General features: G+C 33.6%; 46 protein-coding genes (1 of these 46 running past the window's edge). 5 read left to right on the plus strand and 41 right to left on the minus strand.

Translation table 11 applies throughout. The features are described 5' to 3' along the window. Positions 1–696: 696 nt before the first annotated feature. Positions 697–1,932, minus strand: coding sequence for an ABC transporter permease (locus GTZ96_RS10570; protein WP_161643868.1), 1,236 nt, complete (start codon positions 1,930–1,932; stop codon positions 697–699). 104 nt (positions 1,933–2,036) lie between these two features. Then, positions 2,037–2,534 carry a YkgJ family cysteine cluster protein gene (locus tag GTZ96_RS10575; protein ID WP_161643870.1) on the minus strand — a complete coding sequence of 166 codons (498 nt, stop codon included), beginning with the start codon at positions 2,532–2,534 and terminating at the stop codon, positions 2,037–2,039. A 91-nt stretch (positions 2,535–2,625) separates the two neighbouring features. Here GTZ96_RS10575 and GTZ96_RS10580 point away from each other — a divergent pair, with 91 nt between their 5' ends. Continuing rightward, positions 2,626–3,330: a class I SAM-dependent methyltransferase gene (locus tag GTZ96_RS10580; protein WP_161643872.1), complete on the plus strand. Its 705-nt coding sequence runs from the start codon at positions 2,626–2,628 to the stop codon at positions 3,328–3,330. 52 nt (positions 3,331–3,382) lie between these two features. Here the strand turns inward: GTZ96_RS10580 and GTZ96_RS10585 are convergent, their stop codons facing one another. The 7 genes from GTZ96_RS10585 to GTZ96_RS10620 form a co-directional block, all read right to left on the minus strand. After that, positions 3,383–4,015: a 7-carboxy-7-deazaguanine synthase QueE gene (locus tag GTZ96_RS10585; RefSeq protein ID WP_161643874.1), complete on the minus strand. Its 633-nt coding sequence runs from the start codon at positions 4,013–4,015 to the stop codon at positions 3,383–3,385. 124 nt (positions 4,016–4,139) lie between these two features. After that, entirely contained in the window at positions 4,140–5,810 is a 1,671-nt protein-coding gene (locus GTZ96_RS10590; protein ID WP_161643972.1) for a tetratricopeptide repeat protein, read from the minus strand. A 52-nt stretch (positions 5,811–5,862) separates the two neighbouring features. After that, positions 5,863–6,768, minus strand: a complete 906-nt coding sequence (locus GTZ96_RS10595; RefSeq protein ID WP_161643876.1) for a PstS family phosphate ABC transporter substrate-binding protein — start codon at positions 6,766–6,768, stop codon at positions 5,863–5,865. Between the two features lie 232 nt (positions 6,769–7,000). Continuing rightward, complete coding sequence (locus tag GTZ96_RS10605) at positions 7,001–7,810, minus strand: energy transducer TonB (protein ID WP_161643878.1); 810 nt, start codon at positions 7,808–7,810, stop codon at positions 7,001–7,003. Between the two features lie 40 nt (positions 7,811–7,850). Beyond that, on the minus strand, positions 7,851–8,402 hold the full coding sequence (locus GTZ96_RS10610; RefSeq protein WP_161643880.1) for an ExbD/TolR family protein: 552 nt from the start codon (positions 8,400–8,402) through the stop codon (positions 7,851–7,853). Positions 8,403–8,421: 19 nt separating this feature from the next. Beyond that, positions 8,422–9,060: an ExbD/TolR family protein gene (locus GTZ96_RS10615; RefSeq protein WP_161643882.1), complete on the minus strand. Its 639-nt coding sequence runs from the start codon at positions 9,058–9,060 to the stop codon at positions 8,422–8,424. A 44-nt stretch (positions 9,061–9,104) separates the two neighbouring features. Beyond that, the gene (locus GTZ96_RS10620) at positions 9,105–9,923 is read right to left on the minus strand and encodes a MotA/TolQ/ExbB proton channel family protein (RefSeq protein ID WP_161643884.1); all 819 of its coding nucleotides are present in this window, start codon (positions 9,921–9,923) and stop codon (positions 9,105–9,107) included. 381 nt (positions 9,924–10,304) lie between these two features. On the opposite strand from GTZ96_RS10620, the gene GTZ96_RS10625 reads away from it, so the two are divergent. Next, a complete protein-coding gene (locus GTZ96_RS10625) occupies positions 10,305–11,828 on the plus strand; it encodes a helicase HerA-like domain-containing protein (RefSeq protein WP_161643886.1) in 1,524 nt (507 codons plus the stop codon). Positions 11,829–11,909: 81 nt separating this feature from the next. On the opposite strand, the gene GTZ96_RS10630 is transcribed toward GTZ96_RS10625, so the two are convergent. After that, on the minus strand, positions 11,910–13,250 hold the full coding sequence (locus GTZ96_RS10630) for an FAD-dependent oxidoreductase (protein ID WP_161643973.1): 1,341 nt from the start codon (positions 13,248–13,250) through the stop codon (positions 11,910–11,912). A gap of 156 nt (positions 13,251–13,406) precedes the next feature. Here GTZ96_RS10630 and GTZ96_RS10635 point away from each other — a divergent pair, with 156 nt between their 5' ends. Continuing rightward, complete coding sequence (locus tag GTZ96_RS10635) at positions 13,407–15,224, plus strand: hypothetical protein (RefSeq protein WP_161643888.1); 1,818 nt, start codon at positions 13,407–13,409, stop codon at positions 15,222–15,224. 61 nt (positions 15,225–15,285) lie between these two features. On the opposite strand, the gene kynU is transcribed toward GTZ96_RS10635, so the two are convergent. Next, positions 15,286–16,563 (minus strand): kynureninase, encoded by a 1,278-nt coding sequence (gene kynU, locus GTZ96_RS10640; protein WP_161643890.1) that lies wholly within the window; start codon positions 16,561–16,563, stop codon positions 15,286–15,288. A gap of 146 nt (positions 16,564–16,709) precedes the next feature. On the opposite strand from kynU, the gene GTZ96_RS10645 reads away from it, so the two are divergent. Next, positions 16,710–17,444, plus strand: a complete 735-nt coding sequence (locus GTZ96_RS10645; RefSeq protein WP_161643892.1) for an SIMPL domain-containing protein — start codon at positions 16,710–16,712, stop codon at positions 17,442–17,444. 241 nt (positions 17,445–17,685) lie between these two features. On the opposite strand, the gene queA is transcribed toward GTZ96_RS10645, so the two are convergent. The 17 genes from queA to GTZ96_RS10730 form a co-directional block, all read right to left on the minus strand. Then, positions 17,686–18,735 (minus strand): tRNA preQ1(34) S-adenosylmethionine ribosyltransferase-isomerase QueA, encoded by a 1,050-nt coding sequence (queA, locus tag GTZ96_RS10650; protein WP_161643894.1) that lies wholly within the window; start codon positions 18,733–18,735, stop codon positions 17,686–17,688. A gap of 173 nt (positions 18,736–18,908) precedes the next feature. Continuing rightward, positions 18,909–20,138, minus strand: a complete 1,230-nt coding sequence (aroA, locus tag GTZ96_RS10655) for a 3-phosphoshikimate 1-carboxyvinyltransferase (protein ID WP_161643896.1) — start codon at positions 20,136–20,138, stop codon at positions 18,909–18,911. 113 nt (positions 20,139–20,251) lie between these two features. Then, complete coding sequence (locus GTZ96_RS10660) at positions 20,252–20,578, minus strand: nucleotide pyrophosphohydrolase (RefSeq protein ID WP_035661076.1); 327 nt, start codon at positions 20,576–20,578, stop codon at positions 20,252–20,254. An 84-nt stretch (positions 20,579–20,662) separates the two neighbouring features. Continuing rightward, entirely contained in the window at positions 20,663–21,274 is a 612-nt protein-coding gene (locus tag GTZ96_RS10665) for a hypothetical protein (RefSeq protein ID WP_161643898.1), read from the minus strand. Positions 21,275–21,340: 66 nt separating this feature from the next. Beyond that, entirely contained in the window at positions 21,341–23,341 is a 2,001-nt protein-coding gene (locus GTZ96_RS10670; RefSeq protein WP_161643900.1) for a DUF3857 domain-containing protein, read from the minus strand. A gap of 5 nt (positions 23,342–23,346) precedes the next feature. Next, the gene (locus GTZ96_RS10675; protein ID WP_161643902.1) at positions 23,347–25,362 is read right to left on the minus strand and encodes a DUF3857 domain-containing protein; all 2,016 of its coding nucleotides are present in this window, start codon (positions 25,360–25,362) and stop codon (positions 23,347–23,349) included. A 5-nt stretch (positions 25,363–25,367) separates the two neighbouring features. After that, a complete protein-coding gene (locus GTZ96_RS10680; protein WP_161643904.1) occupies positions 25,368–27,278 on the minus strand; it encodes a DUF3857 domain-containing protein in 1,911 nt (636 codons plus the stop codon). A 275-nt stretch (positions 27,279–27,553) separates the two neighbouring features. Then, a complete protein-coding gene (locus GTZ96_RS10685; protein WP_161643906.1) occupies positions 27,554–29,065 on the minus strand; it encodes an ATP-binding protein in 1,512 nt (503 codons plus the stop codon). A 158-nt stretch (positions 29,066–29,223) separates the two neighbouring features. After that, positions 29,224–29,619 (minus strand): DUF7793 family protein, encoded by a 396-nt coding sequence (locus tag GTZ96_RS10690; protein ID WP_161643908.1) that lies wholly within the window; start codon positions 29,617–29,619, stop codon positions 29,224–29,226. Positions 29,620–29,689: 70 nt separating this feature from the next. Next, positions 29,690–30,079, minus strand: a complete 390-nt coding sequence (locus tag GTZ96_RS10695) for a DUF7793 family protein (protein ID WP_161643910.1) — start codon at positions 30,077–30,079, stop codon at positions 29,690–29,692. 33 nt (positions 30,080–30,112) lie between these two features. Continuing rightward, on the minus strand, positions 30,113–32,533 hold the full coding sequence (locus GTZ96_RS10700) for an aminotransferase class I/II-fold pyridoxal phosphate-dependent enzyme (protein WP_161643912.1): 2,421 nt from the start codon (positions 32,531–32,533) through the stop codon (positions 30,113–30,115). A 133-nt stretch (positions 32,534–32,666) separates the two neighbouring features. Further along, a complete protein-coding gene (gene dtd / locus GTZ96_RS10705) occupies positions 32,667–33,119 on the minus strand; it encodes a D-aminoacyl-tRNA deacylase (protein WP_161643914.1) in 453 nt (150 codons plus the stop codon). Beyond that, complete coding sequence (gene rsgA, locus GTZ96_RS10710; protein ID WP_161643916.1) at positions 33,116–34,096, minus strand: ribosome small subunit-dependent GTPase A; 981 nt, start codon at positions 34,094–34,096, stop codon at positions 33,116–33,118. Before rsgA ends, dtd begins: the two co-directional genes overlap by 4 nt. Before the next feature lie 129 nt (positions 34,097–34,225). Further along, a complete protein-coding gene (locus GTZ96_RS10715) occupies positions 34,226–35,308 on the minus strand; it encodes a bifunctional 3-deoxy-7-phosphoheptulonate synthase/chorismate mutase type II (RefSeq protein ID WP_161643918.1) in 1,083 nt (360 codons plus the stop codon). A gap of 56 nt (positions 35,309–35,364) precedes the next feature. Next, positions 35,365–36,285, minus strand: coding sequence for a prephenate dehydrogenase (locus tag GTZ96_RS10720; protein ID WP_161643920.1), 921 nt, complete (start codon positions 36,283–36,285; stop codon positions 35,365–35,367). Positions 36,286–36,295: 10 nt separating this feature from the next. Beyond that, a complete protein-coding gene (locus tag GTZ96_RS10725; protein WP_161643922.1) occupies positions 36,296–37,477 on the minus strand; it encodes a pyridoxal phosphate-dependent aminotransferase in 1,182 nt (393 codons plus the stop codon). Between the two features lie 71 nt (positions 37,478–37,548). Continuing rightward, positions 37,549–38,448 (minus strand): prephenate dehydratase, encoded by a 900-nt coding sequence (locus GTZ96_RS10730; protein WP_161643924.1) that lies wholly within the window; start codon positions 38,446–38,448, stop codon positions 37,549–37,551. Positions 38,449–38,741: 293 nt separating this feature from the next. Between GTZ96_RS10730 and gldA the strand changes: the two genes are divergently transcribed. After that, the gene (gene gldA, locus GTZ96_RS10735) at positions 38,742–39,638 is read left to right on the plus strand and encodes a gliding motility-associated ABC transporter ATP-binding subunit GldA (RefSeq protein ID WP_161643926.1); all 897 of its coding nucleotides are present in this window, start codon (positions 38,742–38,744) and stop codon (positions 39,636–39,638) included. Between the two features lie 79 nt (positions 39,639–39,717). On the opposite strand, the gene GTZ96_RS10740 is transcribed toward gldA, so the two are convergent. The 13 genes from GTZ96_RS10740 to GTZ96_RS10800 all read right to left on the minus strand — a co-directional run. Next, a complete protein-coding gene (locus GTZ96_RS10740) occupies positions 39,718–42,786 on the minus strand; it encodes a T9SS type B sorting domain-containing protein (protein ID WP_161643928.1) in 3,069 nt (1,022 codons plus the stop codon). 150 nt (positions 42,787–42,936) lie between these two features. Then, the gene (locus tag GTZ96_RS10745) at positions 42,937–43,773 is read right to left on the minus strand and encodes a polysaccharide deacetylase family protein (RefSeq protein ID WP_161643930.1); all 837 of its coding nucleotides are present in this window, start codon (positions 43,771–43,773) and stop codon (positions 42,937–42,939) included. Between the two features lie 53 nt (positions 43,774–43,826). Further along, entirely contained in the window at positions 43,827–44,780 is a 954-nt protein-coding gene (gene metF / locus GTZ96_RS10750; RefSeq protein ID WP_161643932.1) for a methylenetetrahydrofolate reductase [NAD(P)H], read from the minus strand. A 111-nt stretch (positions 44,781–44,891) separates the two neighbouring features. Next, positions 44,892–47,573 carry a methionine synthase gene (gene metH, locus GTZ96_RS10755; protein WP_161643934.1) on the minus strand — a complete coding sequence of 894 codons (2,682 nt, stop codon included), beginning with the start codon at positions 47,571–47,573 and terminating at the stop codon, positions 44,892–44,894. Between the two features lie 134 nt (positions 47,574–47,707). Further along, on the minus strand, positions 47,708–47,848 hold the full coding sequence (locus tag GTZ96_RS10760; RefSeq protein WP_181033177.1) for a hypothetical protein: 141 nt from the start codon (positions 47,846–47,848) through the stop codon (positions 47,708–47,710). Between the two features lie 503 nt (positions 47,849–48,351). After that, positions 48,352–49,353: a homocysteine S-methyltransferase family protein gene (locus tag GTZ96_RS10765; protein WP_161643936.1), complete on the minus strand. Its 1,002-nt coding sequence runs from the start codon at positions 49,351–49,353 to the stop codon at positions 48,352–48,354. Positions 49,354–49,739: 386 nt separating this feature from the next. Then, the gene (locus tag GTZ96_RS10770; RefSeq protein ID WP_161643938.1) at positions 49,740–50,792 is read right to left on the minus strand and encodes an NAD(P)/FAD-dependent oxidoreductase; all 1,053 of its coding nucleotides are present in this window, start codon (positions 50,790–50,792) and stop codon (positions 49,740–49,742) included. 186 nt (positions 50,793–50,978) lie between these two features. After that, positions 50,979–51,602, minus strand: coding sequence for a precorrin-2 dehydrogenase/sirohydrochlorin ferrochelatase family protein (locus GTZ96_RS10775; protein ID WP_161643940.1), 624 nt, complete (start codon positions 51,600–51,602; stop codon positions 50,979–50,981). Positions 51,603–51,612: 10 nt separating this feature from the next. Further along, a complete protein-coding gene (locus GTZ96_RS10780) occupies positions 51,613–53,703 on the minus strand; it encodes a HEPN domain-containing protein (protein WP_161643943.1) in 2,091 nt (696 codons plus the stop codon). Between the two features lie 203 nt (positions 53,704–53,906). Next, the gene (locus GTZ96_RS10785) at positions 53,907–55,151 is read right to left on the minus strand and encodes a sulfate adenylyltransferase subunit 1 (RefSeq protein WP_161643945.1); all 1,245 of its coding nucleotides are present in this window, start codon (positions 55,149–55,151) and stop codon (positions 53,907–53,909) included. Between the two features lie 138 nt (positions 55,152–55,289). Next, entirely contained in the window at positions 55,290–56,189 is a 900-nt protein-coding gene (cysD, locus tag GTZ96_RS10790) for a sulfate adenylyltransferase subunit CysD (RefSeq protein WP_161643974.1), read from the minus strand. 93 nt (positions 56,190–56,282) lie between these two features. Beyond that, positions 56,283–56,984, minus strand: coding sequence for a phosphoadenylyl-sulfate reductase (locus GTZ96_RS10795; RefSeq protein ID WP_161643946.1), 702 nt, complete (start codon positions 56,982–56,984; stop codon positions 56,283–56,285). A gap of 14 nt (positions 56,985–56,998) precedes the next feature. Next, positions 56,999–57,671: the 3' portion of a sulfite exporter TauE/SafE family protein gene (locus GTZ96_RS10800; RefSeq protein WP_161643947.1), read on the minus strand. 230 nt of this gene lie beyond the right edge of the window; the window shows 673 of its 903 coding nt (coding positions 231–903); its start codon lies beyond the right edge, outside the window; its stop codon occupies positions 56,999–57,001.

Here is a 57,671-nt window from a genome sequence, read left to right on the forward strand (position 1 = left end):
CAATATGTCTAGGAACGTGTTCTTCTTATTATTTCTCTTCGTTTTTCACATTTGATGTGTTTCTCGAAGCGGGTGCAAAAGTACAACTTCTTTTTAATCTCGCAAGAAATTTTTAAAGTTTTTTTTTGAAGAATTTTACTCTTCTCAAACTTCTTAATCTCTCACCAAAATCTCAAGGAACTTACCACATTTGCGGGGTGCAAAGATAATATTCTAATATTCTCTCACAAGCTTTTTTTGACTTTTATTTTAACTTAATCATCAATCTTCTTGTCAGTATTTCTTAGAACGTGTATCGCTGTTGCGGGTGCAAAAGTAGAACCTTTATTCGTTTTGACAATAGATTTTACAAAGTATTTTGAAAGTATTTTTTAATCAACTGAAAACGTGAAACTTATTTTTTAGCTTTTTTGAGTTTTGTAAGGTTTTAGACTTGTTAACGCTATTTTAAACACAAAGAACACCAAGAAGACACAAAGCCCGCAAAGGCTATTCTAACAAACTATACTAATATATATTAGTACATCTCGCTATTTCAAGCACGATTCACTAGCCCAGATAGAAGTGAAAATCCTTTTGTGCCGGGGTTCGGCACAAAAGATTGAAACGGATAGCGGGAAATAGCTACTAATGAAAAAGACTAAAATAGCAATACAATACCTTTTTAGTCTCTTTATATAATAAGAGAACATTTAACTAATCGAATCGAATTGCTTTTACTGGGGTTATTTTAGTAATAATATAAGACGGAATTAGCAATACCAGGAAGCAAACCCCAACCGTTAATACATTTAATAGTATAATATAAACGACATTTATATAAACAGGCGCTTGATTCACATAGTAATTCTCCGGATTAAGCTCGACGATTCCGAAATACTTTTGAATCAAGAGAATTGCAATACCTATTAGGTTCCCCCAAAACAAACCTCGGAATATTAAATAAGAAGCATTATACAAGAACATTTTTCGGATTGTCCAATTGCTAGCGCCTATTGCTTTTAAGATTCCTATCATTTGTGTACGCTCCAAAATTAAAACCAACAATGCTACAACCATATTTATAGTAGCCACTAATATCATTACAATAAGTATGACTACAATATTAAAATCAAACAATTGAAGCCATTCAAAAATATAACTGTATTTCTCCACTATAGTCTGTGAATCCAAAGTGGAACCGGTGTGCTCATAAACCTGCTCACCAACAGTCTTGATATCATCAAAGTCATTAACAAAAACCTCAAAAGCACCAACCTGATCCGACTTCCATTTATTAATTCGTTGAATATGTCGAATATCACCCAATACATAAGTCGCATCAAATTCTTGAAAACCTGAATTAAAAATCCCAACGATTTTAAACCTTCTTATATTAGGTAATTTGTTTTGCCCTTCTTTCATAAAGAAGGTATTGAACTCATCGCCTACTTTAAGCTTTAACCTATTCGCTAAAAACTGAGAAATCAACACTTCTGAATTCAGACTTGCTGATAAATTAGGCAATCTACCCGAAACCAGGTATTCCTTTATATTATCCCATTTATAATCTGTACCTACTCCTTTAAAAACGATTCCTTCAAAAGCTTCCGCAGTTCTTATAATCCCCGCCTTGCTGGCAACAGCCTGAACATGGCTCACTTCGGGCACCGAACTAAATTTAGGATAAAACTTTTGAATTTTAGAAACCGGGACTAAAGTAGCGTCAGATTGATTATTATCAAAATTAGCAATAATAATATGTCCGTTGAATGCGGAAATTTTTTCGCGAATCTTTTGCTGGAGTCCAATTCCTGTTGCCACAGACACAATCATCATGATCATTCCGATAGCAATAGCCGAAATTGCAATTTTTATAATAGGTGCCGATATACTGCTTTTATTATCTTTAGCAGTAATGAGTCTTTTAGCAATGAAATATTCTAAATTCAAGTGATCTGTTTTCAAAATTGATGTTCAAAAATACAGCTTTATTCTTAGCCATTAACTAATCCACCATATTATATACCGAATCCATATATTAACAACGTAAATAATTAAAGAGGCATTTTCTTTTTCATTTCCTCTACAATATTATATGCAGCCGGACAGATAGGAATGTTTTTCAATGTAATATCAGTAATTTGCTGAAACTTCTTTCTATCAGTATGCGGAAATTCCCGACAAGCTTTAGGACGCACATCATAAATAAAACAAGTATTATCAATATCTAGAAAACTACAAGGAACAGTTTGCAAAACATAATCTTTATCTTCATCTATACGAAGATATTGATCTATAAACTGCTGTGGTTTTTGCCTTAGATGTTTCGAAATTCGTTCAATATCGGCAGAAGTAAATAATGGCCCAGTCGTTTTACAACAATTAGCACACTCTAAACAATCCGTTTTCTTAAATTCAGCATCATGTAAATCCTGCATTACATAATCTAAATTCTTTGGTGTTTTCTTTTTAAGCTTATCAAAATACTTTTTATTTTCAAGTTGCTTATCTTTGGCTAGTTTTTCGAGATCGTTTAAGGATGGTTTGAGCATTTGCGGGTTTGATTTTTCGTTTATTTAAAAACTACGCTCCAAAATTACTCAAATCGATAAACAATTTACCACATTACCCAATAAAACTATTATGAAAGACCTATTTGGCAAAGCTATTCTTGACTATCAAACGAATAATTCTCCAGAAGATTTAATTACTGAAACCACTATTTCGGAAGAAGACGAAATGAGTCTTTCTTATTTATTTCGAAATTTCGAAGCAATGCCTACTATCGAACAAAAAGCATTGCAATTAGCCAAAGGAAAAACACTGGATGTTGGAGCTGGAGCAGGAAGTCATAGTTTGTATTTACAGAACGAAAGAAACTTAGACACGACTGCAATTGACATTTCGGCTAATGCCATTAAAACTTGCCAACTTCGCGGTCTGAAAAAAGCTTTGGTTCAAGATATTTTGACTTTAGAAGACGAAAAATATGATAGCATTTTATTGCTTATGAATGGTACAGGGATTTTTGGCACTTTAAAAAACACTTCTAAGTTTCTTCAAAAACTAAAATCCTTATTAAATCCTGAAGGGCAAATTTTGATTGACAGTTCGGATATCATTTACATGTTTGACGAAGATGAAGACGGCGCATACGAAGTTCCAGCAAATACTTATTATGGCGAATTAGAATTTACCGTTAGTTATAAAGGCGAAAAAGAAGATTCTTTCCCTTGGCTTTACCTAGATTACAACACACTTCAAAATGCGGCAAATGACAACGGACTGAAATGCGAATTAATTTTAAAAGGCGAACATTATGATTATTTAGCTCGATTATGCTTATAAAAAAATTGAAAACGAAAAAGCCAAATAAAATTTTATTTAGCTTTTTTGGTTTCTAAGGAATATTCAAATATTTATGTGTTTGTAATGAAACTCTCCACTTTGGATTATTCATTACATAGTCTACAATTAACGGAGTCATTTCTTCTTTTTTACTCCATTCAGGTTGTAAAAACAATATCGCTTTATCATTTACTAATTCTGCTTGCTCTTCTGCAAAAATAAAATCGTGCTTATTATGAATAATTACTTTCAATTCATGAGCGGCATTATAAACAGTTTCTGTTGGTAATTTATTTTTCTTTGGCGAAAGACAAATCCAATCCCAGGTTCCCGAAAGCGGATAAGCTCCAGAAGTTTCAATGTGTACTTTCAAATTTTTATCTTTCAACCTGGAAGTCAATAAAGACATATCCCAAGTTAAAGGCTCACCGCCTGTTATAACTACAGTATCAGCATATTTACTAGCATTATCAACTATGATATTAATACTCGTTGGAGGATGCAATTCGGCATTCCAACTTTCTTTAACATCGCACCAGTGACAACCTACGTCACATCCACCGATTCTAATAAAATAAGCTGCTGTTCCAGTATGAAATCCTTCTCCTTGAATGGTATAAAATTCCTCCATCAAAGGCAACATAGCGCCTTTGTTCACTTCTAATTGAATTTCTTTTGATAGCATTTTTATAATTTAGGGTGCAAAGATAACTAATTTGCAAAAGAGATTCTTCAATTATCTCAAATGCTTAACAAAACCGCATAAAAAAAGCCAGTATCTCTACTGGCTTAATTAATTTTCAAATCGACTATTGAAGTGATTTCAATGATTGAAGTGAATATTTGTTTGTTGGATCTATTGCAAGTGTTTTATTAAAATTCTCGATTGCTTTAGCTTTATCAAAATTTGCATACCCAGCTCCCATAGTGTTATAAGCTTCAACCAACTTTGTTTTCACAGTAGGCTTAGCTAATTCCTCAGGACCTTTAGCAACAACATGATCAATATACTCTTGGTAATATTTAATCATAGCTTGATCATCTTCTAGTAAACTATTTGTTCTGGCACGAGAAACATAAGCATCAACAGTCTCAGGAGAAGCTTCTAATACATTTCCATAAGCAATATCCGCTTTTTTCAATGCAACCATATCTCTTTCTGCTACCGGTTTTCCAGCATTAGCAAAATAAATAGAATTTCCGAAATAGAAATTATCAATTAAAAATGATTTACTCTCTTTATAAGATGTTGCAATTTCTAAAATAGCTGAAGCTTCTTTAAACATTTTTTTCTCATAAAACTTTTTCCCAACATCACCTAATCCGTCTGCAACTGAAGGCTCTAGTTCAACTGCTTTTTTAATAAACGCAATACCCTCAGCATACAAAGCAGAATCAACAGCTGTTTCCTCAGCATTTGTTCCTTTCTTAATTTTTGCTTTACCTAAGTATAAATAATCCAAAGAAATTACTTTATTAGATGGATTATTTATAAAATCTTGCAAAGAAGAGATAGCAGCATCATTATTACCATTTTCGAAAGCAGCATATCCTAAATATCTAAAGATTCTTGGATTTACTTTATCTAATTCTTTCATTTTATTAGCCTCAATTTCTAAAGCTTTGTAATCTTTAGCCAAAATCAAGAAATCAGCATGACGCATACGAGACACCAATGAATAATCAGTAAGTGACATGTATTTTTCATAATAAGTCAAAGCCTGTTTGATGTACTGCTCATAACGACCAGGAACATTAGCCGCCCAGTAGTAATAAGTTTGAGCAAGCTCTCTATAAACTGGACCGTAATTAGGACTTAACGCAATTACTTCATTGTAAGCAGCAACTGCTTCTTGATACGCTTTTGCACCTTTCAACAAAACTCCCAATTGCATTTTTGCTCTAATTAAAGTATTGTCTGCTTGGAAAGCATTACGGTATGCCGAGAAAGCTTCATTTTGATTTTTATCTCCATAAAAAGCATCTCCTAAAGCCAAAAGAACATGTGGTTCAGTTGGATTTTTCTCTTTAGCAATCGCTAAAGTTGCAAGAGCCGCTTTGTAATCAGGATGAGAGTTATCCATATATGCATTAGCAATATAAATATACTCATCGAAATCTTTTTTACGTGCTTGACTTTTTGCAGATTCAAATTTTGCTTTTGCAGCTACTACATCATTATTTTCTAAATCAATTTGCCCCAATCCAATATTATTAAAATGAGCACCATCTTTAGCTTTCAATCCTTCATTGTAGGTAATCTTAGCCGAATCAATTACACTTTGATTCAAATAAATATTCCCTAAAAGGAAGAAAGCTTTTCCTTCAGAAGGATTTGATTTTATAATAGATTTTAAAGCTGTTTTTGCTTTTTGAAATTGTTCTGCATCTATTTGCTTTTTCACTTCATTAATATCTTGTGCTTGTAAAGCAGAAGCTGAAGCGAAAAATGCAACGCTTAAAATTTTAAATTTGTTCATTGTAACTTTATTTAATTTGTTCATTTCCATTATTCTTTTCTCATTAATAATGCTATTTGTTTCTAATTAGAATCTTTCTTCCAGGCATCGTTGTTGGCAACATTCCTGATTTCAATACGATTCTTTGTCCAATCTCTCCAGCCAAAAATGAAGCAAAGCCCATTCCTAATCCTGAATATCCTTGACAATTCACAATAAACAAATCGCGTGCCAAAGGATAAGTTCCCTCTGCCAGATTATTTTGAGTAGGCGCAAAATAAGAATTTTTATTTAAACCTTTCACGCTTAAAACGTTAATATTAGTTAAATAATCTTTAATATTTACTGTAGGTTGCAACAACCAATTTACTCCAACAATCCCAATCATTCCGTCATTTTCAGCAACAAACTTAACGACTTCTTCATTCGATTTAAAAGAATAAACTCCTTTTTGAGGAACTTGTTTTACTCCAGCCAGAGCTGTCATATAACGAACGGTACTTGAATTAGGATTATCAAACACCAAACCTTTAATCTTTGTTTGAGCACTCCCTTTCAAAAATGCAACAACATCTTTAATCGCAATTAAAGTATCTGTATCTTTTTTATTCGAAATCAAAGCAATAGCATCTGTGGCAATTTTTGTCGTTTTGGGCTTAATCTTTAATTGATCAAAAAACTTAATTTCGTCAGTATTTAATTCTCTTGACAAAACAACAATTCGAGAAGTATCTTTAAGAAATGCTTTCATCACTTCTTTTTCTGATTTAGCTTCAAGAACAATTTTGGCATTATAAGTACTTTCAAAAACCGCAATTTGATCCTCAATTAAAGGCTTGATAGTCTCATCAACCAATAGGATTGCTTTACCCTTAAGTATAGTTTCTTTGTCTTTTTTCGAATCTGATTGTTTACATGAAACAAATACTCCAACTGCGAAAAAGAAAAAAACAGACAATAACAATATTATTTTTTTCATGACTATTCTTTATTATCATTAACAATTCGCATGCAACGAATAAAAGCATACACTATCAAAAGGACTCCAAAAGCAATTCTGTAATTCATAGGCATACTCATTGGAAAATTATCCATAAAGATAACGATTAGTCCCAAAACGAAGTATAACATAAAAAACAAAATACCTATAACGAGAAGAAATCGCTCTCTAAGCGATTTCTTCTGAAAATTTGTAATAAACCTTTTCAACATTATTCTTGTTGTTGAATTGCAATAGGCAATGAATATTGTACCCTAACTGGTTTTCCATTTTGAATACCTGGATTCCATTTTGGTGATTTTTGCAAAACTCTTATTGCTTCTTTTCCAGTTCCGTAACCAATATCTCTTAAAACTTTAATATCTGTTAACGATCCATCTTTTTCAACAACAAAAGATACATAAACCTTTCCTTTCAAACCTTCTTCTTCAGGTGTACGGTAGTTTTTACCCACAAAAGAATAAAACTTATCCATCCCTCCTGGGAAATCTGGTTTTACTTCAATACCTGCAGTACTATAAACTTGATCATCTGACTCTTCAACTACTTGACTAGTTTTAGGTCCAGTTCCAGCAGGCGCAACAGTTAACTCTGCATCTGGGTCACCTTTAATAGTTTCAGCACCTGTTTTTTTATCTTTTAAGTCTACAATCTTAGGTGGTTCTTCAACCACTTCATCAGCTTTGGCCACAACTGGCTTAACAAATTTCACCTGATCTACTGCTGGAGGAGGTGGTGGTGGTGGTGGAGCGTTCAATTTAGGCGGCTCAACTTTCTTTGGAGGTAACTTTACAGTTGTAAGTTTAATATCCTTGAGTGAATTATCTTCTTCACCTCCTTTAGGAATCAAACTGATAATAAGAGGAGCACTAACTGCCAAACTAAAAAAGAAAGCACCAATAAGCAGGGCTTTAATAGTAGTCTTACGGTTAGATTTTCTTAAATCATAAGCCCCATAGAGTTTATTACGACCTTCGAAAACAATTTCAACCCATTGGTTTTTTAATATATCTAATTTCATTTTTCTTAATTATTAGGTTATTAAGAAAACAAGATTGCTCTTATTTTCCTTCTAACAATTTTTGTTCCTCAGGTAAAAAATCATTAACGATTGTATATGTAGGAATTGAAGAGATAGCCATTTCATCTAAAATATCAACTACATTCTTGTATGTTGATTTTTTAGTAGGTTTAATAATTACAATCATTCCCTGATCTGGTTTCCCTTTTGCTGTAGAATATGCTAAAACTTCTTTTTTTCTTTTTAGTAATTCTTTACGTATTCCATCTTTCCCGTAAGCAATAAGTTTAGGAGTCATCGGATTATTAACTAACCCCATGTAATAAAACATCTTATCCTTGTCTCCTAACAATACAGTCATTGTACGATGCTCATCAACTTTAATATCCTTTTGCTCTTTCTTCGGATCTTTATCTGGCAACCCCAAACTCATCGATTGAGGTTTAGACAACGAAGTGGTAAGCATAAAGAATGTGATAAGTAAGAATGCCAAATCCACCATGGCAGTTAAATCTACCTTTGAATTTTGCTTTTTACTTCTTACTTTGCCGCCTTTACCACCACCACTGTCGCCGGTATTTAATTCAGCCATTTTAGTGTATTTTTTTTAATTAAAAATCTTTTCCTCTTAATCCTGTTACCAAACTAAAACTATTGATATGTTGATCTTGCAAAATATCCATTACTTTTTTGATAACCGGATACTGCTCTTTAGCATCTCCTTTAATTGCGATTTGTAATTCTTGTTTACTATTAATAGAATTATTATATTCATTATTAGCGATACGAGCATTATAAACCCACTCTTTCAATTGATTATCCAGAGAATCCATTGGCACACCTGGTTGATTTGCTTTCACACGATCAGAAGCTTTCATATCAATTATTTGCTTAAGATTTTGAATCGGCACACCAAAATCAGTCATTAAAGCAAACTTATCTTTATCTTCTTCAGAAAAAGCTACATTATACTTTTGCCCCATCAACTCAAGTGTTCTCTTACGAACATCTCTCCCTTTCAGGTCAAAGAATATTTTATCCTTACCATCAGTATTACCTATTGTTAAAGTTGCCAAATCAGAATCAGGCAATTTTGTTTGTACAGTAGATGCTGGTGTATCCACAGGCAATGCCTCAGGAATTTTAGCTGTAGCTGTCAAAATAAAGAAGGTAAGCAAAAGGAACGCAACATCGCACATGGCAGTCATATCTGTCGATGTTGACTTTTTTTTCATTTTTATTTTAGCCATTCTTTTTGTTTTTTATTTTGATACAATAATGATATCAAAAATTATTATTGTTTCAAACTTCCTCTGAATTTTCTGTAAGTATTAACGATTGTAGTACCTGCCTCATCAATCGAGTAAGTTAAATCGTCAATTTTCGCAGTAAAGAAGTTGTAAGCAACAATAGCTAAGATTGAAGTAGAGATACCTGTAGCAGTGTTAATAAGTGCCTCAGAAATACCTGTTGCAAGTGCAGCTTGATCAGGAGTACCAGCAGAAGCTAACGCACCAAACGCTTTAATCATACCAGATACTGTTCCTAATAATCCTCCAAGAGTTCCTAAAGATACTAAAGAAGAAATAATAGTCATATTTTTCTCTAACATTGGTAATTCAAGAGAAGTTACCTCTTCTATTTCTTTATGGATAGTTTCAGAAGCTTCTTCACTATTGAATCCTTCTTTCTTAACATCTTGATATTTAACTAATGCAGATCTAATTGCATTTGCAACTGAACCTTGTTGTTTGTCACAAGCAGCAATAGCGTCTTCAATATGACCTCCTTTAATACTTGCTTGTACATTTGCCATAAAAGCATCTAAGTTACCTTTTCCTGCTGCTTTAGTAATTACGAAGAATCTCTCAATAGAGAATACAATTACCATTAATAACATTCCTAATAAAACTGGCACTATAAATCCTCCTTTGTAAACTTGACCTAAAGTATTAATTGGATGTCCTGTTTCTGGATTTCCTCCTTCAAAGTTAGCAGGTGATCCCATGATAAATTTCCAAATCACAATTCCCACTGCCACACATAATAAAATAATGATTCCTGAAACCATTCCTCCTCCTTTTGAACTGCTTTCTTTTTTAACGTTTGCCATTTTTTTTTAAATTTTAATAGTTTTAAATAATTTATTTTCTAGTTATAATTAACTTGTAGTCCCGCAAATTTATACGTTTCGTTCAAATAAAAAAATTTTTTTTCGTTATATTAAAATTAATCAATATCAAAATAATATTAAAAAAACGCAACCTTTGTTTTTTTATCAATATCAACAAAGAAATTCGAAGATATTGTCAAAAAAAATTATTAATTTGTGATTATATACAGCAATATTTCAACATTCAAATTCTTAATACAAAATTATTTTTTTTCAACATTTAACAAAAAAAAAGGCTTAAAATTACAGTAAACACTAAATAATCGACTTCTAGAAACAACAAAACACTATAACATAACCTAAAAACAACCTTAATTAATCATGGGCAACACAGATAATTTTATAAAAAACATCACCGAAGGATACCAATCTAAAGGAGAAAGTATACTACTTGGAGGAGCTATTTTAAATGGAGAAGCTTTAAATAACGCTCCTATAAAAATCCCCTTAAAGACATTAAACAGACATGGGCTAATTGCCGGAGCAACAGGAACCGGAAAAACAAAGACTATCCAAGTCTTATCAGAACAATTATCTTCTTTTGGAATTCCTGTATTAATGATGGACATCAAAGGAGATTTTAGCGGTATTGCCAAAGAAGGAGAAGAAAAATCTTTTATCACCGAAAGACATGCCAAAATAGATATCCCATACCAAACAGCAAGTTTCCCAGTAGAATTATTAAGTCTATCCGAACAAAGTGGAGTGCGCTTAAGAGCGACAGTATCTGAATTTGGCCCAGTATTATTTTCACGAATATTAGATTTGAACGACACCCAAGCTGGCGTTGTTTCTATTATCTTCAAATATTGTGACGACAATAAAATGCCATTACTTGACCTAAAAGACTTTAAAAAAGTCATTAATTACATTACCGAAGAAGGCAAAGAAGAAATCACGGAGAGTTATGGTAAAATTTCAACTTCGACAACTGGCATCATCCTGCGAAAAATTATCGAATTAGAACAACAGGGAGCAGAACTCTTTTTTGGAGAAATGTCATTCGATATTGAAGATTTAATGAGAATTGATGAAAACGGAAAGGGATACGTAAACATCCTTCGTTTAACAGACATCCAAGACAAACCGAAATTATTCTCCTCTTTTATGCTAAGCCTACTGGCAGAAATCTATCAGCAAATGCCTGAAAAGGGCGATGCTGATCAACCTGAATTAGTCATTTTTATTGATGAAGCCCATTTAATTTTCAAAGAAGCCAGCAAAGCACTATTGGAACAAATTGAAACTATTGTAAAATTAATCCGTTCCAAAGGAATTGGAATTTACTTTATTACTCAAAACCCTATGGATGTTCCCAGCGGAATCTTGGCTCAATTAGGTCTTAAGATTCAACATGCATTAAGAGCTTTTACTGCCAATGACAGACAAGCCATAAAACAAACAGCCGATAATTATCCAAGTTCTGACTTCTATAACACCAGCGAATTATTGACAAGTCTTGGAATTGGAGAAGCATTAGTAACCGCTTTGAGCGAAAAAGGAACTCCAACCCCATTAGCCGCTACTATGCTTCGGGCACCAATGAGCAGAATGGATATTTTAACCGAAAGCGAAATTCAGGAAATCAACAACAAATCTAAATTGGTAAAAAAATATAGCGAAAATATTGATCGTGAAAGCGCCTATGAAATGTTGAACAAAAAAATCACTGTTATCGAAGAAGAAAACGCCAAAGAAGAAGAAAGTAAAGCTACTCAATCCCGAACTTCAAATCAAGAACCAAGTACAACTGAGGTTGTAGGTAAATCGGTTTTAAAAGTACTTACCAGTGCTACTTTTATTCGTGGTGCTTTTGGAATTCTATCTAAATTTCTAAAAAAGTAAAAACAATCTCAATATCAAAAATCAATTACAATATCAAAATTGGAAATTGATTTTTGATATTGCAATTAACTGTCTGTGTAACTATTTTTCTAACAACTCCAAAATCTTATTTTCGACTTCAGGAGTGTCCCAGATATTTTCAATGTTATCCATTTTTAAAACTTCTTCCATAATTGCATTTTGAAAATCACCAATTGCCAAGGCTTCCACATAAGGGCGATCACTAAAAGTCACTCTACTATATAAAGGAATCCATTTGTCAGGGTACTTTTCGGCGAATCTTTTCTCAATTCTCTTTTGCAATAAGAATTTATCATCCGCAGTCTTAGAACTCATTTCCATAAAATTCCGATACGAAAGTTCAGCAATAGCATCGGCATTAGGTTTACGGGATTTTTGATATTCTGAAAAAATGCTTTCCCAATCTTCTCCATACTCCAAAATCATTTCATAAAGTACCGTTATATCTTCAAAACCGGCATTCATTCCCTGTCCGTAAAATGGGACAATGGCATGACAAGCATCACCTATTAAAGCCACTTTATCAGTATAAGTCCAGGGAAAACATTTCATAGTAACCAATGTACTGGTAGGATTTTTAAAAAAATCTTCCGCCAGATTTGGAATCACTTCGATAGAATCCGGAAAATTCTTTTCAAAAAAAACAGCTACTTCCTTTCTGTCCGTTAATGATGCAAATGAATTCTCACCTTCAAAAGGCATAAATAAAGTACAGGTAAAACTACCATCGAGATTAGGCAAAGCAATTAACATGTATTCCCCTCGTGGCCAAATATGAAATGAATTTTTGTCTAATTTATGAGAACCATCAGCATTTGCTGGAATATTCAATTCCTTATACCCAATATTTAAAAACTCCTGCGAATAATTAAACATACTCTGACGTTGCATTCGATGACGAATTCTTGAAAAAGCACCATCGGCTCCAAATACCATATCATATCTCCTCTCTTCCCATTCTCCTCTCTCTGTTTCACCAATATGCAAAGTTGCCGTTGCCAAAGTCACATCCCAGATTTTTTCCTCAAAGAAAAATTCAGCACCCGCTTGTTCGGCAAGATCAATCATTTTTCGATTCAAAGTTCCTCTGGAAATAGAATATATAGATTCTCCTTCTTGTCCGTAATTTTGAAACTTAAGATTATCCACCAAATGAATCGCCCGCTTATCCATTGGAATTGCAATTTCACGGACTGCATCACCCACTCCCACTCCGTCAAGCGCTTTCCAACCCCGATTAGACATAGCCAAATTAATCGAACGCCCTGAAAATTGTATTTTTCTAATATCCGGACTTCTGTCATAGATATGAACAACATGCCCTGCTTTTTTTAAATAAATAGCTAATAGTGACCCCACTAAACCAGAACCTACTATCGCTATTTTTTTAGGAGTTTGCATTTTTATCTTATAAAGGTTAATCAAAATTACTGATTTATTATTTGAACAGCATTCAAAACTCCTGTTTTTCCCCGTAACAAACCTCACATGATATTTATCAGCTTTTAAACAAATGTATTTTACAAACTTTGCACAAACTATAATGAATGTATGAACATGACAAAAAATCTAAAACCATTACATAGCTTCCATATCCCGGTTATGGGATTAGCTTACACAATAGACAGTCCTATTCGTGTGGCTCAATATGGAATTTCTTCGGTGATTTCGATTGCCGATGACGAACTGATAGAGAAAATGAATGCTTTTTATCATCAAAAATTCAATCTTCCATACCAAGAAATATCTCAAAAAGTAGCCGACTACAGAGCCAAACGGATTACTTCTTATTTGAATTTAGCAGACAAAATTGTAAAAGAAAAGTTTGAGAATTTCAAAAATGAATTGGTTGATAGTAAAGAAACATTAGAAAACTACATTGATCTTTTACCTAACAAATCGGAAATAAAAAAAGGACTTCAAAACCTGATTGACGAAGGATTTCATTGGAAAGAAAACATCAAAAACTATATCGAAAAACACTTATCGGCTGGTGCTATTGATGTCAATATAATGACAAAATTAGACAAAGACAATTTCGATAAAAACGAACAATTGCCTATTATCTTTAATGATGCACATGCTGCGCTTAGAGGTTTTGCAAACAGTACGGTAAACTCATCAGTTGTTCTTTCGGCTGGAATGAATCCAAGACTATACAGCTATTTTGAAAACTTCGCCGACTTTTATCCGAATGAAAACAACCAACTGAAAAAGAAAATCACTTTAAAAGTAAGTGACTTCCGATCGGCAATGATTCAGGGTAATTTTTTAGCGAAAAAAGGATTATGGGTTTCAGAATACCGTATCGAATCGGGATTAAATTGTGGAGGACATGCCTTTGCAACTGATGGTCTTTTATTAGGCCCAATTATGGAAGAATTCAGAGAAAAGAAAGAGCAACTCGTTCAATCGGCTCATGAGTTAATGATAAAATCTTTAGAACAAAAAGGGAAATTAATTCCAGAAAATCCATTAGATTTAAAAATCACGGTTCAGGGTGGAGTAGGAACTTCGGAAGAACACGAATTTTTATTGAATTATTACCAACTGGATTCTGTAGGTTGGGGTTCGCCATTTTTATTGGTTCCAGAAGCCACTTCAGTAGATAAAGCAACCCGTAATTTATTGATTAATGCCAAGGAAGAAGATTTATATTTAAGTCATATTTCTCCATTGGGAGTTCCTTTCAACACTTTGAGAGGAACAACTAACGAAAAAATAAAGCAAAAACGCATTCAAGAAAGCAAAGCAGGAAGTTCTTGCCCAAAAAAATTTCTGGCACTAAACAAAGATGCCCAAGGCAAAGGAATATGCACTGCTTCTAAAAAATACCAAGATGGAAAACTCGAAGAATTAGAAGAAAAAAGAAATACAATTTCAGTTGAGAATTACGAAAAAGCAAAGGAACACATTACCGAAAAATCATGTCTTTGCGTAGGCTTAGCCAATGCTTCTTATTTAGAAAACAACATTAAAATAAAAGGCCAAGACCAAGGTGTTGTGATTTGTCCTGGTCCTAATATTGCTTATTTTGACCAAGAAGTTTCACTTGCAAAAATGGTTCAGCATATTTACGGAAACACCACGGTTTTAAGAAATGCAAATCGTCCAAACTTATTTCTAAAAGAACTCAAAATGTATATTGATTATTTAAAAAATGACATTCAATCCATTACAGAAGAAATCAATGCTGCAAAAACCAAAAAATTGGAATCATTTAAAAACAATCTTTTGGAGGGAATCGAATATTATCAAAATTTATTTGTCAGTGTTCCAAATTTTGAAACCATCAAAAACGAAGCTTTAAATCAGCTTAGTAATTACAAAAACGAATTGTTTAGTATTGAAATTCCAAGATTAGAAACAGCATAATCAACCATAAAAAAATCCCTTAAGCATGAAGTCCTTAAGGGATTTTGATTTTATATCAATTTTATTTTTCTAAAATTCCTCTTTTTAATATTTGTCCAAAATTGTACATATCTTCAAAAGAACAATACAATGGAACCGGCGCAAGTCGAATTACATTAGGCTCTCTCCAATCAGTAATCACCCCATTTTTCATCAAATAATCAAACAAACTACGTCCTTCTCCATGCAAAAAAACAGACAACTGGCAAGCTCTTTCGGAAGGATTGGAAGGTGTAATGATTTCGAAACTACTTGTTACTTCCTTGTCAATTTCGTGCAAGATAAATTCTAAATAAGCCGTGATTCTATCTCTTTTTTCAATCAACGCATCCATTCCTATTTCGGCAAACATTTCTACCGAAGCCAGATAAGGAGCTAAAGACAAAACAGGCAAATTACTAATTTGCCAACCGTCGGCTCCCTGAATAGGATCAAAAGTAGGTTCCATTTTAAAACGACGTTCTTTATTGTGTCCCCACCATCCGGCAAATCTTGGCAACTCCGGATTATTATGATGTTTTTCGTGCACAAAACAACCCGAAGCATTTCCAGGTCCGGAGTTCATGTATTTATAACTACACCAAGCAGCAAAATCGACATTCCAATCGTGTAGTTCCAATTTAATATTTCCCGCAGCATGTGCTAAATCCCAACCTACATAGGCTCCAACTTGATGCCCTGCAGCAGTAATGGTTTTCATATCAAAAACCTGTCCGGTGTAATAATTTACTCCACCTATTAAAACCAAAGCTAATTGGTCTCCCACTTCGTTAATTTTTGATAAAATATCTTCAGTGCGAATATTATGTTCACCTTCACGTCGTTTCACCTCAACAATTACTTCTTCGGGTTTTAGACCATGAAAATTGACCTGACTTTGAAACATATATTGATCAGAAGGAAATGCTTTTTCTTCACAAATAATTTTAAATCTCGTTTTTGTAGGTCGGTAAAAAGAAACCATCAACAAATGAAGATTCACCGTAAGCGTATTCATCACAGTAACCTCAAGCGGTTTTGCCCCAACAATCTTACTCAATGGATTTGCAAACCGCTCTTGATAATCCCACCAGGGTTTCTCGGCATAAAAATGGCCTTCGACAGCCAGATTAGCCCAATCCTTCATGATTTCATCAACATAAGCTTTGGTTCTCTTAGGCTGTAAACCCAACGAATTTCCAGTAAAATAAATCACCTCTTTATCATTAACTTTTGGAAAATGAAATTCGTCTCTGTATTTATTTAGGCTATCCTGAGAGTCGAGCTGTTGAGCAAAAGCTCTGGTGTTTTCGAAAATCATAATGTGGTTTGGATTTTGTTTTGTAAAAATACTTAAAAAAGAAAACACTAAATCACAAAGGCTTACATGAAAACAAAAATGCAGTTAAATTATTATATTTCAATTTCTTAATTCATTATATTTGATTGAATCTAAAACATTTAGTCATGATTAAAAACAATTTAAATGTCATTATTATTGCCTTAGCCATTGTAACGTCGGCTTACTTGTTTTCGAATGCTTTTCAAAATCGCAATAAAAACACCGACACTATAAGCGTTACCGGTTTAGGAAAGACCGATTTTGTTTCAGATTTAATTGTTTGGAGAGGAACATTTTCCAGAAAAAGCACTTCTCTAAAAGAAGCCTATTCATCTATTGACTCAGATAGAGAAAAAATTAAAAGCTACTTATCCAATAAAGGAATTGCGTCGAACGAAATTGTTTTTTCGGCAGTAAATTTTAATAAAGAATACCAAAGCACTTATAATGAAAATGGAACTGTAAGAGAGAATATCTTTTCAGGTTTCAGCCTAACCCAAAGTGTCAGTATCCAATCTAAAGAAGTAAATAAAATTGAAGATATTTCGAGACAATCCAGTGAATTAATCAATTCAGGAATTGAATTTTATTCTAATGCTCCCGAATATTATTATACGAAACTTGCTGAGTTAAAGATAAAAATGATTGCCGAAGCTACAAAAGATGCCAGTACAAGAGCAAAAAGTATTGCCAAAAATGCCGATGCTGATTTAGGAAATTTAAAAAAATCAGAAATGGGTGTTTTCCAAATCATTGGTCAAAACTCTTCTGAGGATTATTCTTATGGCGGTTCGTTCAATACCCAATCTAAAAACAAAACCGCTACCATTACTGTGAAACTGGTTTATCAGGTAGATTAATTCATCTGCATTTTTGCATGAGGGATAGTAGTGGAATTGAAAATCATCGAATACCTATAAAAAATAAAATTCTAATGAGATAAATCCTTTATGTTTTTTCTTTAAAAACATAAAGATTGCAATGGATAGCCCGGTCTCGTTAAAAAAAGCATAAGGTACGGTTGCTTTTTTTAACGAGAACATGCCATAAAAAAACTCGCCATTGCTGACGAGTTTTTTTATGAATTAACCTTTATAATGATTAGATAATTAACATTGCATCACCATAAGAATAGAATTTATACTTTTCTTTGATGGCTTCTTCGTATGCTTTTTTCATTAAATCGTGTCCACAAAATGCTGAAATCATCATCAACAAAGTTGATTTTGGTGTGTGGAAATTTGTAATCATACAGTTAGCCACGCTAAAATCATGTGGAGGAAAGATAAACTTATTAGTCCATCCTTCAAACGGATTCAGCGTATTTTGTGAAGAAACTGAACTTTCAATAGCACGCATAGAAGTAGTTCCTACAGCACAAATACGTTTTCTTTTAGTTTTAGCTTCATTAACAATATCACAAGCTTCCTGAGTAATTTTTAATTCCTCAGAATCCATTTTATGTTTAGATAAATCTTCTACTTCAACTGGGTTAAAAGTTCCTAAACCTACGTGAAGTGTTACTTCTGCAAAATTAACTCCTTTTATTTCTAGTCTTTTTAATAAATGTTTTGAGAAGTGCAATCCAGCAGTTGGCGCTGCAACAGCTCCTTCTTCTTTAGCATAAATAGTTTGGTAACGCTCAGCATCTTCCGGTGTAACCTCTCTATTGATATATTTAGGAATTGGAGTTTCTCCAAGTTCAGTCAATTTATTTCTGAATTCTTCGTAAGAACCATCGTAAAGGAAACGTAAAGTTCTTCCGCGAGAAGTAGTGTTATCAATAACCTCAGCTACTAACGAATCATCATCACCGAAATATAATTTATTTCCGATTCTGATTTTACGAGCCGGATCAACTAAAACATCCCAAAGACGTTGTTCAGCATTTAATTCTCTCAATAAAAACACTTCGATTCTTGCTCCTGTTTTTTCTTTATTACCGTATAAACGAGCAGGAAAAACTTTAGTATTATTCAAAATCATTACATCTCCATCGTCAAAATAATCGATAACATCTTTGAACATTTTGTGTTCGATAGTTTGTTTTTTACGATCAATAACCATTAAACGAGCTTCATCTCTATTCTCTGCAGGAAATTCTGCAAGAAGTTCTTTAGGTAAATCAAATTGAAAATGTGATAATTTCATTCTAAAAAGTTATAAGTTATAAGTTATAAGACTTAAGTTTTGATCCTTAGTATTATAATCGGTTGCAAATATACGATTGTGAGATAGGCGTTGTCAAGTGTTTTGCTGTTTAATTTAGAATTAAAACAACAAAACCTCAAAGAGTCAATGTTTTAAGGATGTAACTAAAACTTTTAACCTACTAAATCGGAGACTTTATAACCTAATTTCTCCATATCATCCCAAAAATCAGGATAAGATTTAGAAACTACATCGGCATTTTCGATAATTATTGGCACTTTTAATGCTAATGGAGCAAAAGCCATTGCCATTCTGTGGTCATTATAGGTTCCAATTTTTATATTCGAATTAATTTCTGAAGTAGCCACAAGAGTCAGACTATCATTAGTAACAGAAATATTTGCACCCAGTTTACTTAGCTCAATTCTTAAGGCTTCTAATCTGTCTGTTTCTTTAATTTTCAAAGTATGAAGACCTGTAAGATGACAACCAATTCCTAAACCAAGACAAGTAACCACAATGGTTTGAGCAATGTCTGGCGTATTATTCAAATCGAAAGTAACATCTGTGTATTTGAACTTTTTAGTTTTGGTCAAAGTAATCGTATCTGCATTAAATTGGGTTTCAACCCCCATTTCTTTATAAATAGAAACTAAGGCTGAATCGCCTTGTAAACTTGATTGTTTGTAACTGGTTAATGAAATAGTAGCTTCATCGGCTAAAGCTGCCAAACTAAAAAAGTAAGAAGCCGAACTCCAATCAGATTCTACAGTCATTACTTTAGATTCAACATCTTGTTTTGGAAAAACCTTAATTATATTCCCTTCAAAACTAGTTTGGATATCCAAATCATTCAGCAAAGCCAAAGTCATTTTGATATAAGGAATCGAAGTAATTTCTCCTTCAAGAGTTAATTCGATACCATTTTCTAATTTAGGAGCCACCAACAATAAAGCCGAAATATACTGGCTACTTACATTAGCAGCCATATTTACTTTAGATTGAGTAATTTTTTGCCCTTTAATTCGAATAGGCGGATAACCTTCTTCTTTCAAGAAAGAAATATTGGCTCCTAATTGACGTAAAGCTTCTACTAAAATTTTAACAGGACGCTCTTGCATACGGCTAGAACCTGTTAACACCACTTCGCGACCTTCTTTTACAGCAAAATAAGCCGTAAGAAAACGCATTGCTGTTCCTGCATGATGAATATCTACCACTTCTTCATTTCCGCTCAATGCCATTTGCATTACTTCGCTATCATCAGAATTAGAAGTATTAGCCAAAGTAATATTAGGAAATAACGCTTTTAACAGCAACAATCTATTAGTTTCACTTTTAGATCCTGTAACTGCAATTTGAGCATTTAAGTTAGAATGTGTTGTTTGTAGTAGTAAATTCATTTTTTAAATTATTAGTTGTGAATTATCAGTTATTGCCCATGAGCATTAACTTAAATAATTTGAGGGCGCAATTTACCACTCGCAATTCACAATTCATAATTCAGAACTGATAATTATTTTAATTTTTCATTGTTTTTGTGACGGTCTTTATCACGAACGGATTTTAAATCCATTTTTTTATCGAAGGCTGCTTGTAAATCGATTCCCGTTTGGTTTGCTAAACATAAAACTACAAAAACTACATCGGCTAGTTCTTCACCTAAATCTTTATTCTTATCACTCTCTTTTTCTGATTGCTCTCCATAACGACGGGCAATTATTCGAGCTACCTCACCTACTTCTTCGGTAAGCTGAGCCATATTAGTCAATTCATTAAAATAACGAACACCGTGTTCTTTTATCCAAGTATCTACGTCTAATTGGGCGTTTTTTAAATTCATTTTTTTTGTTTTTTAAGACTTTAAATTTAACCCTATCAGGGTTTTAAAACCCTGATAGGGTTAAATTTAAAGAGTGAAATTAATTTATTCAATTATCAAATCTTGAATCCCATTTAAGTTTTGCTGTTGGTTATGGTAAAAAATAAAATTTTCTACATCACCAAATTGTTCAATTACTTCTTCTCGTTTCAATCGTGTTGGTTTATCCGAAATAATAGTTCCATAAGACGACCATGGATATAAACTCATTTGTTTTACAAAACCATGATGAACAGGATTATTATGAATGTAAAAAATTAATTGTTGAAAATATCGCTCCGAAGATACCAATTTCCTTTCAAAAACATTCTCAAACAAACAGCCGGTTCTATTATGTCGCTTGTTGATTGCTTGGGTATAGGCATTAAAAAGATGCGAGAACTGCCTAGAGGGATTTATTATTTTTGGTTTTTCGGTTGTGGTATAACTCAATTCTTCCGAATTTATTTCTGCCTCATCTTTTATCCTGACCAAAACATGAAAATGATTTTTAAGCAAACACCAAGCATAAGTTTCTACAACTGGTTCTATATATTTAGCATACAACCGAAGAAAATGATAATAACTATCATTATCAAAAAAAACATCAATACCGTTATTTCCTCTATTATAAATATGATAATAATTACCGTAAAGAATTGGGTCTTTGACTTCCATCTCTTTTAAATTTAGTTAACTTACCGCACCAACTCTATCAGGGTTTAAAACCCTGATAGAGTTGAATTATATTTTTTTAAGTACTATTTTTTCGTGTTGCATTTCAATCATTTTTTGATAGAAGTCTTTTAAACCACCATAAAGATCTGCTGCAGCTATTCCTATATTTATTTCTTTTGTAACAGCAATTTGAACATGATCTCCATTAACTGTACTGTTTATTAAAAAAACCATCGATTTATCTTCGGTTGCAATCTTCATCGGTTTAGGAATGGACTCTACCTCATAACCTTCAGGAATTTCAAAATTCAAATTGTATTTTTCTTGTCTCGGATAGCCAAAATAAATTGGCATTTTTCTTTTTTCCTGAACAAAAGGATTTTTATTCGTTGTAAAAAACAACAGCGGATTTATAAACATCTTACCACCTATAATTTCACAATGATTATTGCTTGTAAAAGTAAATTTTTCAACAATAGCTTTTGACAAATCGGTATTCTTATTTTCAATCGTGTAGTCGCTAATCTCAATCCCGTTAAATTCATTTTCTTTTTTCTCAAGATAATTCTCATTTTTCATGTTCGCCTCTCTTTCTCTAAAAATCAGCGCTTCATAATCTGTTTTTTGCACCAAATATTTCCCAGAGATATTCCCATCCTTAGCTACAGCAACATTTAGATTGTAATTCTGTTTAGATGGCTTATTAGGCACCAGATTAATTTCTTCCGAAGTACCATCTTGCCTAATCAATCTTCCATTCCAATTTAATGTATTTAAAGGCAAAATATTAGAAGTAGTAAATTTATTAGTTGCATCTAACAAGATTTTTTCTCCATTAATTTCAACGGCAGCAATAACATAATTAAAAACAGTTCTACCCGGAAAAACAGGAATCCCATGTTCTCGCGTACTAACTAATACTGGATTAGCCGAAATCCCTGCCAAATTCAGCATGTTAATTAAATTAAAGTTGATTTCGGCCACATTACCTGTCTGATCAAGATAAGCTTGCTTAGCACCTTTATCAGTATAATAACCGTATTCTCCGTTCCAATTCATTTTACTTTGGATAAACTTAAAAACAGCGTTCATTTTATCTAAATCAGATATTCCTTTATCCTGATTATTAATAATTGCTCTTAAGTCCTCTAAAAGATACAATCGCTCTAACAACTCTTTACCAAAACTTTTTTCATCATAAATAATTCTGGCAACGCCATCCCAGGTTTGAGAATAATCTTTTACTGGCTCATTAGGATATCTTGTTGTCTCTAATTCATATTGCAAAGAAGACTTATAATTATCCATATTATCTACATAGCTTTCTCTTACTAACGAAGGCACATCATCCACTACAAACGTAGATTTTATTTGTTGATAAATGATTGAATTTGTTTGTCTATACTCATTATCATAAGTTTGTGAAGCCTGTTCTAACTTCATATCTGATTTCACATTAACATACCCCGTAAGTAGTTGTTTATAAATAAAATACTCTGGTATTTCACTACAATATTCTACATGATTTGCCGGAATGGAATATTGAATTTGGAATACGGGAAACTTAGTTAAATTTTCTGATTTAATTGTATATTTAAGTTCAATAACAGATCCTACTTTTACGTTAGGCATTGTTACAGTTGCTTTTTTCCAATTTTCATTCACATTACCTTTAAATGTACCTTCACTATTTAATTTAGTTTTTACAATACTGCCATTTTCAATATTATAGGTAATTCCGTCAGAAAACCGAACCATTTCATCACTCAAGTTTTGATATCCAATATAATAGGGGACTTCAAAATTAGCCCATTCCAAACCCTCTTTTTTATAGATTTTAATTCTAATTTGGATTTCATGGTTAGCAACAAAACCTTTCTTAATATCATAATTAAAATAAGTTCTACCTTTTTTAAACAATATGGCGGCTACTGCAGTAGAATCTTTAGTATGCACTTTTTCCTGTAACTCTGCAATAGAGACTCTACCTAGCCTATAATCCTGAGCATTACTTTTAAAAAACATCATAAAAAGCAAGGCAACAACGAGTAATAATTTAAATTTCATTTGGTTCATATTCTAATTAAAATAATTTTCTCATTCTGTTTTTCAATCATTTTTTGATAATATGATTTTAAAGCTACATAATCTTCAGAAAGAACTATAGAAGAATTGATTTGATTTGAAACTGAAATCTGAATAGTGTCCCCTTGCAAACTGGTCAAATATTTAAAAACACCTAAGTTTCCATTCATAGTTAATGTTATAGACTGAGGCAAATTCTCGACTTTGAACCCCTCAGGTATTTGAATATTTATAGCATATTTATCCTGAAAAGGAAAACCGTAATCTACTGGATATTCTCTATTTTCTTGTTTAAATGGATTTTGTTTTCGAGTGAGAAATAACATTGGATTAATGTAAATTTTCCCTCCTATCAACTCGCTTAAATTATTCCCTACAAAAGAATAAGTCTCTATCACAGGTAAATTAAATTCTTTCTCATTTTTAAGTGAGTATTCCTTTATCTCAATTTTATTGCTACTATTTTCTAATTTTTCAAGATAAACATCTTCTTTAACACCTTTTATCTCTTCTCTAAAAAGCATGGCATTATGGGCTGTCTTTTGGCTCCTTAACTGTCCTGAAATTTCACCTTTTTCATTGACAGAATAATTCATCGTTTTGAGCGCTATAGATGCTTTTTTAGGCATTAAATCTACCGGCGCAGAAGTTCCATCTTTACGAATCAACCTCCCTAACCAATTTAAAGTTCTAAAAGGCAAAACATTAGGCGTAGAAAAAGGATCCGACCCATCTAACAAAATCATATCATCCCCATTTTCAACTGCTGCAATAACGTAATTAAAAGCGGTTCTGTTAGGGAAAAATGAAATCCCATTTGATCGTGTACTTACTAAAACCGGATGTGCATTTAGACCCGCATAACGAAGCATTGCAGTAAGCATTAAATTGATTTCGGCTATATTACCCGTTTTATCCTTATAGGCTTTTCTTACCCCATCATTACAAGAATAACCGTAATAATTATTCCATTTCACTGTTGATTTTACAAATTTCAAGATGGCATCAATTTTTTCATCCTGTGTATTTAATCCTGTAAGTACTACTTTTAAATCATCTTCAAAATACCCTGTTTTGTTTAATTCAGGACCAAAATCATCATACTCATATATTGTTCTTACTACAGCATCCCAATCTGTTGAATACATTTTAGGTATAGAATTAGGATATTTAGTCATAGATAATTCCTGCTCTAAACTCGTTGTATAGTTTCTAACATTATTTACAAATGCCTCTTCTTTAATGGCTGGCATATTCTCAGCCAAATATGTTGTTCTTGTTTCTATATAATTTATATTATCACTGTTAAAATTAGTAGTTGTAGTACCCGTTCTCCCAACAACTCGTTCTTTAGAATTAATGATTAACATTTTGTTTGATTTTTCAACCGTTATTTTAGGACTTATAAATCCTTTTACATTAGTTTTGAAAACAAAATATTCAGGCACATAATTAATATATTCTGAACGATTCACAGGAATATCAGACTGAAAATACCAATCTCTGGGATTTCCAATATTAGGTGAACGCAAGGTATATTCATATTCAATAACAGAACCTTCTTTAACGTTAGGCATTGTTATCTTTTTTTGTCCCCAATATTTATTTATTACCTCATCAAACTCTCCATCACTCTTGAGTTTTGTTTTTTCTATCTTACCATTAACTAAATTATAAGTTGTTGCATCAGAGAACGAGACATTTTCCCTCATACTATTAACCAAATAATAACGAAATGCTTTATTAGCCCAGTCGTAACCTTCTTTTTTATAAATTTTAATTCTTGTTTTAACTACAAATTCTATTTCAAAACCTCTCTCTTGACTGAATACCAATTTGTTTTCTGCTTTTTCAAAAAGCACTGCCGCAACTGCTGATGAATCTTTAGGATGTACTTTTTCATTTAATTCTTCGATTGAAACTTTCCCTAATCGAAAGTCCTGTGCTTTAGAACTAAAAACAGTTAAAAACAGGATGCTAGCTATTAAAAATTTGATTCTCATTTGGTTTAGATTTTGGTTAAAATAATTTTAGCATTGTCATTTCTGGAAACTTGCTCCATAAAAAGACGGTATTGATCGTATTCTGTATTAGGATAAAATCCTTTATGGATATATAAAGTTCTTTTATAAACTAAATGAGTGGCGTCTTTTTTTATAATTTCAGCCTTATAGTCTCCAAACTTAGAATTCAATTCAAAATTGGACGGAAGAAATTCGACAGCAAACCCTAATGGTAACATGACTTCAACCTCATCCACATCTACATATCCACGCTGAATTTCGAATGGATTTTTACGATTTCTAATTCGTTTTACAGAACTTATAAATTGATTGTAAGCGTTAAGAGGAAAAATCATTTTTGCACCCGAAATAGTAGCATAATTAACTGCATTTACAGCTACATTTTCTACAAAGGCTATCTTTTCTTTATTATTAGAGAAATTGATTTTAGCTAATTTTAAATTATTGATATTGCTCCAATATTCTTTGTAATGTGTTTCCTTTTCGTTGGGTTGACTATTTTCTAATCTCGCTTTATTGCTATATTGAGAACCTTCTGAAGCAATAGTTATGCTTCCTGATAAATTGCCTTGCTCATCAATGCTATAAGTTCCCTTACTATTTTGCAAATTACCTTTGTCTCCGTAAATTTTAGTTTGAACAATTTCTCCGCCTGTCGGTTTTATAACTAATACAGCTCTATCATCGGTGAATTTACCCTGATAACCAAAAGGATTATCCTGACTTGTACATTCTAACCATACATAATCATTCTCATTAGGTATTGCTAAAATCATATGATTTCCTTGTGTAGAAACGAAATCAGATTCAATATCTTTTTTATAAGTATCACCATATAAAATCGTGTTGTAAGATGGCACACCAACGATATCCAAAAGCGCTCTGGTATAGTTTGTCAATGCTTTACAATCGCCATAACCCAATCGATCTACATCATTAGCCAGCATAGGTTTCCAACCTCCTATACCCACTTGAATACTAACATATCTTGATTTTTTCTGAACATAATCATAAATCAACTTAGCTTTCTTAATAGCATCTGTTTCGTTTCCTACAAGAGCTTTTATTTTAGTAGCTGTTTCTGGGGATAATTCAGTAGTTCCTGTCAAAAGTTGGTCATAATACCATTTTCCAAATTCTTTCCAGGACTTTGCAGTTCCATCTTCTCCTTCAAGATTAAAGTTTTCTAACCCCATCATTAGTCTGGGAAAAATAACGGAAGTAGCACAATAAGGTTCTTGTTTTTGTGCTAAAATAGAGGTGGCTTTATAACTCAACTGAGTATTAGTATCAGTTGTTTTTTGAATATTAAAACCCGAAAAATTAAATTCTTTTTTCTTAAAACCAAGATTATTGGGATAAGTAACATTTAAAATACTTTGTTCCACTCCCACAAGAAAATCGTTAACAGGAAGCCAACTAGGTATAAAAGCAGTATTTGAAGTTTCCACTTCACTGTCATAAATTACAGTAAAAGGATATTGTGTAGGAGTATAATCTAAATAAATATATCTGGAATCAGAAAAAAGTGTGCTGCCACTTATGGCACTTACGTCTTTAAAATCTTTCCTTTTTATTTTCTTAATTTCATTGCCTAAAGCGTCAATAACTTTTACTTCAATATTCTTAACCGAAGTTTTTTTATCATAATTTTCAAAAGCATCTATAGCTGAAAGGCCATTTTCGTTGAAAACAGTAATAATCCTTTTAGTTTTAACATTCATACTTCTTTGCGAAGAAATAATGATATCCAATTGATTCAACCGAACAACTGCATCTGCATTTTCTTTTAAACTATCAGCAATAAGTGCAATAGGATATTCATTTTTTTGTGCCTGAAGTTTAAATGCAAACAATATTAAAACTATTGCAAATTGAAGATTTTTGATTTTCATAAATGGTTTTGAGAATATAAATAATTACCAAAGTGAGGAAAAGAAAAAACCATAAATATCTAAAAGCTATTTATGATACTGGTTTTGGTTTTTTAATTATTCGTGGTTCTCAAAAATAAAACAAATCATACAAAATACAAACAAATATTTGTATTTTTTTTAACAAGAAATCCCCATTTAAGGATTATACAAAAGCAGTAGAGAAAAAAGCTTTCTTTATACTAATTTCAAAAATTAATTTAATCTCAAACAGAAATTAGATAACAAAAAACAAATCAATTATTCTTTGTAACCAACTCCATAATCACATTATACAACTCTTCTGATTCAAAAGGTTTAGAAATGTATCCATCAACCCCAACGGCCTTACAAGCCTCAGTAACAGAACCCGTTACCACAGCAGACAATGCAATAATGGGAATATTTTTTTTAGTATGATCTTTCAAACTTCGAATTGCCGATGTGGCTTCATAACCATTCATGACGGGCATCATCAAATCCATCAAAACCACATCAAAATCTTCTTGAATAACTGCATCAACAGCTAACTTTCCATTGGCTACTGCCACAGAGTCAAAATTAAATTTTGATAATATTTTTTGCACTAAGATCTGATTGATACGATTATCCTCTGCTACTAATACTTTAACTTTTTTATTTACATCAATTACAGCATTACCCTTAGATTCTTTTTCAAGAAAAGATTTTGAAGCAGAAAAATAATAATCATTTTTAGGAAAAGGGAGCGTTATAGTAAAACTAGTTCCAACACCTAATTCACTTTTTACTTGAATATCTCCATTCATTATATCGATAATCTTCTTAACAATGGTTAATCCTAATCCTGTTCCACCATATTTTCTAGAAGCATCATTATTAACTTGAACAAAAGGATTAAAAACACCTTGTAATTTATCTGATGGGATTCCTATTCCTGAATCTTTTACTACAATTTTAATGATATAAGATTCATCTTCTTCCTCTTGAAATTTAATCTTTAATCTAATTTTACCTTGAGCAGGCGTAAATTTGACTGCATTACTAATTAAATTAAAAAATATCTGAGAAATTCTAACTGAATCACCATTTAAAACCAAAGGCACCTTTTTATCAATTACAATCTTAAAATCAATATCGTTTTCTATTGCTTTAACCGAAAAAGTATCATGTATCAATCGTGTTAGCTGAACCAAATTAAAAGGCTTATTAGATAAGGTAACCTGTCCTGATTCAATTTTTGCTAAGTCTAAAATGTCATTAATAATCACAAGTAAAATATCTCCCGACATCTTAATGTATCCTAATTGTTTACTCTCCTCTGGATCTAAAGAGGTACTATTTAATAACAAATCAGTAAAACCTAGAATCCCATTAAGCGGCGTACGAATTTCATGGCTCATATTTGACAAGAATTGATCTCTTGACAAGGCTAATTGCTCTGAACGTTCTTTCTCTTCAACTAATTTCTCATTAATAGCTTCTACTATTTTTTTAGAAACCATTACTGCTTTCAACTCTTCTATATAAGTATTGAAACCCATACAAAAAACATCCAACTCATCATTGGCTTCTGAAATGGGCAAATAATTAAAAAAATCACCCGTAAAACAATTTGATATATGCTCAACAATAACTGCTGTTCTTTTCTTTTTAGACTCAATTTTTTTGGCTAAAAAAACTAATTCTTGGTAAACATCCTCTAAACTCTCTCCATGAGTTAGTTGTTCCTGAAACTCATCTTCGTTTATGGAACGTACTAAGGTTAATATTTCTTCTAGTTTAGACATCTTGTAGGTTTATGTTCAACTTGGGTGTATTCTTATTGGCAATTTTCGGTAAAAATAATCATAAAATAACTATTACTCTTACAAAAATGAAATTAATAAAAAACTTTTAAAAAATAGCATACTTAACAATATTATTAAATTAAAAAATAATACTTTTTTTACAGCTTTGTGTTTTCGGTTTTAATTTCTAATAACCATTCCACTGCTTTTTCCTTATTTGCAAAAACTTGGAAAAGCACCTTAGGTTTATTTAATTTCAAATAGGTATTAAACATGAACTTTGTAATATGAGAATTCACCAATACCGCTACACCATTCAGATAATCCTGTCCATAACGGTCGGCATAATCACGAACTTCTTTGGATACGCTTTTCAAATTTGTTATATCATATAACCAATATTGCATTTCTCCTCTAGAAATTTCTTCTCTTATCCTGATTAATTCTTTAATCTTTACAAGATCCAATTCAACCCCTTCTTGAAATCTTGAGATTAAAATCCCATTCTCAAACCAAAACTTTATATATTCATTTTTAACGGAATTTTCTTCCATATGTTGCCATTAAATGTTTTTTTAATCAATTAAATAAGTATAATTTCATTCATGCTAAATAATTCAGATTTTAAAACTGTCCGTTTTTTTTCTTTAATTCGTTTAACCAATGTATGGCTTCGCTTTTTTGGGTAAAACCTCTTAAGGGAACTGTGGGCTTTTTCAATACCATAAATGCATTAAGAATAAATTTCGCAATATGAGAATTGAGTACTGCCGCACATGCATATAAGCCTTCTTGCCCATTTTTATCGGCATAATCGCGTGCATCTTTTTCATAGGATTTAATTCCATTAAAATCATAACACCAATATTGCTTCTTCTCAGCTGATATCTGATGGCGCAAATCAATTATAGCTTTTATGTTTTCAATAGTACCCTCAGTTGTTTTTTTAAATTGAGAATGTAGAATATCATCTTCTATCCAAAATTTAATAAAATCATTTTCCACTTCTTTCATATTCAATGTTTTTTTATGTATCTTATTATTCAACTATATGTTTGAATGCGATTCAATTAATTCCAGGTTATAGGTTTCATCTACTTTTAGATAAGCCCATGTAGGAATTGTCAAAGCTAAATATTTTTGCTTTTCAAAATCGGCTGTCAAGCCTAAATAAGTAACTTTTTTATTTAAATCGTTTCCTCTTTTCACCATTTGAAACATGGCTTGCTTATATATTTGATGTGTATTAATATAATCGTAGTCTAATCCAACGATTAAAGGACAGTAGTGATCATTGCCAATATTCCCAAAGACAACAGCAACTACCTGATTATTTTCTTTTAGACTAATTTCAATAAATTCCCATTCTTTATATTTAGAAAGAACTTTAGCCATTTTTTCAGGATATTGAAAAAAGTTGAAAGAGTAATTAGCATTTTTAACGTTTGCGAATAAATTAAAATACTGAGTTGCTTCCTCATCTGTGATTTGATTTTTAATTTTTATATCAAATTTATCCAGATGTCTGATAGCATATTGCTTAATGTTATCTCGTTTTTTACTCGATTTTATTAATGCCATTAAATCATTGGTAGTTTCCCACTTAGGATTCTTGATAATATTAGTGTTTGGCATTCGCATTTTAGCATAGCCTTCCTCTTCTATGATTTGATTTAAAACATTACCCTCTTCAAAATCTCTAAAAATAACTGCTGTTGCATCAATGTCTTTTTTTACTTTCGAAACAAAATCAAATAAATGATTCACTGAATTCCTCCATTCAGGGTGTTCAACGTCCAGATAAATAAAATCACCCTCACAAAATAAAGAACCCATTGCTAATGTTTTTGAACATAAATAATAAGGATCACTCTTGCGCACTTCTTCTATTTGTTTTGACACATTTTCTTGTGCCACCATATCGTCTTTATAAATAGCACCCGTAAAAAACGTAGACAACACTAATTTTCCTTCCTTGTCTTTAACTATGATGTAATGGAAACTCCAATTCTCTTCAGGTTTCTCATTATTTGAAAAAATTTCTTCCATAGCCTGCATTCCTGAATGGGTGATGTTTCCTCTATCTTTAAACATCGAATTCCAATCCTCAGCATTTATGTCATGTATCGTTGTATATTCTTCGACAAATAAGCTCGAATTATTTGTTGGCTCAACCAATATATTTATATTCTTTTCATTTTTCTGTAAATGAAACCCAAACTCTTTGTAAACCCTTTCAACACTATCCCCTTCTTCTTCAATAGCCTTGGGTAAATGATACGCCATTGCATCGGTTAATAAATCAATATCAGCCTTTGTGTTGTGTCGAGTCAATGTAAATCGCAAACCCGATTTATCATTAGGAACCACTGGAAACATAGCTGTGTTTACATAGATTCCTTCTTCTAAAATACGATGAACAAAATTCCGTGTTACTTTATTTAAACCACTTCCAATAAAATAAATAGGAGAATCAGGCGATGAAATATTCGTGAGATTTTTTTCTTTCAATCTCATATTCATGTAATTCATCAATTCTTTTAATTCCGATTGATACGTATAAATATCGTCAGAAAGATGAATTTTTGCAGAAGCGATTGCTGCTCCAACATTTGCAGGAGATAATGGATGAGAATAACTTAATGGTCCGCCAAAAACATCTGTTCTTCGATACATTTCAGGATCCGAAAAAATGGCTGTTCCCCCAACACAGCCAAAACCTTTGGCAAGTGTTGAGATTATAACAATACGTTCACTAACTCCCAATCGATTGTAGATATACCCTGCTCCATTTTTTCCATCCCAGCCCATTCCATGTGCATCATCAAAATACAAATGCAGTTTCGGGTATTTATCAAGCAAGTTCTTTAAAATAGTGGTATCCGGTAAATCGCCATGCATCGAATAAACACCATCCGCCATATACCAAATGCGGTTGTATTTATTGTAGTTTTCACGAATCATTTCCTCTAACATTTCATAATTAGAATGCCTGACCATTTTTACTTCTGTTCCTTGTAATTTGGTGTTTTTACATGGAAATTGTACGCTAAAATGCACTTGTTGATCCAGTATTATTAAATCATCCGATTTAATAATAGTAGCAATAACAGAAATATGCGCATTTGAAGTTGAAGTATAGCAGATAACTTTATTGCCATCAAATATTTGAGACATTAATTCCTCTAACTCCTGAATGTAAGTGGGACGGATGTATGCCCTGGACATAGATAATTGCGTACCGAATTTCTTTGTCAATTCCATTGAATTGGCTATTAAATCAGGATGCATTTCCAAACCCAAATAGCCACAGGTTCCAAAATTTATTAAATCTCTGCCTTTAATAGTAAATTTTTCACCATTAAAACTTTGTTCTTCAGAATTGATATGCATGATTCCTTTTTCTTTCGCAGAGGTCCATACATTATCAACAACGTCTAAGTAATTATTATGATTTATTTTTGCCAAAATTCGGAGTTTGTTAAGTTATCAAAACTTGTAGGAATCATTAATGTGATTATCCTCAAATTTAGAAAATAAAACAGAATAAAAAAATCGACAACAATATATGTTCTAAGAAATAAATAACATCACAAAAAAACTATTCTTTGCTTTTGCTATCGATTACTATGGTCACAGGTCCATCATTAAGCAAACTTACTTTCATATCGGCACCAAATTCACCGGTTTGAACTTTTTTACCAATTTCTGATTCCAATTTTCGAACAAAATTTTCATAAAGGGGAATGGCGATTTCAGGCTTGGACGCTTTTATGTATGAAGGTCTGTTTCCTTTTTTAGTGCCAGCATGAAGTGTAAACTGACTTACCACAATAATATCTCCATCAACATCTTGGACTGATAAGTTCATCACATTATTTTCATCACCAAAAATGCGAATTTTAGCAGTTTTAGATACTAACCAATCAATATCTTCTTGTGTATCGGCATCTTCAATACCTACAAGAACCAACAAACCTTTTTCTATTGAAGCTACTATTTCATTTTCGATAGTAACAGAAGCTTCAGTAACTCTTTGAATTACAACTCTCATTGACCTCTCAATTCATCACTTTGTTTTCGATCGTCATCGTAAATATCGGTACGATAATGCTCGTCATCTCCTTCCAATATTTTCAAATAGCTGTTGTATCGAGACCAAGCTATTTCATCATTTTCCAAAGCGGTTTTTACAGCACATTTAGGCTCTTCTTTATGCAGACAGTTATTGAATTTACACTGATCTTTTAATTTAAAAAATTCAGGAAAGTAACTACTAATCTCTTCTTTTTGCATATCTACAATTCCAAAACCTTTGATACCTGGAGTATCAATTATTCGGGCACCAAAAGACAAATCATACATTTCAGCAAAAGTAGTGGTATGCTGTCCTTGTTTACTTGCTTCGGAAATTTGTTTTGTTTTAAGATCTAAGGTTGGCTCTAATGCATTAACCAACGTAGATTTCCCTACTCCGGAATGCCCAGAAAACATACTTACCTTATCAATCATTAATTCTCTTAATTCTTCAACTCCTTTCTTTTCAGTTGAAGAAACACGAAGACATTTATACCCAATGTTTTGATACACATGTTGCATATACAACTGTTCATCAAGAGTAGCTTCATTAAAAGTGTCTATTTTATTAAAAACTAAAACGGTTTCAATTCCGTATGCCTCGGCAGTAACTAAAAATCGGTCAATAAAATTAAAAGTGGTTGGCGGATTGTTTACTGTGATTAACAAAAAGACACAGTCAATATTAGCAGCGATAATGTGCATTTGATGTGATAAATTCACTGATTTTCGAACAATATAATTCTTCCTTTCGTGAATTGTATTAATCACCCCAGTAACCGTATCAGATGACTCTTCTAATTCAAAATCCACATGATCGCCCACAGCTATAGGATTGGTACTTTTAATACCTTTCATCCTAAACTTTCCTTTTATTCTGCAGTCCACAAAATTCCCTTCGTCGGATTTTACCGTGTACCAGCTTCCTGTTGATTTATAAACGATTCCTGTCATAGGGCAAAGATAAAATTTTGTTTCAAGTTCAAAGTGTAAAGTTTAAGGTTTTTGCTATCTGCTTTAAATAAAAAAATCCCTCCAACTTTTATTAAGTCAAAGGGATTCTTACTATTTAAAAAAAGTCAATTATCCGTTGATAATTTTCTCTTGGTGCTCAATACTTTCCTGGTGAATAGATTTGAATAATTTAGTGATAAATTCTTCAGACAATCCTTTTTTACCACCTTCAGCAACCATTTTCTCTTGGATTTCATTCCAACGGTTGTGTTGCAAAACAGCTACATTATTTTCTTTTTTCACTTGACCAATTTCGTCAGCTACTTTCATTCTTTTTCCTAAAAGCTCTAATAAATTAGCATCTAAAACATCGATGTTAGCTCTTAATTTAGACATTTTGTTTTCAAAATCAGGAGTATCTCCGCTAACTTTTCTAATTTTCAAGTCTTTCAAGATTTGCTTCAACGCATCTGGAGTAACTTGTTGAGCAGCATCAGACCATGCATTATCCGGGTCAATATGCGTTTCGATAATCATACCATCATAGTTCAAATCTAAAGCCTCTTGAGTTACTTCAAGAATCATGTTACGATTTCCTGTAATGTGAGATGGATCGATGATTAATGGTAAATCAGGGAATTTATTTTGCAATTCGATAGCAATTTGCCATTCTGGAATGTTTCTGTATTTAGTTTTCTCATAAGTAGAGAAACCTCTGTGAATTACTCCTAAATTTTTGATACCAGCCATGTGTAAACGCTCCACACCACCTAACCATAAAGCCATATCTGGATTTACCGGGTTTTTAACCAAAACAATTTTATCAGTTCCAGCCAATGTATCAGCAATTTCCTGAACTGCAAATGGATTAGCTGTTGTACGAGCTCCAACCCATAATACATCGATATCATATTCTAAAGCTAATTTACAGTGAGCAGCAGTAGCAACCTCAGTTCCCATCAACAATCCTGTTTCTTCTTTAGCTTTTTTCAACCATTTTAATCCTATTTCTCCAATACCTTCAAATCCTCCCGGACGAGTTCTTGGTTTCCAAATTCCTGCTCTAAATACGCTTACATCAGAATTTTTTAATTCGTGAGCAATTTTCAATACTTGCTCTTCAGTTTCAGCACTACAAGGTCCTGCTATCACAAATGGATGATTTAATTTGAAAGCATCCAACCAATTTCTCATTTCTTTTGTGTTTTCCATCTTTTATTAATTTATTTCTTTTAATTATGTGTTGTTATATTATTATTCTCTTTACTCTATTTTTTAACGCTTATTCCGTTTAATATCTCTCTAATTTTATTCACACTCGCCATCTCCTCATATATTGCATTATAATCATCCTGTGCCAATAAATCCCTGAACTGTGTCAAATTAGAAATATATTCTTCTAATGATTCCAATACCTGAGCTTTATTTTGCTCGAAAATAGGCGTCCACATCGCTGGCGAACTCTTAGCTAAACGCACTGTACTTTCAAAACCAGAACCTGCCATATCAAAAATATCCTGCTCGTCTTTTTCTTTATTAATCACTGTTTTCCCTAACATAAAGGAACTAATGTGCGATAAATGCGAAACATAAGCAATGTGTTTATCATGCGATTTTGGATCCATATAACGAATACGCATTCCCATAGCTTTAAACACTTCTAATGCTTTTTCCTGTAATTTGAAAGCCGTTTTTTCTACTTCGCAAATGATGTTTGTTTTATCTCTAAACAAATCTCTCAACGCTGCCGAAGGTCCCGAAAATTCCGTTCCAGCAATAGGATGCGTTGCAATAAAATTTCTTCTTTTAGGATGATTAGCTACCGCTTTACAAATTGGGTTCTTAGTCGAACCTACTTCTAAAACAATGGCGTTTTCTCCAACTAAATCCAATACTTGAGGCAATAAACTAATAGCAACATTTACAGGAACCGACACAATTACAAAATCTGCTTCATGCAAATCTTCCATAGTAGCCGCAACATCAATAACACCTAACTCTAATGCTTGCTGCAAGTGCGTTTCGTTATTGTCTATTCCGTAAACAGTAACTTCCGGATAAAGTGCTTTGATGTCTAAAACCATCGAACCACCTATTAATCCTATACCTATTACAAAAATCCTCTCCCCAGCCCTCTCCAAAGGAGAGGGAGCCGAAACTTGAGACGTATTACTATTACTTTTAGTCATAATTATTCTGTTAGTTGCCCAAAGCCTCTCCTTCGGAGGGGTTGGGAAGGAATCTATCTATTGCTTCCTGTACTTTTTCTTCCTTTACACATAATGCAAATCGAATATATCCTTCACCATTAGAACCGAAAATAGTTCCCGGAGCAATAAAAATATATTTTTCATGCAAAATCTGATCGATGAACTTTTCTGCTGATTGTATTCCCTCAGGCAATTTAGCCCAAACAAATAATCCTACTCCTTCTTTATAGACGGTACAACCTAACTTTTCAGCTAATTGCTCCGTTAAAACACGGCGTCTTTTATATATTTCATTCATGGAATCAAACCATGACTGATCACTCTTTAATGCTTCGATAGCTCCTTTTTGGATTCCAAAAAACATTCCGCTATCCATATTACTTTTTACTTTTAAAACTGCATCGATTAGCTCTGCATTTCCTGAAACCATCCCTACTCGCCATCCCGCCATGTTAAAAGTCTTACTCAATGAGTTCAACTCTAAAGCCACATCTTTAGCTCCTTCTATCTGCAACAAACTCATCGGTTTGTCATTCAAAACAAAACTGTATGGATTGTCATTCACTAACAGTATTTGGTGTTTTTTGGCGAAAGCCACTAAATTTTCAAACAACTGCAAACTTCCTCTTGCTCCTGTTGGCATGTGCGGATAACCTATCCACATTAGTTTCACTTTCGATAAATCTAATTTTTCTAAAGCTTCAAAATCAGGTTCCCAATTATTAGCTTCTGCCAAATCATAATAAACAGCTTCTGCTCCTACTAAGTTTGTCACCGAAGTATAAGTTGGATATCCCGGATTAGGAATTAAAACCTGATCTCCTTCATTCAAAAATGCCAACGAAATGTGCATGATTCCTTCTTTCGAACCCATTAAAGGCAAAATTTCCGTATTTGGATTTAATTCTACCTGAAAATTATTCTTGTAGAAAGCCGCCATACTACTTCTCAATTCTGGCAACCCTTGATAACTTTGATATCCATGCGCATTTTCATCTTGAATAGCCAATGCAACTGCATCAATAACAGCTTTCGACGGTGCCAAATCAGGGCTTCCAATTCCCATATTGATAATTGGTTTCCCCTCTGATGCCAATTGTCTCACTTCTCTCAATTTTGATGAAAAGTAGTATTCCTCAACTGTATTTAATCTATTTGCTGTTGTAATCATTTTATTCTTTGGCTTTTGAACTATTCTCGACTTTGCTCGAATTGACAATCTGCTTTATTTATTATTCTTTTTTAATCTTCATTTATTAAAGGCTTGGTATTTCTATATTCCCCCAACACTTTAAAATATTCTGCCATAATCTCCAATAACGATTTTGCTTTGGCGTAATCTTCATATTTTTCAAAAGTAACATCCACAAAAAAAGAATATTTCCAAGGCGTTTCAATTTTTGGCAACGATTGAATTTTAGTCAAATTCATTTTACAATCGCTCATTACATTCAAAACCGCTGCTAAACTTCCACGTTTATGATCCAATTCGAATTTTAAAGAAGCTCTGTTTATTTCGTTTTCCGGAACAAATGAATTCTCTTTATTAACAATAACAAAACGAGTCATGTTATTTTTAATCGTTTGAATCTCGGGAGCTAAAATCTCTAAACCATACATTTCAGCAGCTACTTTACTGGCGATTGCTGCCACTCCTTTGAGTTGATTTTCCTGAATTCTGCGAGCCGTTTCAGCCGTATCCTTATCTTCAACCAATTTGATGTGCGGGTATTGTTTCAAGAAATCCATACATTGCAATAATGCCATTGGATGCGAATAAACTTCTTTTATATCGGCAATACTTTGTCCTTTTAATGCCATCAAATTTTGATGAATTCTCAAATAATGCTCCCCGATAATATGTAAATTATTCTTATCTATTAACGCATAGTTTGGAATAATAGGACCCGCGATAGAATTTTCGATAGCCATCACTGCCTGACTTGATTTCCCTGACAAAAGACTATCTACCAATTCGTCAAAAGATAAACACTCATCTACAACCACATCCTGATCATAATATTCCTGAGCCACCTGATGATGAAAAGAACCTACTATACCTTGTATCGCAATCCTCTCCCCAGCCCTCTCCAAAGGAGAGGGAGAAGTTGTAGAAGTTTTTTGCTCGTTTACTATACTCATAAATACTCAAAAAAAAATCCTGATTTTCATCAGGATTGTATATTAGTTTTATTTGTTTATCTTAAATTTTCAAATTACCATAGCACAATCCTTATCTCTCGCTAAAGAAATAAAAAGAAGTACTAAAATAGAAACGGTTATTTGACATCTGATATAGAATTATCTGTAAATATTTTTTTTACTTTGCAAATGTATAATATATTTTTAATTCCGCAAAAAATATTTTGCATTTTGTACAAAAAAAACCAAGCAATGCTTTTTCTGTTTATTTTTGCCTTAAATATCAAAGAAACATGTCAATAGAAGTAAAAAATATATCCAAAAGTTATGGTGACCAAAAGGCATTGGACAACATTTCATTTTCTATAAAAAAAGGAGAAATTGTGGGTTTCCTGGGACCAAATGGTGCCGGAAAATCAACCTTAATGAAAATATTGACCACCTATCTTGCCGCCGATGAAGGAACAGCCTTAGTAAACGGGCAAGACATTAATACCAATCCAAAAGCAGTTCAACTTTCTATTGGCTATTTACCAGAGCATAATCCTTTGTATTTGGATTTATACGTTAGAGAATATCTGGCTTTTAATGCCGATGTTTACAAAGTACCTAAATCCCGCATTGAAGAAGTAATTCAATTAACGGCTTTGAATTCAGAAAGTCATAAAAAAATAAGCCAACTCTCTAAAGGATATCGTCAACGTGTAGGACTGGCTAATGCTTTACTTCATAATCCCGATGTATTGATTTTGGATGAACCAACCACTGGATTAGATCCAAATCAATTACTAGAAATACGTAACGTAATTAAAAATGCAGGAAAAGACAAAACGGTTTTTCTTTCTACACATATTATGCAAGAAGTAGAAGCAATTTGCGACCGAGTTATCATCATCAACAAAGGAAAAATTGTCACTGATAAAAAACTAAACAATTTAATTTCTGCTGATAAAGAACAAATTATCGAAGTGGAATTTGATTATCAAATCGAAGAACAAGCTATTGCCAGAATTCCACATTTAAAATCCTTTAAGAACACCCATGATTTCTCTTGGGAACTCACATTTATTGCCGATAAAGATATGCGTCCTGCCGTTTTCGACTTTGCTCATGATAACGGTTTAAAAACGTTACAACTCAATCAGAAAAATAAAAATCTGGAAGCAGTATTTAGAGAGATTACCAAATAGTGTTCAGTTTACAGTTTTTAGTATTCAGTTACAAAACTAAAAAAAGCATCGTTTAATGTTTTAAACGATGCTTTTTCACCTATCTCTTCATTGCAAAATGTCCTCTGTAAATTTTATTATTTCCTCTAAAAACTTCAAACCAATAATCGTCTGACGGCAGTTGATGACCATTATAGGTTCCATCCCAAGAAGAAGTATTAGCAAACTCTTTAAGAAACTTTCCGTATCTATCAAATATTCTTGTTTTCAAACCAGCCTCCGTTTCTGAAAATTTGACCGCCCAGGTATCATTAAAGCCATCTCCATTAGGTGTGAAAAACTTAGGATAATTCAAAATATACACTATTTGGCTTATTATCCCACAGCCATTTTTATCGCGCACAAAAACAGTATAACTTCCACTCAATAATCCTGTAAAAACATTTTCGTCTTGATAGGTAACGCCATCCAGAGAATACTCGTAATCGCCTAAACTTGTCGCCGATAAATTTACTGTAATAGCATTTTGATTATCCGTCCAATCGACAATATCAACACCACTAATAACAGCAACATTAGACAAAGTAACTACAAAATCCTTAGTAGCAGAGCAACTTATACCCCCATTATTTTTAGTAACCGTTACCGAATAATTCCCCACATCAGAAACAGTTATTGATGGAGTAGTTTCAGTAGTTGACCACAAATAACTATCAAAACCTTCTCCGGCTTCAATGGTAGCATTTGAATTTCCACAAAGAGTCACCTCATCTCCAATTGTAATTATAGGTTCTAAAAACAAAGTCAGTACTACTTTTACTACTTGATAACATTTATCATTCGAATCAACTCTGGCATAAAGTGTCGTTATACCCGCTTGCAAATTATAGCTGTTTGCCGAGACAATTTCAGCTGAATTATTTTGATTTTGAGCATCAGCAAGAGAAGGATAAAAACGAATTTGAGTTGATGTATCTAAAGTAATCGCTCTATCATAAGAAACCAAATCTACTATTTCAACACCATCATTCAAGTCGTCACAAAACGAAGCAGCCACATCATTCACTATTACTGTTGGCACACTTATAGAAACAGTAACAGCAAGCCTATTCACACTTTCGCAGCCATTCGTCCTTTGTGTCGCATAATATTTTGCCCTGTCAATCAACGGAGTTGAAACAGCTAAAACAGTACCATTGGTAGCCAAATCATACCAAACTATATCTGTTCCTATAGCTTCTAAATCTCCAATTGTAGCATTCTGCGTAGAACAAAAACTTTGAACCGAATTCCCTGTCGGCGCTGCTGTTGCCTGAATAGTAACAAGAACAGGAATTCTTTCGCTTTCGCAAATGGAAATTGTCTGCGAGGCATAATAAGTTCTACTAGTCAAAATAGTCGTTCCACTTAGCAAATTTCCAGAGCTGGGCGCATCATACCATTTGATATTCGTACCTGAAATTGCAATATCATTAAGTTTTTTATTGTCCTGAACACAGAAACTTTGAGAAGAACTAACAACAGGATGCGGCTCGATATTCACATACGGATGTATCACGACTTCATTCGCAACAAGAGAACTACAACCCAAATTGTTTTTTATCAAAACCTGATAAGTTCCAGCAACCAGATTATTTTTAGAATTCGAAGTAATCCAACTCATTCCATTATCAAAACTATAAGCAGTAGCATTATCTGAAATCATAATCGTTCCAGTAGTAACAACGCAATCCGGTTGTGCTACAGAAACCGTAGGCGTAGGCGGATAACCGGGTGGCACAATAATATTTACTGATGCAGCAGCAGTTTCACACAAAGAGCTATTTCTGGTTTTTACCAAATAAACACCCGGAATAAATCCTGTTTTTACATTGCTATTTTGCCAAGTCTGTCCGTTATCAAAACTATATTCCGCATCTAAACTCGTTACAGTAATCGTTCCATAAGGATTATTACAAATCACTGGCTGAACAACGCTTACCGTTGGCACTGCATTAGAAACAGCCACGGAACTAATTGTTGCCACGCTAGGAGCCGAAACACAATTTCCACTTTTGACCGTTACATTATAATTCCCTCCTGACAATCCTGAAAAAACCATACCTGATTGATAATTCACACCATCAATACTGTACAAAAGTCCCGAAGGTGCTGTAATACTAATTGTTCCCGAAGGCACATCACAATTAGGCTGAGTCAATACTACTGTTGGTGCTACAGAACCTGATTTCACAACAACGGTGATTTCATTCGAGAAAATTCGGCAATTAGAAGAAGAAATATTCGAAATATCAGCAGTTGCTAATCGGTATTTAAAAGTACCCGCTGCACCAGAAGTAAAAGTATAATCAGCTGAATTAGCTCCTGAAATATCAGTCCAGGAAAGACCATTATCATTACTACTTTGCCATTGATAGCCTATAGTTGTATATGCAGAAGATGAGACCGAACCTGATAAAGTAATTTGCCTTGATTCGTTCTCACAAACTTCTAAATTAGTTGTCGATTCATTTTGAATTGCAGAAGTCACAGTCGGTCCACAAGCTCTAAAAGTAATATCATCCAAAGCAATATCATTTCCGGGTGCAGCACCTGCCTTATTATTTCGCATTCGAATAACCACATTTGAAACACCTGATGGCGTGGTAAAATAAAATCCGTATTGTTTCCATACCGCACTTGATGACAAACCGATATTCCCTGTATTATAAGTTCCTAAAATAGTTCCACTGCTATCTTCAATTGTAAAAGTGATATTTGGCGGACTATTATCCTGACTTCTTAGCAGATTCATAATCCAGGCAGCAAACTCATAAGTAGTTCCCGGACATAAGCCAGTAACCGTATTTTTATAAAAATAATCGGTTGTCGAAAAACTGGCATTAACCACCATCATATAACCTCCACTGGTGTGATCAGTAGTTGTCCACCAGGTTCCGGCAGTATTTGTGGTTTTCTCAATTGTATATGAACCATCACTCGGAAAATCTGCTGTGGTATAGGTATAACTTGTAATACCTGTACCCAAAGCACTTCCATGCGAAGCTGTTCCTGATCCAAAATCCAATTTCACCACAGGATCGCCTAAACTTCCTGTACACAATTGTGCTTTCGCCTCTAGCAACGAAAAACAAATAAAAAGTACTAAAACAACAATTTTCTTAACCAAAACAGCAATTTTTAATCACGTAAACTTACTGTTTCTACTAAAAACTATCTTTTTTTTGAGGTCAATCAAAGAAATATAGCGGTAAAAAAATCGAACCTCAGTTAATTCAAATCTTTTATTTATTGTTTTATAAACTTTTCACAACTGACATTAGTTTTTATTAATCTCTTTTAGATACAATTCAGAAACCGTATAGAATTTCATATTGTGTTCTTTAATGTATCTACATATTTCTATTAATGTTTTATATTCCGTTTCGTATCTTTCATTGGCCTTTACAACTGGTCTATGCGCATAGAAAATCACAATTTTATTATTCTTTTTAGCATAATCCAGTAATGACAAAAAATATGGAATACTATATTGGGCATAACTATTATCAATACCTAAACCAAATAGAACCCTACTAGTATTATCAAAATAACATCTTTGTTCACTAGGTGGCTCACTACCGTAAGTTGTCCCTCTTATAATATCAAATTCATGTAACAAAATAGTATCCGTAATAGCATTCCTTGATCCATAAGGATAGGCAAAAGAATGTACCGCCAACGATTTCTTATTCATTGACCTTAACATCGGGAAAATTTCATCATCTAAGTAGTTTATTTCCCCATTCTTTTTTTCAAAAGGAGCTGCTTTTAAATGAATCCAACCATGTCCTCCTATTTCATTGCCTTGTTTTTTCAGCAACTTTAATTTTTTTAATTCTTCATACGAAAGTGAATTAAATTGAGAAACAAAAAAAGTTGCTTTCCAATTATATGGTTTAAGAATCTGATCTACCGCGTACCATTGGTCAATATAATTATCATCAAAAGTGATTGCTACTCCTGCTTGTGAATTTACTGCAAAAGGAATATCCAATTCTTCTTCATACTTTCTACAAGATGACAAAACCAATAAATTACAAACAAAAACAGCGCACCAAATAGTGCGCTGTTTTGAAAAATTTCGAAAACGAATGATTTTTTTTATACTTATCATGACAAAACATTCAACTATAAGTCTATGATTTCAAACTTTTGTGAACAAAAAAATTAAAAAACCTGACTCGCTATATTGTAAATATTATCCGATTTACCCATCGAATAATAATGTACACAAGGCACACCAAATTCAATCAACTCTTTAGACTGTTGAACAGCAAACTCAACCCCTATTTGTCTAACAGCAACATTATCCTTGGCATTTTCAATTGCACTAATTAAACTTTCAGGCATGTCTAACCAAAAAACTTGTGGTAATAATTGCAAATGACGTTTTACTGCTACTGGTTTGATTCCTGGAATAATTGGCACCGTAATACCTATAGCGCGGGCAGCTTCAACAAATCTAAAATAACGTTGGTTATCAAAAAACATTTGAGTTACAATATAATCCGCACCTGCATCTACTTTTTCTTTCAGCCTTTTCAAATCAGCCTCCAAACTTGGTGCTTCAATATGCTTTTCAGGATATCCGGCTACTCCTACACAAAAATCAGGTGCATTCGCAATTGGCAATTCACCATGCAAAAACCTCCCTCCATTCATCGCTTTAATTTGCTTTACTAAATCTACCGCATAATGATTTCCACCAATGGTAGGTTCGAAATATTTCTCCCCTTTCATAGGGTCACCACGCAAAGCCACTAAATTATCAATGTTCAAATATTGACAATCTACCAATAAATATTCAGTTTCTTCCTTAGTGAAACCACCACACAACACATGCGGAATAGCATCTATGCCATATTTATGTTGGATAGAAGCACAAATCCCAACTGTTCCCGGACGCATACGCGTAATACGACGGTCAAAAAGCCCATCTTTTTCGATATACACATACTCTTCTCTCGAAGTCGTTACATCAATAAATGGTGGTTTGAATTCCATTAATGGATCAATGTTTACGTATAAATCATTGATATTACTCCCTTTTTGAGGCGGGACAATTTCGAAGGAAAACAATGGTTTCCCTTTTGCGTTTTCTATATGCTGCGTTACTTTCATTTTTCCTCCCCCAACCCCTCGCCGCGGCGAGGGGAATACTGGGGTAATTTTAATTGAACAATTATTTTCTTAACCAATTCCTCCTCGCCAAGGCGAGAGGCTGGGTGGGGATTAATCTGCAATATTAGGACTCAACCATCTCATGGCTTTGTCTGTCGAGATACTTCTTCGTTTAGCGTAATCAATTACCTGATCTTCTTTTATTTTTCCAAGTCCGAAATACCTGCTTTCAGGATTTGCAAAATAATAACCCGAAACTGCCGCTGCTGGCCACATAGCCATACTTTCGGTCAAAGTTACTCCAATTTCTTCCTCTACTTTTAACAATTTCCAAATGGTTGGTTTCTCCAAATGGTCAGGACAAGCTGGATATCCTGGCGCAGGACGAATTCCGGCATACACTTCTTCAATCATCGCCTCGGTTGTTAAAACTTCATCCGGAGCATAACCCCAAATTTCTTTACGGATTTGTTCGTGTAAATATTCGGCGAAAGCCTCAGCCAAACGATCCCCTAATGCCTTAACCATAATCGAGTTGTAATCGTCTAAATTGTCTCTGTATTCATCTGCCCATTCATCTACTCCAAAACCAGTTGTTACACAAAAAGCACCCATATAATCAGTTACTCCATTGTCTTTTGGCGCAATAAAATCAGATAACGCTATATTTGGTGCTCCTTTGGTTTTTTGTGCTTGCTGACGCAAAGTCAAGAATTTCTCCAATTCTTTTCCGTTTTCGTCATACAACTGAATATCATCATCGTTCACTTGGTTCGCAGGAAAAATTCCGTAGATTCCTTTAGCAGTGAATTTCTTTTCTTTCAAAATTACTTCCAACATTTCTTTTGCATCTGCAAAAACAGAAGTTGCTTGTTCGCCCACAACTTCATCAGTCAAAATTGCCGGATATTTCCCAAACAATTCCCAGGTTCTAAAAAATGGTGTCCAGTCAATATAAGGTACCAAAACATCTAAATCTACTTCGAAACTTTTTGTTCCAATGAAATTAGGTTTCTTTGGCGTATAATTTGCCCAATCCAACTGCAATTTATTCTTACGAGCATCTTCAATCGTTAAGAAATTCTTATCTCTCGAACGATTTAAAAATGTTTCCCTAAAAACATCATATTCTTCACGAATACCAGCCATATAGGCTTCCTTATTCTGATCTAATAAATTTCCAGCCACTGTTACTGCTCTTGAAGCATCATTAACATGTATAGCAGTAGCACGATATTGTGGTGCAATTTTCACGGCAGTATGTGCACGCGAAGTCGTTGCTCCACCAATCATTACTGGAATTGTTAGATTTCTTCTATCCAATTCTTTGGCTAAAAACACCATTTCGTCCAACGAAGGCGTAATTAAACCACTCAATCCAATAATATCTACTTCGTGTTCCAATGCTGCTGCAATAATTTTCTCTGGAGGAACCATTACTCCAAGGTCGATGATTTCGTAATTATTACAAGCTAATACCACCGAAACAATATTTTTTCCAATATCGTGTACATCCCCTTTTACGGTTGCCATCAATATTTTTCCGTTTCCTTGTTTATCTCCCGCTTGTTTCGAAGCTTCAATAAATGGCAATAAATAAGCCACGGCTTTTTTCATTACACGTGCCGATTTTACCACCTGCGGCAAAAACATTTTTCCTGAACCAAACAAATCCCCAACGACATTCATTCCTGTCATCAAATTAATTTCGATTACTTCAATTGGTTTGGTCGCAGCTAATCTGGCTTCCTCAACATCTTCTTCAATAAAAGCATCTACTCCTTTTACTAATGAATGTGTGATTCTTTCTTGTACCGTTCCAAAACGCCATTCCTGAACTTCTTTTTCATTGGTTTTTGGACCACCTTTTACATTTTCAGCAAAATCCAACAAACGCTCGGTAGCATCATCACGACGGTTCAAAATCACATCCTCTACATGCTCTAATAAATCCTTCGGAATATCATCATAAATGGTCAACATCTCCGGGTTTACAATTCCCATTGTCATTCCGTTCTGAATCGCGTGGTATAAAAACACCGAGTGCATCGCTTCTCTTACTGTATCATTTCCACGGAAAGAAAACGAAACGTTACTTACCCCACCACTAATGTGTGCATGTGGTAAATTTTCTCTCACCCATTTAGTTCCTCTAAAGAAATCCAAAGCATTCAAACGGTGTTCTTCCATACCGGTTGCCACTGGAAATATATTCAAATCGAAAATAATATCCTGAGGAGGAAAACCTACTTTATCTACCAAAATATCATACGAGCGTTGGCAAATTTCTACTCTACGTTCAAAATTATCTGCCTGACCTACTTCGTCAAAAGCCATGATAATTGCAGCAGCTCCGTAACGTTTGATTAATTTAGCATGATGAATAAACTGTTCTTCGCCTTCTTTTAACGAAATCGAGTTTACCACACATTTTCCTTGTGCTACCTTTAATCCCGCTTCGATAATATGCCATTTCGAGCTGTCAATCATAATAGGCACACGAGCAATATCCGGTTCGGCAGCAATCAAGTTCAGGAATTTCACCATTGCATATTCACCATCCAGCATTCCCTCATCCATATTAATATCGATGATTTGCGCTCCTCCTTCTACCTGCTCCTTAGCAATACTGAGTGCTTCATCGTATTTCTCCTCTTTGATCAATCGAAGAAATTTTCTAGACCCTGTAACATTCGTACGCTCTCCAATGTTTACAAAAACACTTTCGGGCGTAATAATCAAAGGTTCTAATCCCGATAAAACTAAATTTCTTCTTGGTTCTACTACTGCCATTTTATTATTTTATTTTCCTGCAAGGTTTCCAAAACCTTGTAGGTCTTATTTTCTAACAATCCTATTTTGGGCGTGTCCGCCGCGGCGGATCGGGCTATCCGCTATATCTTTTATTTCGTCCCTAAATCGGGACTTCATAAAAGGATGCCGCTTCTATCCCTCACGCGGGCATTCTTGATTACAATTTCGTATTTCCCAACGGAATGAATTCCGTTGCTACAAATATTTCGTTTTTCCTCCAACGGAATAAATTCCGTTGCTACAAAATGAGTCATTCCTACGGAACTGTTATATTTTTATTCTCTTTGCGGGCACGGATTACAAATCTGCCCTATCTGAAATTATAATTAACTTTTAAAAATAAATATCGTTTTTGATAAAATCAAAAACAACTGAAATACAGTTATAATTATTGTAATCACTTTAAGATAAGTAAATGTTAGAAAAAAATCATTATTTTCTAGTTTCTCAAAAACATTAACCTTTCTGTTGATAATTTTCTTTATGAAAAACAACAACAATATTCCCCAACTAAAGTTTAGCAAGATAAAAAAACCAAAACCGTCTGGCATACCATCAATACTCAAAAAATTATAAAACTTTGTAAGCATTATAGCTCCAAAGAAAAACAATACCAAGTATAAAAATATTTTTCTTAACCTATTTTGGGCCTTTAAAAAAGAAAAAATTGAATAGTTTAAGATTACAACAAACAATGCAAGAAAAACATACATAACCAAGTTATTTAATTTTCAATAAATTATAATTTCAATTATTTTCACAACGTCGCCGTTGAAACTCTTGGCTTATATTTTGCCGCTGCTTCTGCAATCAAACGGATATGATCTGGAGTTGTACCACAACAACCGCCAATGATGTTTACCAAATTATCTTCTAAATATTCTTTGATGAAGGCTTGCATTTGCTCTGGTGTTTCATCATATTCTCCAAAGGCGTTTGGCAATCCTGCATTAGGATGTGCAGAAATATTGAAAGAAGTATTATGCGACAAAGTCTGTAAATACGGTTTCAACAAATCGGCTCCTAAAGCGCAATTGAATCCAACACTCAACAATGGAATATGCGATACCGAAATCAAGAACGCTTCTACCGTTTGTCCCGAAAGTGTTCTTCCTGAAGCATCGGTAATGGTTCCTGAAACCATAATAGGCACATCGATATTTCTTTCGTCTTTTACTTCTTCAATAGCGAAAAGTGCTGCTTTGGCATTTAATGTATCAAAAATAGTTTCTACCAACAATAAATCACTTCCTCCATCCAGCAAAGCTTCTACTTGCTGTTTGTAGGCAATGCGCAAATCATCAAAAGTCACGGCTCTGTATCCTGGATCATTCACATCGGGAGACATACTCGCTGTTCTGTTTGTTGGTCCAATTGAACCCGCAACAAAACGAGGTTTGTCCGGATTTTTAGCGGTGAATTCATCGGCTACCTGACGGGCAATTTTTGCCGACTCGTAGTTCAATTCGTAAACCAAATCCTCCATGTGATAATCGGCCATACCAATAGTTGTTCCTGAGAACGTATTGGTTTCCACAATATCAGCTCCAGCCTCAAAATAAGCGGCATGCACTTCGGCAATGGCTTTGGGTTGAGTCAGTGACAACAAATCATTGTTCCCTTTTAGAGAATGAGGAAAATCTTTGAAACGTTCGCCTCGAAAATCATCTTCCGAAAAATTGTAACGTTGCAACATGGTTCCCATAGCTCCATCGAGAACGAGTATTCTTTTTTTGATTTCTTCTTGAATGCTTGGCATAACTTATTTTTTTGCCGCTAAAACGCCAAGGCGCAAAGCTTTTGTTTTTTATCTGTTTCCTTAAAACCACTACTCTACTCTTAACTCATTAGCCCTGATGGTAGCGGCATCCTTTTTATTTTACCCTTTCAGGGTTTTGAACCCTGAAAGGGTAAAATAAAAAGATATAGCGAACAGCAGGAACCCATTTTTACTGATAAATCCCTAATCTTTCGCTCCAAATTATTTTACTAATTTGGAAATGCAAAGTAAAGCAATAGCCTTACCACTTGCAAGTGTTTTTTAAAGTTGCTAAGTTACTAAGACTTAAGCTAATAGTTAATTAGAAAAGGCTCTAAGTACAAAAACTTAGAGCCTTAGAATCTTAGAATCTCAGTAACTTTTTTTTAGTTGATCGCTTTTACGACTGCTTTTGGCGCTTCTTTACGAGTTCCGTCAAATCCGTCAACACCTGATACTGTTGTGTATTTTAATACATAACGTTTTCCCGGATTGATGATTTGGTATGCCGCTTGACACATCAAAGTCGCTTCGTGGAAACCACAAAGAATCAACTTCAATTTTCCTGGATAAGTATTGATATCTCCAATAGCAAAGATTCCTGGAATATTCGTTTGGTAATCCAAAGCATTGTTTACTTTGATTGCATTTTTCTCGATTTCTAATCCCCAGTTTCCAATAGGCCCTAATTTTGGTGTTAAACCAAAAAGTGGAATGAAATAATCACAAGGAATATTACGATGCGCTCCGTTTTCATCTAAATCAATAGATTCTACGTGCTCAGCTCCGTTGATTCCAACTACTTCAGCAGGAGTAATCATGTGGATTTTTCCAGCATCTTTTAATTCTTGTACTTTTTCTACAGAATCCAAAGCACCACGGAATTCATTACGACGGTGTATCAAAGTCACTTCTGAAGCAACATTAGACAAGAAGATACTCCAGTCTAAAGCTGAATCTCCACCACCTGCAATAACCACACGTTTGTTTCTGAATTCTTCCGGGTTTTTGATAAAGTATTTCACTCCTTTATTTTCATAGAACTCAACATCCTCGATTAAAGGTTTACGTGGCTCGAAACTTCCTAAACCACCTGCAATAGCAATTACTTTGGCATGAAATTCTGTTCCTTCATTTGAAGTAACAATAAAACTTCCATCTTCTTGCTTAACGATAGTTTCAGCGCGCTCTCCAAGAGTAAACCCTGGTTCGAACTGCTTAATTTGCTCCATTAAATTATCAACTAAATCACCAGCTAATACTTCTGGAAAACCTGGTATATCGTAGATTGGTTTTTTTGGATATAACTCCGAAAGTTGTCCTCCTGGCTGTGGTAAAGCATCCAAGATGTGACATTTTAACTTCAATAATCCTGCTTCAAAAACGGCAAATAAACCAGTTGGACCGGCTCCTATTATAAGGATATCTGTTTCTATCATTTTTTTACTTATTTTCCTCCCCCAGTTCCCTCCAAAGGAGAGGGAGACTGGATAGAGTTACTTGTGTTATACTTACTATTACTAATTATTTTATTCAAAGGAACGAATCTGATAATTATTATTTAATGATAAAAATCATTCGTTATCTCCTTGTTCTTTTCTCTTTATTCTATTTTCTAAAAAAACTTATTGTTTATTCTTTAATGATTGAGTAATCTCATTCATTTTTTGAACTTTATCTTCAAAATCCCCTTTTAAAGTATTGCGATAATCGTTTAAGTTTTCCACCATCTGATCGATATCTTCCGGTATTACTTCCTCAAAAAACTCTCTCAATCGTTTGGCTGTTGTAGGTGACTTTCCATTGGTAGAAATAGCAATTTTGACATTTCCTTTGGTTACAATTCCACCTAAATAATAATCGCATAAATCAGGTGTGTCGGCAATATTGCATATCAAATATCTTTTTCGGGACAATTCGTATACACGTTTATTTACCTTCAAATCATCTGTACAAGCGATTACCATATTGCGCTTTTTCAGCATTTTTTTCTTGAATCTTTTTTTTGTCAATTTCACTGTAGGGTGACTTTCAGCTAAAGTGACTAATTCATCCATAAAACGCGGCGCAACAACCTCAACTTTTGCATTGGGACTCGATTTAAGCAAAAAAGATAGCTTTTCTAATCCCACATTTCCTCCACCTACTATAAGCACGCTAAGGTTATGCAGTTTTAAAAATATTGGATACAATTCGTTACGCTCTTGGCTATTTGAATCGTTGCCAGCTGTATCTTTAATTTCACTCATTTTTTTTGAATTAAGCTTTAGCTAAATCTTGTTCTCTGTATGCTTCTAATTTTGCGAAAAACGAAATTGCTTCTTGAATGTATTGTTTAGCAAAAGCTTCAGAAGGCTCATTTTTATTGATTCGGTACACTAATTCTCTAAAAGAAGCTCCCAATTCAATTTTATTTCCTTCTACAAAAACAGTATCAAAAGAATCAATGATTCCTGCGTGTGTATTTGTTTTTTCTTTTTCTGCCAATAATAAAGCTTTAGCTCCGTTAACAAATCCAGCGTAAGCTAAATAAATAGCATCTGACCATTTTTGCTCTTCGAATAATTCTTGGGCAGAAGTTATTTTGTCTTTAGCTTCAAATAACAAAGTGGCTACTAAGTCAATTACAACACCGGCACATTCTCCTACTCCTACCGCTTTCACATAATTATCAGCATTACCCCAATCCACGAAATCTTCTTCAGTAAGATTCGTTACATCAGCTAATGGTTTTAAGAATTCGTAGAAATATTTCTCTCCTTTAGTATCATAATAATCTAAAAATTTAGTTCCGTTAGCATTTGCTTCAAAATCATTTAAGATTAAACGCAAAGCTTCAGGTCCTCTACGGCTAGGAATTTTGATTACTTTATCAGAAAAACGACCATTTCCGTTACCTAAAATTCCTCCACCTAATAATACTTGTAAAGCTGGAGCGACTAATTTCCCTGCATTGATAGACATTCCCTGGAAACCAATTTCAGCCATATTGTGTTGTCCACAAGCATTCATACAACCACTAATTTTGATTGCAATTTCTTTATTGTTTGCAAATTGTGGGTATTCAGCTTTCAATACTCTTTCAAGTTCGTCAGCAATACCTGTACTACTTGCGATACCTAAGTTACAAGTATCAGTACCAGGACAAGCCGTGATATCACCAATAGTTTCGTAACCTAAATTAACCATATCTAACTTAGCCAACTCCTGGTAGAAGAATGGTAAATTTTCTTCTTTAATATTACGAATCACAATGTTTTGACGTAATGAAAAACGCAATTCATTCGCTCCGTAATTTTTAATCAAATCAGCTAATAATCTAGCTTTATCAGTATAAAAATCTCCTAAAAGCACTTTTACTCCAATAGCTACATAACCCGCTTGTTTTTGAGCAATAACATTTGATTTTTTCCAAGCTTCATAAGCTGCAACATCTTGGATTGAAACTGTTGGTACTTCTAATAAAGGCTCAGTAATTGCACCTTCAAAAGCAGTAGTATCAATTTCATAACTATGGAAAGGCAATGCTTTTTTCTCTTCGTCAACTAAACGCAAGAATTCATCACGACCTAAATCTTTAATTAAGAATTTCAGACGTGCTTTCAAACGTTTTGCTCTTTCACCGTAACGGTCAAAAACACGAATTACACCTTCAGCTGTTGGGATAATTTGGTTAACCGGAACAAATTCAGAAAGCAATTCAGCGTGAGACGGCTGAGAACCTAATCCACCGCCTAACATTACTTTGAAACCTTTTTGTCCATCTACAATTTTAGGAATGAATCCTAAATCGTGTAAATAACTTAAAGCTGTATCTTTTTCTGATGAAGAGAATGAAATTTTGAATTTACGTCCCATTTCCTGACAAATTGGGTTACGCAAAAGGTATTGAAACAATCCATGAGCATAAGGAGTTACATCAAATGGTTCTTCTGTATCTACACCTGCTAATTCACTTCCCGTAATATTACGCACTGTGTTACCACAAGCTTCTCTTAGAGTAATATCATCTTTAGATAAATCAGCCCAAAGTTCTGGCGTTCTATCTAAACTCACATAGTGAATTTGGATATCTTGACGAGTAGTAATATGTAAACGTCCAGTAGAATATTTATCTGAAACTTCAGTAATTCTTCTTAATTGCTCGCTAGTCACTTTACCATAAGGTAATTTGATACGAATCATCTGAACACCTTCCTGACGTTGACCGTAAATACCACGTGCTAAACGAAGACTACGAAAACGTTCGTCATCAATTTTTCCACCACGAAATGCGTGTATCTTTTTTTCTAAATCGATAATCTCTTTTTGGACAATCGGATCCTCTATTTCTGTTCTAAAACTTTGCATCTTTTTTTTGCTTTTATCCTCCCCCCAGCCCCCTCCGAAGGAGGGGGAGACTAGGCGGAACTTGATTGTGTTATATTCTGCTTTTTAACTTTAACAATTAAAAAGACTATTCCATTTTTTATTTCACAACAAATAAACTTTATAGTTATAAAGTTTATCTACAATATCTTCCTCTTCGCCGCGGCGAAAGGGCTAGGTGGGGATTATCTAATAAACCCTACTCCTGCTGTTGTATTAGTTGAAGCATCAATTAAAATAAACGCTCCATTAGATTTGTTATCATTATAAGCATCAAAATACAATGGCTTACTCAATTTGATAGTTACTTCTCCAATTTCATTAATCGCTAATTGAGATGCTGGAGTTGTTCCTGAATAATCAGTTGCAATTACATTTTTAATACTATCCACTTTTGCCAAAACTCTATTGGTATTGTGTTGGATTAAATATTTTGTTCCGGCAACTAATTTTTTGCTGTCCATCCAGCAAACTGTAGTAGTAATGTCTTTCTCAACTCTAGGCAATTCATTCGATTTTACGATCATATCTCCTCTAGTTACATTGATGTCATTTTCTAACTCAATAGTAATTGAAGAACCTGCAACTGCTTCATCAAATTGTTGATCAAAAAAGTGAATATTAGTCACTTTAGATTCTGTTAAAGACGGCAATACCGTTACAGCATCCCCTACTTTAATACTATCTCCGTATAATTTACCCGCATATCCTCTAAAATCATGATATTCTTCCGTTTTTGGACGAATTACGGTTTGAACCGGGAAACGAGCTTTTCCATTATCATAAACATCTTTTGATTCTAAAGCTTCTAAATGCTGTAAAATAGTTTGTCCTGTATACCAAGGCATCTTTCCTAATGTTTCCACAACATTATCTCCTGTTAAAGCACTCAAAGGAATATAACTTACGTTTTGTTCTTTGTATGAACTCTTAGCATTCAATGCTTGGAAATCAGCTTTGATTTTGTTGTATACTTCTTCAGAATAATCAACTAAATCCATTTTGTTTACAGCAACAATCACATCTTTTACTCTCAATAAATTATTGATAAAAAAGTGACGGTATGTTTGCTCAATTACTCCTTTACGGGCATCAATCAAAATGATAGATACTTGTGAAGTTGATGCACCTGTAACCATGTTACGCGTATATTCTACGTGACCAGGAGTATCGGCAATAATGTAACTTTTCTTAGCTGTAGAAAAATAAATATGAGCCACATCAATAGTGATTCCTTGTTCTCTCTCTGCAACTAATCCGTCAGTAGCCAAAGAGAAATCTAAATAATCATATCCTTTTTGTTTACTACTTTTTTCAATTGCTTCTAATTTATCTGTAGTCAATGATTGCGTATCATACAATAATCTACCGATTAATGTACTCTTTCCATCATCTACACTTCCTGCTGTTGCTATTTTTAAAACTTCCATATCTTTTTTCCCCTCCCCGACCCTCCCCGAAGGGGAGGGAGCCGAGTCTGGCGTTTTATTTAATTAAAATTTTATTTTTTATTCTTCTTTTTTTCTCCAATACCTCCCTCTCCTTTGGAGAGGGCTGGGGTGAGGATTTTAAAAGTATCCTTGTTGTTTTCTTTTCTCCATTGCAGCTTCTGAACGTTTGTCGTCAATACGTGCACCACGCTCAGAGATAGTAGAAGCTCTAATTTCGCCAACTACTTCCGAAATTGTAGCTGCATAAGATTCAACAGCTGCAGTACAACTCATATCTCCAACAGTTCTAAAACGAACAATTCTTTCTTCAATTTCCTCATCTTCATCTTGGTAAACAAAAGGAGAATGTGACCAAATCATACCATCTCTAACAAAAACTTTACGTTTGTGAGAAAAGTAAATAGATGGAATTTCTATTTGCTCTTGTTCGATATAACTCCAAACATCTAATTCAGTCCAGTTTGAAATTGGGAAAACACGAACGTTTTGACCATTTTCAATTTTTCCATTCAATAAATCAAACAACTCAGGACGTTGGTTTTTTTCATCCCATTGACCAAAATCATCACGAACTGAAAAAATACGTTCTTTAGCTCTTGCTTTTTCCTCATCTCTACGCGCTCCACCAATACAAGCATCAAATTTAAATTCTTCGATTGCATCTAAAAGTGTCGTAGTTTGCAAACTGTTTCTACTAGAATATTTCCCAGTTTCTTCAACAACTTTTCCTTCATCAATAGCATCCTGTACATTACGAACGATTAGCTCCAAACCTAATTCTTCAACCAATTTATCTCTAAAAGCAATGGTTTCCGGAAAGTTATGACCTGTATCAACATGTAATAAAGGAAAAGGAATCTTAGCAGGAAAAAACGCTTTTTGCGCTAATCTCACTAAAGTAATCGAATCTTTTCCTCCAGAAAAAAGCAACACTGGCTTCTCAAATTGAGAAATAACTTCTCTGAATATGTAAATCGCTTCGCTCTCTAAAGCATTTGTTTTTAAAACTGAACTCATCATTTGTATTTAAATATTTGAAAGATTTAATGATTCTAAATTTTTTGCAAATTTAAAACCTTATCCTCTTTATTCTATTATCTTTTCTCTTAATTATTTTTGGTGTAAACCACACTCTTTATGACTCGATTCCCAAGACCATCTTCCTGCTCTAATATCTTCGCCTGGTGCAATAGCACGAGTACAAGGTGCACAACCAATGCTTACAAATCCTTTTTTGTGTAAACTGTTTTGCGGCACATTATTATCGTCAATATATTTTTGAACTTCTTCCAATGACCATTTCAATAACGGATTGAATTTTAAGATGCCAAAGTTAGCATCATATTCAAACAAATGCAAATCGCTTCTGTTCTCTGACTGCTCGGCTCTTAAACCAGTAATCCAAACCTGATTTCCTGCTAAGGCTTTTTTAAGAGGCACTACTTTTCGAATAAAACAACATTCTTTTCTATTCTCAACAGACTCATAAAAACTATTTGGCCCTTTTTTCTCCAGCAATTCCTCCACCGCTTTTGCTTCCGGGAAATATACTTTTATTGGTAATTTGTATTTTTTTTGTGTTCTATGGAAAACATCATACGTTTCTTGAAATAAACGTCCTGTATCCAATGTAAAAATAGTTATCTCAGCTTTGCTTTTTTCAATTAAAGCCGTAATAACCTGATCTTCCTGTCCGAAAGAAGTAGAAAAAACTACTTTCCCCTTGTATTCATCAGCTAGAAAAGCAAAAGTTTCCTCAATAGAGAAATCCTTTGTTTTTGCTAATAAAGATTGTACTACATCTGCACTCATATTTTTTTTCTCTTTTATAATAATTTAGAAAGCGTTTTTAAACTCAAAATGATAATCAAAATCCCTACAACAATCATCATCGGCTTTCTCTTTATTCTATTTACTAAAATAGCTGCAAGTGGCGCTGCCATCACTCCTCCTAATATCAACCCAATAATCACCTGCCATCCTTGAATCCCTCCAAACAACATAAAGGTAATTCCGCTGGCAAAAGAAACCGCAAATTCGGCTGCATTTACAGAACCAATTGTATAACGAGGGTTTCTTCCGCGCCCTAACAAAGTAGAAGTCACAATTGGCCCCCAACCGCCTCCACCAACAGCATCCATAAAACCTCCAAAAGAAGCCAGAATATTCAATCGTTTGGTTTTCTTTTTAATGATTGTTTTTCGCATTGACTTTCTAATAATTATTATAGCCAAAACAATCATATAAACCGCAATAAAAGGCTTAATAGCATCACCATCAATCACATCCGACAACAAATAAGCCCCTGTGATAGAACCTAAAACACCCGGAATCAATAAATGTTTTACTAACTTTTTATTGATATTTCCAAAATGATGATGAGAAATTGCCGACGCACCTGTTGTAAACATTTCAGCAACGTGAACTCCGGCACTACTAATAGCCGGCGGAATTCCATAAGCCAACAAAAATGAAGTAGAAGTTGCTCCGTATCCCATT

The sequence above is a fragment of the Flavobacterium undicola genome (assembly GCF_009909155.2).
Classification (GTDB): Bacteria; Bacteroidota; Bacteroidia; order Flavobacteriales; family Flavobacteriaceae; genus Flavobacterium; species Flavobacterium undicola.

Bases quoted from the DNA above. Each gene is read 5' to 3' on its own strand.
- GTZ96_RS10625 (WP_161643886.1), top strand. From the start codon at position 10,305: ATGGGCAACACAGATAATTTTATAAAAAACATCACCGAAGGATACCAA.
- GTZ96_RS10635 (WP_161643888.1), top strand. From the start codon at position 13,407: ATGACAAAAAATCTAAAACCATTACATAGCTTCCATATCCCGGTTATG.
- queA (WP_161643894.1), bottom strand. From the start codon at position 18,735: ATGAAATTATCACATTTTCAATTTGATTTACCTAAAGAACTTCTTGCA.
- GTZ96_RS10765 (WP_161643936.1), bottom strand. From the start codon at position 49,353: ATGCCAAGCATTCAAGAAGAAATCAAAAAAAGAATACTCGTTCTCGAT.
- rsgA (WP_161643916.1), bottom strand. From the start codon at position 34,096: ATGACAGGAATCGTTTATAAATCAACAGGAAGCTGGTACACGGTAAAA.
- GTZ96_RS10660 (WP_035661076.1), bottom strand. From the start codon at position 20,578: ATGAATTTAAAAAACGCCCAATTAGACGTAGATACTTGGATAAAAGAA.
- GTZ96_RS10730 (WP_161643924.1), bottom strand. From the start codon at position 38,448: ATGAGTATAGTAAACGAGCAAAAAACTTCTACAACTTCTCCCTCTCCT.
- GTZ96_RS10645 (WP_161643892.1), top strand. From the start codon at position 16,710: ATGATTAAAAACAATTTAAATGTCATTATTATTGCCTTAGCCATTGTA.
- GTZ96_RS10760 (WP_181033177.1), bottom strand. From the start codon at position 47,848: ATGACTCATTTTGTAGCAACGGAATTTATTCCGTTGGAGGAAAAACGA.
- GTZ96_RS10775 (WP_161643940.1), bottom strand. From the start codon at position 51,602: ATGAGTGAAATTAAAGATACAGCTGGCAACGATTCAAATAGCCAAGAG.
- metF (WP_161643932.1), bottom strand. From the start codon at position 44,780: ATGAAAGTAACGCAGCATATAGAAAACGCAAAAGGGAAACCATTGTTT.
- GTZ96_RS10675 (WP_161643902.1), bottom strand. From the start codon at position 25,362: ATGAGAATCAAATTTTTAATAGCTAGCATCCTGTTTTTAACTGTTTTT.
- aroA (WP_161643896.1), bottom strand. From the start codon at position 20,138: ATGAATTTACTACTACAAACAACACATTCTAACTTAAATGCTCAAATT.
- GTZ96_RS10690 (WP_161643908.1), bottom strand. From the start codon at position 29,619: ATGGAAGAAAATTCCGTTAAAAATGAATATATAAAGTTTTGGTTTGAG.
- GTZ96_RS10695 (WP_161643910.1), bottom strand. From the start codon at position 30,079: ATGAAAGAAGTGGAAAATGATTTTATTAAATTTTGGATAGAAGATGAT.
- kynU (WP_161643890.1), bottom strand. From the start codon at position 16,563: ATGATTTTCGAAAACACCAGAGCTTTTGCTCAACAGCTCGACTCTCAG.
- GTZ96_RS10725 (WP_161643922.1), bottom strand. From the start codon at position 37,477: ATGATTACAACAGCAAATAGATTAAATACAGTTGAGGAATACTACTTT.
- GTZ96_RS10680 (WP_161643904.1), bottom strand. From the start codon at position 27,278: ATGAAAATCAAAAATCTTCAATTTGCAATAGTTTTAATATTGTTTGCA.
- GTZ96_RS10605 (WP_161643878.1), bottom strand. From the start codon at position 7,810: ATGAAATTAGATATATTAAAAAACCAATGGGTTGAAATTGTTTTCGAA.
- GTZ96_RS10610 (WP_161643880.1), bottom strand. From the start codon at position 8,402: ATGGCTGAATTAAATACCGGCGACAGTGGTGGTGGTAAAGGCGGCAAA.
- GTZ96_RS10595 (WP_161643876.1), bottom strand. From the start codon at position 6,768: ATGAAAAAAATAATATTGTTATTGTCTGTTTTTTTCTTTTTCGCAGTT.
- GTZ96_RS10745 (WP_161643930.1), bottom strand. From the start codon at position 43,773: ATGATAAGTATAAAAAAAATCATTCGTTTTCGAAATTTTTCAAAACAG.
- dtd (WP_161643914.1), bottom strand. From the start codon at position 33,119: ATGAGAGTTGTAATTCAAAGAGTTACTGAAGCTTCTGTTACTATCGAA.
- GTZ96_RS10770 (WP_161643938.1), bottom strand. From the start codon at position 50,792: ATGATAGAAACAGATATCCTTATAATAGGAGCCGGTCCAACTGGTTTA.
- metH (WP_161643934.1), bottom strand. From the start codon at position 47,573: ATGGCAGTAGTAGAACCAAGAAGAAATTTAGTTTTATCGGGATTAGAA.
- gldA (WP_161643926.1), top strand. From the start codon at position 38,742: ATGTCAATAGAAGTAAAAAATATATCCAAAAGTTATGGTGACCAAAAG.
- GTZ96_RS10590 (WP_161643972.1), bottom strand. From the start codon at position 5,810: ATGAACAAATTTAAAATTTTAAGCGTTGCATTTTTCGCTTCAGCTTCT.
- GTZ96_RS10630 (WP_161643973.1), bottom strand. From the start codon at position 13,250: ATGCAAACTCCTAAAAAAATAGCGATAGTAGGTTCTGGTTTAGTGGGG.
- GTZ96_RS10715 (WP_161643918.1), bottom strand. From the start codon at position 35,308: ATGGAAAACACAAAAGAAATGAGAAATTGGTTGGATGCTTTCAAATTA.
- GTZ96_RS10580 (WP_161643872.1), top strand. From the start codon at position 2,626: ATGAAAGACCTATTTGGCAAAGCTATTCTTGACTATCAAACGAATAAT.
- GTZ96_RS10615 (WP_161643882.1), bottom strand. From the start codon at position 9,060: ATGGCTAAAATAAAAATGAAAAAAAAGTCAACATCGACAGATATGACT.
- cysD (WP_161643974.1), bottom strand. From the start codon at position 56,189: ATGAGTTCAGTTTTAAAAACAAATGCTTTAGAGAGCGAAGCGATTTAC.
- GTZ96_RS10670 (WP_161643900.1), bottom strand. From the start codon at position 23,341: ATGAAATTTAAATTATTACTCGTTGTTGCCTTGCTTTTTATGATGTTT.
- GTZ96_RS10785 (WP_161643945.1), bottom strand. From the start codon at position 55,151: ATGGAAGTTTTAAAAATAGCAACAGCAGGAAGTGTAGATGATGGAAAG.
- GTZ96_RS10575 (WP_161643870.1), bottom strand. From the start codon at position 2,534: ATGCTCAAACCATCCTTAAACGATCTCGAAAAACTAGCCAAAGATAAG.
- GTZ96_RS10685 (WP_161643906.1), bottom strand. From the start codon at position 29,065: ATGTCTAAACTAGAAGAAATATTAACCTTAGTACGTTCCATAAACGAA.
- GTZ96_RS10665 (WP_161643898.1), bottom strand. From the start codon at position 21,274: ATGGAAGTCAAAGACCCAATTCTTTACGGTAATTATTATCATATTTAT.
- GTZ96_RS10720 (WP_161643920.1), bottom strand. From the start codon at position 36,285: ATGACTAAAAGTAATAGTAATACGTCTCAAGTTTCGGCTCCCTCTCCT.
- GTZ96_RS10795 (WP_161643946.1), bottom strand. From the start codon at position 56,984: ATGAGTGCAGATGTAGTACAATCTTTATTAGCAAAAACAAAGGATTTC.
- GTZ96_RS10780 (WP_161643943.1), bottom strand. From the start codon at position 53,703: ATGCAAAGTTTTAGAACAGAAATAGAGGATCCGATTGTCCAAAAAGAG.
- GTZ96_RS10620 (WP_161643884.1), bottom strand. From the start codon at position 9,923: ATGGCAAACGTTAAAAAAGAAAGCAGTTCAAAAGGAGGAGGAATGGTT.
- GTZ96_RS10585 (WP_161643874.1), bottom strand. From the start codon at position 4,015: ATGCTATCAAAAGAAATTCAATTAGAAGTGAACAAAGGCGCTATGTTG.